The organism is Crocosphaera chwakensis CCY0110 (assembly GCF_000169335.1).
Classification (GTDB): Bacteria; Cyanobacteriota; Cyanobacteriia; order Cyanobacteriales; family Microcystaceae; genus Crocosphaera; species Crocosphaera chwakensis.
On the sequence record NZ_AAXW01000006.1, the window covers coordinates 17,501 to 75,171 of the forward strand.

The following is a 57,671-nucleotide window of genomic DNA, read 5'->3' on the forward strand; positions in this document are numbered from 1 at the left end:
GCTTTCTCTTCCTCGGGTTACTAAGATGTTTCAGTTCGCCCGGTTAGCTTGTGTTACCCTATAGATTCAGGTAACCATTCTTGGGGTTGCCCCATTCGGAAACCTTCGGATCATAGCTTGCTTCCAGCTCCCCGAAGCGTATCGTCGGTAACTACGTCCTTCTTCGCCTCTGTGTGCCTAGGTATCCACCGTTAGCCCTTTGTAGCTTGACCTTTTTGGTCTTTTTTTGGACTTGATTGTTGACTCTTTTTTTCTGCAGTTTTCAAGGTACTGACTGGACATTCCATCCAGCATTCTGTCTTTTCTAAAAAGACTAGGTGCTGAACTATCCTTTTTTTTGGAAATTAAACAGGTGGGCTATTCTGGACTTGAACCAGAGACCTCACCCTTATCAGGGGTGCGCTCTAACCAGCTGAGCTAATAGCCCCTCTTCCCAAACCTTTTCTTAGTTTGAAAGCTGTTCACTTTTCCCTTGTCACGACCTTGGGATTGATTCTAAGGAAAGGTCTATTTTAATAAGCTCAGACTCTCTTGGTGAGCATTCCCTTGCGCCGTAAGACGACGCGGGGTCTCAACGCTTTTGCCTTTTGCCTTCTGCCTTTTGCCTTGAATTGGGTCTCCCTATAAGGAGGTGATCCAGCCACACCTTCCGGTACGGCTACCTTGTTACGACTTCACCCCAGTCACTAGCCCTGCCTTAGGAGTCCCCCTCTCGAAAGTTAGGGTAACTACTTCGGGCGTGACCAGCTTCCATGGTGTGACGGGCGGTGTGTACAAGGCCCGGGAACGAATTCACCGCAGTATGCTGACCTGCGATTACTAGCGATTCCTCCTTCATGCTCTCGAGTTGCAGAGAGCAATCTGAACTGAGGCTGGGTTTGATGAGATTCGCTTTCCCTCGCGGGTTCGCTGCCCTTTGTCCCAACCATTGTAGTACGTGTGTAGCCCAGGGCGTAAGGGGCATGCTGACTTGACGTCATCCCCACCTTCCTCCGGTTTGTCACCGGCAGTCTCTCTAGAGTGCCCACCTTAATGCTGGCAACTAAAGACGAGGGTTGCGCTCGTTGCGGGACTTAACCCAACATCTCACGACACGAGCTGACGACAGCCATGCACCACCTGTGTTCCGGCTCCCGAAGGCACCTTTCCCTTTCAGGAAAGTTCCGGACATGTCAAGCCCTGGTAAGGTTCTTCGCGTTGCATCGAATTAAACCACATACTCCACCGCTTGTGCGGGCCCCCGTCAATTCCTTTGAGTTTCACACTTGCGTGCGTACTCCCCAGGCGGGAAACTTAACGCGTTAGCTACGGCACGGCTCGGGTCGATACAAGCCACACCTAGTTTCCATCGTTTACAGCTAGGACTACAGGGGTATCTAATCCCTTTCGCTCCCCTAGCTTTCGTCCCTGAGTGTCAGTTTCGGTCCAGTAGCGCGCCTTCGCCACCGATGTTCTTCCCAATATCTACGCATTTCACCGCTACACTGGGAATTCCCGCTACCCCTACCGAACTCTAGTTTCCCAGTTTCCACTGCCGGCCCAGAGTTGAGCTCTGGTCTTTGACAGCAGACTTGAAAAACCACCTGCGGACGCTTTACGCCCAATAATTCCGGATAACGCTTGCATCCTCCGTATTACCGCGGCTGCTGGCACGGAGTTAGCCGATGCTTATTCCTCAGGTACCGTCAGATCTTCTTCCCTGAGAAAAGAGGTTTACAACCCAAAGGCCTTCCTCCCTCACGCGGTATTGCTCCGTCAGGCTTTCGCCCATTGCGGAAAATTCCCCACTGCTGCCTCCCGTAGGAGTCTGGGCCGTGTCTCAGTCCCAGTGTGGCTGCTCATCCTCTCAGACCAGCTACTGATCGTTGCCTTGGTAAGCTCTTACCCCACCAACTAGCTAATCAGACGCGAGCTCCTCTTCAGGCAAAATAATTTTCACCTTTCGGCATATTGGGTATTAGCATTGGTTTCCCACTGTTATCCCCATCCTGAAGGCAGATTCTCACGCGTTACTCACCCGTCCGCCACTAAGTCCGAAGACTTCGTTCGACTTGCATGTGTTAGGCATACCGCCAGCGTTCATCCTGAGCCAGGATCAAACTCTCCGTGGTGGAAAGTTTGAAGCATAGGCTCCATTTTTTTCCTTGACTCTATACTCCGATTACTCGAAAAATAGAGGGTGAATTGATTTTTTTCTACAGTTTCCTAGACAACTAGGAACAAATAGAATATAATTGTTTCAATTAACAAGGGCTGTGTTTTTTATCAGCTTTCAAACTATAGAATTTTCCAGGTTCGGAGCGCGTCGTTTGCGTTTAGCTCTCAACCGCGCATTTACAAATATAACCAATCCACCAGGTAATGTCAACCCTTTTTTTGAAAAAAATTCTAACTTTTGTCAAAACCCAGTCTCAGTAAGGGTTGGGACTCATATCATAATTTCAGAATCTCTAGAATTTAACCCCTCTTTAATCAATTAACGATCTCTCAAGTCAAAAATAAAATCCTAATGTAGGGTGGGTTGCTATGAGTTATTAGACTGGGATTAAATTTTAAGTTATAGCTACTGCTTAGGCGTATACGTACCATGTAGAATTTGTCATTCATTAACAATTGGGATATGTTAATCTTCCATAAATACTGTTACTGGTATTTTCACAAGTTCTTCAAACTATTGAGCGCCAAGAAAATATTGAACTTGATTTTCAACGTCTTCTACATAAGCACTATTTCTTTCTAGGGTATATCGTCTGCTTAACATACAATTCTGAATAGCAGCATTGACAATTTGTTCGCCAGTAATATCACCTGATCTAAATTCTGTTTTAAATTTGACATAACCAGGAATGCCTTCTTCCTCGAAAGCTCCACGATAAGCCATCATGGCTAACATATTAGGCTCAACATAATCTTCAGTATCCATTAAACAATCCTCTTGCCAGTCAGATTGTTTATTTTGTGCGTTGACATTTGAATTTGAAGGAAAGACTGTCAGGGTTGCAACTACTATTAAGGATAGCCAAGATGCAGATTTGTTCATCAGTGATTTCATGATTAATTCTCTTTGTCGTTTGTTAACCTTATCTATAATCTCAAGATAAAAATTTTTTGTTGGTCTTGCTTCTACTAAAATGAATAGATTATTGATGTTGCACAGAGTGTACAAAAGGAATGATTTCTACCCATAAAACTATGTCAAAAGTGAGGCTCTATGGCCTGATTGATTGATCAACGTTTTGGGAAAGAGTCTTAAATCTACTCCTACTCTGTAATTTATGCTAATCTCCAAATAATGTGATGACCAAAGTATGCAGAAAATAAAGCTAGTATCCTATGGCACAATAAGAGAGATTGACCAAGTAAGCGATCGCATAGCAAAATTAGATTGAGAACAAACCGAATAACATAGATGACTGCAACCTTACAAGCACCCCCAAAAACCCATCGCGTTGTGTTTCCCTTTACGGCCATTGTGGGTCAAGAAGAAATGAAACTAGCTCTACTTCTCAACGTCATTGATCCAAAAATTGGTGGTGTGATGATTATGGGCGATCGCGGAACAGGAAAGTCAACCACGATCCGCGCTTTAGCTGACTTACTCCCTGAAATTGAAGTAGTGGAAAATGATCCGTTTAACTCTCATCCGTCTGATCCTGATTTGATGAGTGATAATATACGTCAAGTATTGGAAGAACAAGGATCGTTACCTGTTGTTCACAAAAAAGTAATGATGGTAGATTTACCCCTGGGTGCAACGGAGGATAGAGTCTGTGGCACCATTGATATTGAAAAAGCCTTATCAGAAGGGGTCAAAGCTTTTGAACCTGGGTTATTAGCTAAGGCAAATCGAGGTATTTTATATGTAGATGAAGTTAACCTCCTTGACGATCACTTAGTAGATGTATTGTTAGACTCTGCAGCCAGTGGTTGGAATACAGTAGAAAGGGAAGGTATTTCTATTAGACACCCAGCTAGATTTGTTTTAGTGGGATCAGGAAACCCCGAAGAAGGAGAGTTACGACCTCAATTATTGGATCGTTTTGGAATGCACGCAGAGATCCATACGGTTAAAGAACCCAACTTACGAGTACAAATTGTAGAACAACGATCAGAATTTGATCGTGATCCCCAAAAATTCTGTGAAACTTATCAATCTCAACAAGAAGAGTTACAAAATAGTTTAGTAAAAGCGCAAAATCTCCTCTCTTCAGTTAATATCGATTATGATTTACGGGTCAAAATCTCGGAAGTCTGTTCAGAATTGGATGTAGATGGATTACGGGGAGATATTGTAACCAACCGTGCATCTAAAGCGTTAGCAGCGTTTGAAGGACGTACAGAGGTAACAGTAGATGATATTCGACGGACAATGGTGTTATGTTTGCGTCATCGACTCCGCAAAGATCCATTAGAAACCATTGACTCAGGTTATAAAGTAGAAAAGGCTTTTAATCGGGTTTTTGGCTTGGAAAATGAGGAATGATATAGCTTATACAAGTATGATACTTGTGTTACAAATAGGGTCAATTGCATCAATTGACCCTATCTTTTGTCTAAGAGGCTGCACCAGCAGTTTCTTTTTCTTCTTTAGCTGATCCTTGAGTTCTGAGTTGGATTAATTCTATTTTATAACCGTTGGGATCTTCCACAAAGGCAATAACAGTTGTCCCATGTTTCATGGGACCAGGTTCTCTAGTAACATTCCCACCCTGTTGTTTAATTCTTTCACAGGTTCCATAAATATCATCCACACCTAGGGCAATATGTCCATAAGCATTTCCTAGATCATAAGAATCAACCCCCCAATTATAGGTCAATTCAATAACTGCGGTATCGGACTCGTCACCATAACCAACAAAAGCAAGGGTAAATTCACCTCCTGGATAATCTTTTTGACGAATTAGTTTCATTCCTAAAACCTCGCAGTAAAATTTTAAGGATTCTTCTAGATTTTTAACTCGAAGCATGGTGTGTAAAATACGCATAATTTCTTAATTGAGTTAAACAACAATGTGATCATTGTGATCTTTATTGTTCATGTTATCATTTGTAAACCAAACTTTCTGCTGAGGCACAGGTAAGGGTAAACCTTGTTTATCAAATTCAACTTTGAGACGACGACGAAATTCTCTGGACACATCCCATTGTTTGAGAGGTTTGGTTTTGATCCAAACTCGAATAATTAATCCTCGTTGCTCAAAGTTATCAACCCCTAAAATTTCAGGTTTATCTACAATATAATTGCGCCACTGTCTATCCTTTGCCATGATTTCAGCTACGTCTTTGACAATGTGTAAAGCTTTATCGATATCAGCGTCATAAGAAACAGGAATTAATAAATCTGCTCGTGACCAATTACTAGAATGATTGGCTACGATTTTTACTTCACTATTGGGAATAGTAATTAATCTGCCTTCTGGATCGCGTAGTTGAGTAATTCTTAAATTGATATTTTCTACAAATCCACCAAAGTTTTGAACTTGAATAACATCACCCACAGCATATTGATCTTCGAGAATAATAAAAAAGCCGTTAATTGCGTCTCGAATTAGGTTTTGAGAAGCTAAAGAAACCCCAACCCCTAAAATACCTAAACCTGCTAATAAAGGAGCCGTATTAATTCCGATTAAAGATAAACCAATCAGGACACCTGAGCCTGTCAAAACGATAGTCATAACACTACGAAACACTACGGTTACGGTATTAATTCGTAGTTGTAAACGTTGATTTTCCTGAAAATCTAAGAGGTTACGAATCATTAAAACAGATGTTACCTTAGCAATCAAAGCATAACTTAAGCGGATTGCTAGATAAGTACCGACACCAACAATTCCCAATCTAGCAGGAATTCTCAACAATGAAATCAACCAAATTTGAGCAATTCTTGTGTAAGGGAAAAGTCCCACAATAATTAGACTTGAACCTACCCAAATACCAGCTTGAGCTAATTGTAATAGTCGATATTGAACTTCTTTAATGTTCCAATGTTGACGATTAGTTAATAACATGGACATGGGTTGATCGCTTCTTTCTTCTCCAATACTTTCTTGGGAAGTTCTTAAACGGTTAATTTGACGACCAATCAGTTTATTAATTATAAAAGCACCGCCTAAAATGCCGATAGCAATCAATCCTCTAGAAATTAAAGATTCTAATTCACGCTCTTGTTTAGCTTTTTTCAGTCCCTCTTGTAACTGTTCACTAATATTATTAGCTTTCGTTTCAGCATCAATTCCTTCATTTTGTAAATCAAGATTTCCAATTGTAATTAATTGTACGGTTTCATCTCCTACAGTGACATAAATTTTAGGATTTTCTTGACCTCGTTGTGTAATTTCTAATTCAGGGTTTTCTTGAGAAAAATAGAGATTACTAATTCTATCTAATCGGTTTTTAATAACCTCAACTCGTTCACCGATTTTTGATTTTGGATAAGTTATATTGAATAAACAACGACCGTCTAAGCGAATACAAGTCGTAACATTTGTTTCTTGAGAATTTTGAGGTAACCAGCTATCAGTATCGCTAATTTCTGGTAAAAAAGGAAGAATTTGTGGTTGTGCTTTTACGGGTAATGTCCCTTGAAATGTGGTGACGAATAATAGGGTTGTTGTCAAAAGCTTGTGATTGACAAAACGCGTGAGTGAGGATTGATTTTTCAAGGATTTAAGCATAAATTACAATAAACAAAAACAATTACTTCTTTGGTAATATTCCTCTTGATAGAGTGGACTGTACTAATAGAGACGACCATTAATCGTCTATAAATCTAATCTTAGTATAACTTAACATTGAAATTTTGCAATAAATAAAGGTTGATAATGTAAATTTTTTTGTGACTAATAATACATTATCAACCTATTGGAAATTTATAACTTTTTAGACTGGTTTATGCTTTTAAAGCTGGTTTATAATTTAAGACACGAATTAAAGTACCTTCTTTCGGTAAATCTTCATATCTTAAGCGAATTTGATTGTTATTTACTTGCTTGACATTCATCTCTTTAACTAAGTCTAAAAAGTTACCTAATGGTTCAATGTCACAGCTTTGTTCATCAGCAGCGGAAGTTCGATAATGGGTAGGTATCATTACTTTAGGACGTAAAGTTTCCATTGCTTGTTTCCCTTCGACAGAATTATAGGCTTTAGGACCTCCTCCGACGGGAATACAAGCGACATCTGGACTACCTAATAAAATTTTTTGTTCTATGTTAATTGGGGCTGCTGCACCCCCTAAATGAACTACACGGATACCCCCTTGAGTCCAACGCCAAGCGACATTGGTTCCGAACCGTTGACCCCCTTGGCGATCATGATCAATACCAACTCCTTGAAGTCGAAAGCCGTTAATTTCATAAACTCCAGGTTCATATAATACTTTGGGGTTGCCAGGTAAATTTTCGGCTGCTCCTTCGTCCCACATTTGACTACTAATAATGACTAAGTCAGCTTCGACTTTAGGTAACCGATAACCAGCCGTACAGCCAATAGCACGGAACGGGTTCGCTAAAATTCTGATACCTCCTCCAGTAAATAAAAAAGCAGTATGACCTAAATATTGAATCAATATAGAATCTTTTGATTGAGCTGAAGCTGCTTGAAAACGAGAACTTAAAGAAATACCTGCAGTTGCTACAGCACTAGCACCAGCGTAACGGATAAATTGTCGCCGTTTCATTATCACTCTTAAAAATAAAATTTATCGCGCGTTTAACATTATAAGAAAGTTTTGCAACAGGGTTTTTCCTGATGTGGTTAAGATACTTTCTGGATGAAATTGTACACCTTGGAGGTGGGGATAGTCTTTATGTTGTAGTCCCATAATCGTTCCATCTTCAGTCCAAGCAGTAATTTCGAGGACATCGGGAAGAGTTTCTCGTTCTACCACTAAACTATGATAACGGGTAGCTTCAAACGGATTATCTAATCCCTTGAATACCCCTTGATTATTGTGATAAATGGGAGATGTTTTACCGTGCATCAACAGAGGTGCAGAAATAACCTTTCCGCCGAACACTTGCCCCATACTTTGATGACCTAAACAGACCCCTAAAATGGGATAGGTTGAACCCAGTTCTTCTAGCAAGGCTAAGGAAACCCCTGCATCTTCTGGACGGCCTGGCCCTGGAGAAATAACAATGCCATCCGGGTTAAGATGACGAATTTTAGAAAGATCGATTTTATCATTACGGTAGACTTGAATATCTGAAGCCACAGGCAAATTAAAGCCCAATTCTCCTAAATATTGCACCAAATTATAGGTAAAACTATCGTAATTATCGATAACGAGAATCAATGCTTATCTCCTCGATGATGGTGATGAATGCGATCGCTACAACTGTCTACACAGGAAAAACCATAGCAAATAAGGGGGGAGCAATAATAAACCCTGCTACCAAAACTGCAGCCAGGGCTGAAATCATAACGGCACCAGCAGCGCAGTCTTTAGCAACTTTGGCTAATTCATGATAAGACTGGCCAACAGTTAAATCTACCACTGATTCTAAGGCGGTATTAAGTAATTCTAGAACCATGACCAAAGCACAAGTCAAAGCGACGATCGCCATTCCTAGGGCATTGACGTGGAGAAACAGCCCAAAACTAATGGCTGTGGCTGTCATGGCAGTATGAATACGGAAATTACGTTGAGTGACAAAAGCGTAACAGATACCAGACCAAGCATATTTAAAGCTCTGAAATAGATTAGGAGCAATATGCCAAGCTGAGTTATTTCTAATCTCTGAGGGGCTTTTTTCCCTTGCATATTGGGTAATTTGGGGCTGTCTTAGGGTTGCTGCACTGGAGAAAAAGCTAGTAGCGGAGGGTTGGCTCATTTTAAAATCGGCTTTCATAATCTTAAGTTTTACTAAGTTTGGTACAGAATAATTAAATATTTTTACGAAGTCTGTTCAATTAGAACATATAGTTTAGCAATTTTGCATTCAAAGACCGATAATTTTTAACAATGTTTCTTGTTGTTGTAGCATTTTTTGTAAACTTTGTTCATCAGGGTGGTCCCATCCCAAAAGATGAAGGAAGCCGTGAGAGGCTAACCAAGGGAGTTCCCGGTTGAGGGTGTGACCTTCTTTTTGTGCCTGTTTTTCTGCGGTTTCTATTGAAATAACAATATCTCCGATATATAACGGTTCTAAGAATTCTGGTTGATTAGTAATTTTCGGAAAATTCTCTTCTAAAGTAGCAAAGGCAAGTACATCAGTGGGTTGGTTTTTGTGACGATATTGAGCGTTTAAGCTTTGAATTTCTTGATCTCCCGTTAATCTTAGGGTTAATTCATAATGAGAGGCTATCGGTAGATAAGAAAGGAGGCTGTTCCCCCATATTTGAAACCAGTTTTTCCAGGTTTGACACGAAATAGGGTAGGAAATTTGTGTTTGATCTGAACTCACCACAAAAGCATCTTGAACATTTAAGTCAATCACTGGGTCAGAAGCTATCATCATCCTGCGTGTGCTAACGGGTTAAATAGGAAATTCCAATAAAAAAAGCGAGCAGTCCCACTGTAGTGAGAAAAAAGTGTTTAAGAGAGGTTCCTCCTTTCCTAACCATGTTACGCATAGCCAGTTTAGTGTAACTAGGTGGAAGTTCCTCTGTGGGGGATTCGGGGGTATTTTCTTTAGTAGATGGGGGTGTGTTAGTCATCAACGTTTTCCGTATTTTTCCATAAGTCTGCTTCTTAATGTAACAGTTTGTTACTAAAGATCAATGATTTTTGACAGCTAACTTACTGATCGAGATCACCCCTCCAATCATAAAGGTTCCCAAATTCGGTAATAATCCTATCATCAGGAATAAGTAATCTCTCGTATTTTTAAGTAATTTTCTATCTTCGGTAAGATTTATGACTCTTGATGCACAACAGTTAATCGAATTAGCCCTAAAAGCTGGTGCTTCTCACGCAGAAGTTTATCAGTCGCGATCGCAATCTCGACCTGTGTTTTTTGAAGCCAACCGTCTCAAACAGCTAGAAAGTTCTAACTCCGAAGGAACGGCGTTACGGGTGTGGAAAGGAGGATCACCAGGGTTAGCAGTGGCTTACGGAGACGTAGAAAGTGAAGCCTTGGTGGAACAGGCGATCGCTTTATCTAATCTCAATGATCCTGAAACCATCGAATTACATGAACCCCGTACAGATATTCGGCCTTGTGTTGGTGAAAAAATAACAGTGGAAAAATTGATAGAAATGGGCAAAGAGGCGATCTCAAAGTTACGTCAAGACTATGCAGAAGTGCTTTGTAGCGGTGAATTTAGCTGTCAAGAGGATTTTGCTTATTTAGTCAATTCTTTAGGTCTTCAGTGTGAATACAGTGAGGTTTCTACGGATTTTTATCTAGGGGTGGAATGGGTTAGAGGGGAGGATTTTCTGGCTATTTATGATGGGGATCATAGTTACCATGAATTAGGGATTGATCCGATAGTAGAAGGGATTTTACAACGGTTAGCATGGGCAAAGGAGACAGTTACCCCGAAAACGGGGCGTATTCCTGTGTTATTTACACCCAACGGCGCAGCCATGTTGTGGGATACGGTGTCTGATGCACTGAATAGTAAAACAGTCTTAGAAAAGGCTTCTCCTTGGAGTGAGAAACTAGGGGAAACAGTGATTTCTGAGAAGTTAAGTTTATTCCAACAACCCAACCTTGAACCCTATACTTGTCCGTTTGATGATGAGGGGACAGTGACGCAAGAATTATCTTTAATTAAACAGGGAAAGTTAGAACAATTTTATAGTGATCGCACTAGAGCAAGATTATTAGGTAATAAAAGTACAGGGAATGGTTTTCGTTCGAGTTTAGGGAGTTATCCCACTCCTAGTTTAGTTAATTTAATTGTTGAACCTGGAAACAGTCATTTTGATGCCTTAGTTAAACAGTTAGATAATGGTATTATTGTGGATCAAATTTTAGGCGGTGGGGCAGATATTTCGGGGGATTTTTCTATTAATGTTGATTTAGGCTATGGTGTAAAAAATGGAATAATTACGGGAAGAGTTAAAGATACAATGGTGACAGGTAATGTGTATCAAGTGTTAAAAGAAGTTATTGCTTTAGGGAATGATTCTCGTTGGATAGATTCTTGTTTGACTCCTTCTTTATTGGTAGAAGGGTTATCAGTGACGGGTTAAGAAAGTTAGGTGTTAGATTTTTTTAATCGAGGAAAAATTTATGATAATGCCACATTCTTAACCAATTTTTAATTGACTTACTCTATAGGATATTTTTGAAGAAAAGTTTATGAATAACCATAATAGCGATAATGACTTAGACCAATTAAAAACTAATTTATTTAACCTTGGTTGTGGATTTTTAGCATTAACTTGTCTTGTTTTTGTTTTTATGTGGGGTGGTAATATAGCACCTATTTTGTCTTTAGAAACATCTTTGGATTCTGAAACTTTTTATGAATTAAAAAATGAAGGAACTGAATCAATTATTAAATCTTTGCAATTTTTAGCCACAGGTTTTGGTGGGGTTACTATTTTATTGAATGTTTATTACGCTGCCAAACGCGCAACCGCATTAGAAAAGACAGCACAAGCAGCAAGCAGCGTAAGGATTCAGGTGGCAAATATTGACAAACAGGCTGACTGCGCTAAAGTAACGGTATGAGTCAAACTGAACCAGGAGTACAGTTAAATCCAGACGAATTAAACCAACTGTCAAAATCTGGGTTGGTACAAATTATCTTGGCTCAACAGAAACTTATCGAGCAGCTACAAAAAGAAATAGAAAAATTAAAGCTCAGTCGTAATTTAGATAGCCAAACCTCATCAAAACCCCCATCAACAGACTTATTGAAAAAGTCTGAGAAGGCTAAAACAACTGAAGACGATAAGGATAAGAAAAGAAAACCAGGGGGACAACCTGGACATAAGGGAAAAACAAGGAAAGGCTTTGGGAGAATTGACAGAATTCAAATCTTGCAACCATCAATATGTAGTCACTGTGGTCAAACAGAATTATTAATAGAACCAGTGAAAGTTGATTCTCAGCAGGTAGCACAACTGGTAGATAAACCCATTGAGGTAGTAGAATATCATCGTCATCATTGTCGCTGTGGGCATTGTGGTGAAGTGACCAAAGCGAATTGGTCGCCCAAGACCGTCCCAGGACAAGATTTAGGAGTGAAGTTACAAGCTTTTCTGGGATGGTTAGGGAATTATGGACATCTACCTTATGAAAAGCAACAAGAGATGTTGTGGGAGTTAGGGCAAATTGAGATAGGTATGGGGACCATCGTAGCCACCAATCAACGAGTAGAAACAGCCATTAATCCGTCGGTTGAACAATTATCCAAGTGGGTCAAAGTAGAACAACCCCCAATTCATGTTGATGAAACACCCTGGCCAGTGAAGGGAGTCAAAGAATGGTTGTGGGTATTTACCAATCAACTTTTCTGCCTGTTTCGGGCTGCTGATACTAGGGGGCGTAAGGAATTAGAAGATCAGTTAGGCCATGAATATGGTGGTGTTTTAAGTAGTGATGATTTGGGAGTTTACAATGGTTATACTGTTGTTGCTCAACAGAAATGTTTGGCACATTTACGCCGTCACTTTCAGCGATTAATAAAAACTCCAGGTCAATATAACAAAACCATCGGTCAAACTTTTCTCAAATTAATTGATGAAGCTTTCCGTCATTATCGTATTTGGCAAAACGATAAGAATAGGCATGGTTATCAAGTTTGGGCAAGACAATTCAAAGATAAGATAAAGATAGCCACAGAAGAATGGAAGCCTAAAGCCGGTTATGAAGCCGGAAAACTTTTGCGAAACCTTCGGCAAAAGGCAGAGCAATGGTGGTATTTTCTGGAGCATCCAGAGATCCCCCCTGATAATAATCTTGCTGAAAGATCCTTAAGATTAGCCATCACGAAACGGAAAGTTAGTGGGGGTTCAAGAAGCATGGAACGATTTAAACAAACAGCTAACTTATTGACGGTTATTCAAACTTGTCGTCGTCAAGAACGTTCGGTGATTGATTTTTTCGAGAAGTCATTAATAGCCAAAGTCGGTCATCCGAATTGTTTGTTTCCTTCCCTAATTCCTAACTTCTAGACCTGAATCCTTACGAGAAATGTTGTTTCAAAAAAGCAAAGCTAGACGCTACAAATGTTACTGATACAATTTTTTTAGAGTGTAACCTAAAACACGCAGAATTCAAAGTAGAAAAAGGACTTGATAGTTCATGTTTTTCTTTGCACAAATCAGAAATACAAGGAACAGTTTTTCCTATTTCTCATTCGTTTACTGATGAACAAATATTCTTAATTCAAAAAAAGATAGAAGATGCTATTGGAGACGAAACAACTATATTGTCTAGTCACTTAAAAATGCCTGAGAGTTGGAAGAAAAGTAATAAATAATAATAATCTAATTATGATCTTTTTCCTTGGAATATTTGATTAATCGTTAACTCTAATTCAGGAAAAGTTAAAGATTTAATTGGCTCATTATCTCTAAAATATTTAACTTAATATTCACCATCAATCAGATTATAAATAGAAATAGTCGGCTTTTTAGGATTACCAATATAACGAGAACCACCAATCCCTAAATAATCTACAATCCAATATTCATTAATGCCAATTTCCTCATAATCTCTTAATTTTGTCAGATAATCGTCACGCCAGTTACTACTCACAATTTCTATCACTAAAGGAATTGATTTACCTTTAGTTAACGTTGAATATTTTTCCCATAATGGTTCCTCTTCCAATACATTTCTATCCACAACTAAAACATCAGGTAAATAACCAGTATTTTCATTTAAAACTTTTACTATTGCTTGTTTAGGTAAAAAATAATCTAAGTTTTTTTGTCTAAATAAACAAGCAAATTCAACTGCCAAAAAACCTGAAATTTCTTCATGTTTTCCCTTGGGTTGTATTTCAATAACAACTCCTTTGTGTAATTCATAACGACTGTTTTCTGGTTTCCAGTCTAGAAACTCAGAAAAAGTCATTAAGTTAGGTGCAATTTTAGCTTCTATCATCTTTCTAAATTATCTCATCAATAGCTTTAGGAACCGCAGAAGTTAATACTTCATGACCTGTTTCTGTGACTAAAATATCATCCTCAATTCTAATACCAATACCGCGCCATCTTTCAGGAATTTCAGGTTGTCCTTCTGCTGGTTTAATATCCTTACCGATGTAAATTCCTGGTTCTACCGTCAAAACATGACCGGGTAGCAACGGATGCCAGTTTTCTTCGTCTTTTTTATAAATCCCTGCATCATGCACATCTAACCCTAACCAATGACCGGTTTTGTGCATATAAAAAGGTTTATATTTTTCTTCTTTAATTATTTCTTCCAAGTCACCTTTCAATAACCCTAAATCAATTAATCCTTGAACTAAAACACAAACAGCAATATCATGAAATTCATTATAGGGGTTTCCAGGTTTGACTTCTTCAATGGCTTTTAATTGCGCTTCTAAAACTAACTCGTAAATTGCTTTTTGTTCCCCTGTAAATTTCCCATTGACTGGAAAAGTTCGAGTAATATCTCCATTATAATAATTATAGGAACAACCAGCATCAATTAATAATAAATCGTTCTCTTGAATCTGACGATTATTTTCAATATAGTGGAGGATACAAGCATTAGAACCGGAGGCAACAATAGAAGGATAAGCCGGGCCTATTCCTCCATGAAGTTTAAAAGTATGCTCAATTTCTGCTTGAATTTGATACTCGTAATGGCCTACTTTAACAAATTCTCTAGCGCGGTTGTGTGCAGCAGCAGAAATGTCCATCGCTTGACGTAACATTTTTAATTCTGAGGCACTTTTAACCTGTCGCATTGGATGTAAAATAGGGTTTGTATCTTCAATGGCAACTGGTCCAGTTCCTCGCTTGGGATAAGTGGCCATTAATCGTTGCCAATGAGATAAAATAACTTCATTAAAATGCTTATCTCGTCCTAAATGATAATAGATACGGTCAGCTTTCTTGAGATAGTCAGGTAATTTTTCATTTAATTCTGTGATGGGATAAGCAATATCTGCGCCATACTTTTCTTTGGCCGCTTCTACCCCACACCGATAACCAGTCCATGTCTCTTTTTCGGGGTCTTTGGGTTGTACAAATAGGATAAAATGGTGTTCTTCGTGATGAGGGGCAAATACGGCCACTGCTTCGGGTTCATTAAACCCTGTTAAGTAGAAAAAGTCACTATCTTGGCGAAATATATACTCTACATCATTGTGCATTACTGCTGTGGGTGCGCTGCGAAAAATGGCCGTTCCTTGGCCTATCTTTTGCATTAATTTTTTTCTACGCTGGCGGTATTCGCTGCTATCAATTCCCATAACACTCTATTTTACATTTTCTATCTTATTAGCATAACTTAAAAACTTCTGAAAAGGTAGGAATTTGAGTTTGAACTTATCCCTGAGTGCAGTCCAACGGATAATACTGAAGTTTGATATACTCTTCAATAAGTTAATAGAAAATATTTATCATTGAAATAGACATGATTGCGTTCATAAAAGTTAACGGTAACTAATATTAATAAAATCTTAAACAATTAATATAAATTTATCCTAGCTTTTTTTTAGTGCTTGTATTATCCTATGAAAAAAACATTACTAATTTCTGGTTTTGAAAAGAAAATGAATATCACTACATTGTTCAAATCTATTCCTGTATTTGCTTGTTTTACTATTTTTTTTTTATCTCATCCTTCTGTCGTAAAAGCTTCTCCTTTATCCCCATCTAATCATACGAAGCAAATTAGTGATAAGGCAATGCCTACCCATGAAACTAATGGTATTTGTTATCAGTTTGGAGGGTGTAAACAGTCAGGGGAAAATTTAAGTTGTGCTGTTTTATTAACCAGTTTAACACAAGACTATGGTATGCACGTTAGTCAAATTTCCGCAAGAATAATTGATTTAGGAGGCAATCAATATTCTCCTAGTTATTTTCAATTTGGCGACTATGGAAAAACCTTTCATAGTACTTATCTTAATCTTGTCGAAGGTGTACCTTTAAAGATTGTTATTCATTTTCAAGGCGTTGGTACTAAAATGAATGGTGCATCATTAATACAATTTGGAGATGGTAGATTAAAAAATTTGTCTTTCTAAAATTTCTAAAGGTAAGTACTGCCTACCTTACTATTTTTTTGTAGTGCATTCTCCAGAAGAAACTAAATAGACTAATATCCCTATAATTGAAGTAAATAAAAGATTATTATATTAACAATTAATATTAATTCTGACTCCTGACTCCTGACTCCTGACTCCTCACCCATTAATAACCTAATGCTAAACCATCAGCACGAGGTTCTGAACCTGCTATAAAAACACCGTTATTTTTTAAGATCATTTGACCTTTTCCAAACATAGTTTCAGGGGCCAATTTAACATCATGGCCTCTTTCCCTTAACCCTTCAATTATTTCAGCAGGTGTACCCCTTTCTAAAAGTATTCTATTTCCTTCTAAAAATCGCCATCTAGGGGCATCTAAGGCAGCTTGAGGATTCATTTGATAATCAGTTAAATTAACAACCATTTGTAGGTGTCCTTGGGGTTGCATAGGCGCACCCATTACGCCAAACGGTCCGAGAGGTTGATTATCTTTGGTTAAAAAACCGGGAATAATGGTATGAAAAGGACGTTTATTGGGTGCGATTTGATTAGGATGACCTTTTTCTAAGGTAAAAGCTGATCCTCTATTATGTAAAGAAATTCCTGTTTCTGGAACTAAAATTCCACTACCGAAACTATCATAATTCGATTGAATAAAAGACACCATTAAATCTGCATCTGCGGTACATAAATAAACCGTTCCTCCTTGTGGGATTCCAGGATTAGCTAAAGGAATAGCTTTATTTGTAATTAATTTTTGACGTTGTTTTGCATAATTTTTATCTAGTAAGTTTTCATTAGAAATGTTCATGAAATCAGCATCCCCGACATAAATATAAGCATCAGCAAATGCTAATTTCATAGATTCTATTTGATAGTGGAAACTTTCGACAGAATCACGATTATACTGTTCAAGGTTGAAATTTTCTACAATATTTAAAGCCATTAATGCAGCAATTCCTTGGCTATTAGGGGGAATTTCCCAGACTTTTAATTGTTTGTATTCAGTGGCAATAGGTTCAACCCATAAAGGGGTATAATTAGCTAAATCTTCAGCCGTTAAATAACCTCCTGTATCGGCTGAAAAATTGTTTATTTTTTCTGCTATTTTTCCTTGATAAAAACTCTCTCTTCCCGTCTTAGCAATTTCTTCTAAGGTTTCAGCATGGAGAGAACTGCCCCAGATTTCTCCTGCTTTCGGCGCACGATTTTTAGGAAAGAAAACTTGTTGAAAATATTGATATTCAGGTCTTTTTTTTGTGAGATAAACTGCTTCTTTGCGTCGCCATATTGCTGCGGTAACGGGAGAAACAGGAAAGCCATTTTTAGCGTAACGAATGGCAGGAATAAACAACTGTTCAAAAGTTAGTTTTCCCCACCGTTTCCAAACTTCATACCACACAGAAACTGCACCAGGAACCGTTACTGTTAACCAGCCTAACTCTGGCATTTTTTCTAAACTAGAAAAAGCTTCTAATGATAAATTTTTGGGGCTTTTTCCTGACCCATTAATACCTTGTAACTTTCCATCCCAAACTAAAGCAAACGCATCTCCACCGATACCATTAGAAGTGGGTTCAACCACTGTTAAAGTAATAGCGGTAGCAATGGCTGCATCGACCGCATTTCCTCCTGCTTGAAACATTTCTATTCCTGCTAGTGTAGCTAAGGGTTGACTGGTAGCAACAGTACAATTTTTAGCTAAAATAACACGACGTTGAGACGCATAAGGATAAGCATTAAAATTAAATTGCATAATAATTTGATCTACAGAAGATTGCTTATTTTAAAAACTATTTTTTTATGAGTATTCCTTGTTTAAGAACGATCTAAAAAAATTCTAATAATTTATCTCTGCTCTTAACTCCTACCATAAAATTGATAGCAAATGAAATATAAATTATCAAAATTGATGGAAACCACCATAAAAATTAACCCTACTCCTAAAACTCCTGATAACGAAACATTTATTAATATACTCTCTCCTCAAGGTGCAAATATTATCCTCGGTGAACAAACAGTCGAAAGTTTAGTTATGCCTCTTGAACCCTCTCCTACCACCATGTTCGGTCCGAGAGGAGCCTGTTTAGTCTCTGAAGAAGGCCCATTATGGGTATGTGATACCGGTCATCATCGTTTGTTAGGGTGGAAACATCGCCCCGAAACCGATGGTCAACCAGCAGACTGGGTGATTGGTCAACCGGACTTTTATCACGAAGGCCAAAACGCCAAAGGGACCCCCCAAGCGAATACGGTGAGTGTTCCCACAGGTATCTGTGCTTGTGGGAAAGGGTTAGTGGTAGCCGATGCTTGGAATCATAGGGTTTTAATTTGGAAAAAATTACCCCAAGATAATAATATTCCTGCGGATATTGTTTTAGGACAAGCCGACTTTCACCATAACCAAGTTAACCGAGGAGAAACAGATACCGCAGCCGATAGAATGCACTGGCCTTATGGAGTCATGTATCATCAAGGACGCTTATTCGTAGCTGACACAGGCAACCGTCGGGTGTTGGTGTGGAATGAACTACCTACTCATAACGGACAACCAGCAGACTATGTTCTCGGACAAGTTGAGATGAACCGACGAGACGAAAATGGGGGAGGAAGTCCTACTGCGAGTAGTATGCGCTGGCCCCATGCTTTGGCTATTTGGCAGGATAACTTAGTGTTAGCTGATGCTGGTAATAACCGTTTGATGATTTGGGAGGGAATACCTACGGAAAATAATACCCCTTGTTGTCTAGTCTTAGGACAAAGCAACTTTCAAGGGTCTGAGTTAAACCAGGGTGGTTATTTTCCCACCTTTAGCAGCCTCAGTATGCCCTATGGAATAGCAGTTATGGAAAAATGGTTAATAGCTGCGGATACAGCTAATTCTCGCTTGGTAGGATGGACTGATGAGTTAACAATGGGAAAAATAGCCCAGGGGTTAACGGGACAATCTCATTTTCGTAGTAAGAGTGAAAATCGTTCGTATGGTAGGCCGACTCGTCAAAGTTTGAGTTGGCCTTATGGTATTACAGTTTGTGGTGAAATGGCGGTTATTGCTGATTCTGGTAACAACCGTGTCTTGTTGTGGGGTTTTTAAAAAGAAGAAATTCAATTGAGGGCAAATCGCTGAAATTACTACACCATAAGGTATTTAGCGATTGCTCTTGCCGAGAGTGATTGAAGAGGGTTATTAAGACCCTACATAATATTAACCCCCTGCAACCGCAGGAACGATACTGACTTCGTCGCCATCTTTTAACGCGGTTTCGGTATTGTCCAAAAAGCGAATATCTTCACTATTCACATAAAAATTTAAGAAGCGACGGGGTTTACCATCGTCATCGCATAAACGGGCTTTTATCCCAGGAAAACTGCTTTCCAAGGTTTCAATTAATGCACCCACATTATCCGCACTACATTCTAGGGTAGCTTGGTTGTTGGTGTATTTTTGCAAAGGAGTGGGAATTAATACTTTTACAGCCATAGTTATCCAAAAATGAACCAATTATCAATTATGATGGCTAAGAAATTGCCAAAAAAACAGCCGTCAAGGATACAATAAAGGAAACCCTGACGGCTTTTAAGGGGGACTAAACGAGAACTTGTTGCCAATCTAGACGATCTAAAGTGCGAGAACGTTCCAATGCACGCTCAAAACTGTCTAATTTTGGCTCAATGGTTAAAGGTTGACCAATGTATTCTTGTACCGCTTCTTGGGTTTTCAATCCGTTTCCAGTGATGTAAACTACGGTGGTTTCTTCAGGATCAATTTTTCCTGCTTCTACCAACTTCTTGAGAACAGCAACGGTAGTTCCGCCGGCGGTTTCGGTAAAGATACCTTCGGTTTCCGCTAATAACTTAATCCCTTCGACGATCTCTGCATCGGTGACACTCTCAATATTACCATTTGTCTTGCGAGCAATATCTAAGGCGTAATAACCGTCTGCGGGGTTGCCGATCGCAATGGATTTTGCGATAGTATTGGGTTTAACAGGAGTAACAAAGTCCCGCCCTTCTTTGAAGGCAGAAGCGATAGGGGAACACCCCTCGGCTTGTGCGCCACTGAAACGGACTGCTTTATCTTCTACTAAGCCGGTTTTAACAAACTCTTGGAACCCTTTATAAATCTTGGTGTACAAAGAACCAGAAGCTAACGGGGCAACCACATGATCGGGTAATTTCCAGCCCAACTGTTCGGCAACTTCAAACCCTAATGTCTTAGAACCTTCAGAATAGTAAGGACGTAAATTAATATTGACAAAGCCCCAACCGTAGGTATTGCCTACTTCGCAACAGAGTCGGTTAACTTGGTCATAGTTACCTTTCACTGCCATCACAGTAGGGTTATAGATGAGGGTTCCTAGAACTTTTCCTGCTTCTAAGTCCGAAGGAATGAACACACAACAGTCTAAACCAGCATGGGCCGCGATCGCTGCGGTAGAATTGGCTAAATTACCGGTACTGGCACAGGAAACGGTGGTAAACCCTAATTCTTTAGCACGGGTTAAGGCAACGGAAACCACCCGATCTTTAAAACTAAGGGTGGGCATATTCACCGCATCGTTTTTAATATAAAGATTCTTTAGACCCAGGCGACGGGCGAGACGAGTAGATTTAACAAGAGGTGTCATTCCTGTGCCGACATCAATAGGATTTTCGCTGTTTACAGGCAAAAATGCTTTATAACGCCAGATGGAATTAGGACCAGCTTCGATGGTAGCGCGACTCACTTGAGCGCGAATAGCATCATAATCATAAGCGACTTCTAGCGGAGAAAAGGTTTCTTCACAAACGTGGAGGGCTTTGAGAGGATATTTAACTCCACCTTCTTTAGAAACTAGGTGGGTGAAGGTAGGGGCTAAGCCTGTGGTTGTTTGGGTTTGAGTTGCCTGGGTCATAGTTGGGTACTGAGGTAACACTTTGTCAATCTTTTTGGATAGTAACACGGTGAAAAATCCTCGTCAAACATACCCGACTAATTTAGTCGGGATTAAAATTTTCAGGGTTTATACGGTTAAACAAGCAGGGTAACCCTACAATTTTGGTCATCAACAAGATTAATGTATATTAATGAGCGTTAAAGTTTATTTAATGTGATTGGGGAAAATCTGAACTTTGTTAAATAAATTTAACCATCTAATTTATCCAGTTTTTGCTATTATAATGTCTTTAATAGTAGGGGCAATTTTAATTATATTAATTGGCGAAAACCCCTTAGCAGCATACAAGATTTTATTTCAAGAATCTTTATTTAATTATTATGGCTTTGCCAATACATTAACAAAAACAAGTCCATTATTATTAGCCAGTTTAGGAATTTTAATTGCTCTCAAAGGAGGACAATTTAATATTGGAGGAGAAGGACAAATTTACTTAGGAGCATTAGGTAGCACTTTAGTTGGTTTGTTTATTAATAATTTGCCCAGTTTGTTGCATATTATTTTTGCTTTGACTGCTGCTTTTTTATTTGGGGCATTATGGGGAATCATTTCTGGTTATTTGAAAGCTTATCGAGGTATCAATGAGGTCATAACAACTCTACTACTAAACTATATTGGGATTAATTTGATTAGTTATTTAGTACATTATCCCTTAGCCGATACCAACGCCCCTAGTGCTTATTCTCCTTTGATTGCTGAATCAGCTAAACTACCTATTCTATTACCAAAAACCTTAGCTCATGCTGGTATTTTTATAGGAATTTTAGCGATGGTTTTTGTTGGCATTTTACTACAGAAAACTATTATTGGCTATCAAATAGAAGTGGTTGGATTAAACCCTAAAGCTGCTACTTATGGAGGAATTTCTGTTAGTAAAATAATTCTCGTAGTGATGGGATTATCGGGGGGATTATGTGGTTTAGCAGGAGCAACGGAAGTGATAGGATTAAAATACCGTTTATTTGAAAACTTTTCCCCTGGTTATGGATTTAATGCTATTGCGATCGCTTTTTTAAGTCGGGGTAATATTGTGGGTGTTTTGATAACTTCTTTATTTTTTGGAGCCTTATTAAGTGGGGCAAATGTAATGCAAAGAAGCGCGGAAGTCCCCACGACTATTGTAACGATTATTCAAGGATTAACGTTACTATTTATTGCCATTAGTATCCAATTTAAAAATAATCAGAAGTAAAAGAGTTAAAATTATTCCTATCTTTTTGAGATAAAGATTAGTAATTTTTATGAAGGAGTAAATTTTACACAAACCGAAAAATAAACAAGAAAAAAAGCCTTTAAGAGTCTGGCCATGTTTCGACCTCAAAGGCTTTTGTCTTTCGTTCTTACTCCTCACACACACTCTTATTGTGACGCAAGCCCGATAAATAAGTTTCTTAGAGGTGACGCTTTTTCAATTGTCATCAGAAAAAAAGGGGCCACAGTAGTGTAATCTAAGAACGGGGAGGAAATAATAATAAATTCGATCAATAAGTTATCATACCATGATCATTTCTATTACTGCTTTGAAAGGGGGCGTAGGGAAAACTACCACTTCTATTCATCTGGCAGCTTATTTACAAGAAAAAGCTCCTACTTTACTCATAGATGCTGATCGCAACCGTTCTGCGTTAATTTGGTCTAGAGAAGATAAGCTACCATTTCATGTGGCTTCCCAAGCAGGATCAACCAGTATTATTCGCAAATATCCCCACATTATTGTTGATACTAGAGCTAGGCCCGAACCGGAAGAATTTAAGGATCTAGCTGATGGGAGTGACTTATTAATTGTTCCGACAACCCCTAATCATTTGGACTTAGACGCAACCTTTAAGGCCGTTGAACAATTACAGGCTCTCAATGCTAATTTTAAAGTGTTGTTGACTAAAGTGGATGGCCGTACCAAAAGCGGACAAGAAGCCAGAAAACGGCTTAAAGAAGCTAACTTACCTCGTTTTAAAAAATCTATTCCTTTATTGGTGGTCTTTGAAAAAGCTTCTCAACGAGGTGTTATTACCAGAGATTATCCTGATCCTCGGTCTAAAATGGCTTGGTCAGCTTATGAAGCAGTAGGCAAAGAAATTTTACCTTAAACATAGCTCTCCCGTAGTTATGGTGATAAGTGAAGCTTATCTAAAAAGACAAGCTAATAGCTTTTCTTTCATCAATTGAAAATTTCTAAACCCATAACTCTAATTATTTTTTACTGTTTAATCAACTCAGCTTAATATTATGCTGGTTGTTTTAAAGTACATCTGTTTATACAAATAGTTCTGACGACGAAGTAATACCAAATCCGCTTATTTTAGTAGAGTAACATTCTTGCTCCCTGCTCCTTCTCCCTGCTCCTTGCTCCCTGCTCCCTGCTCCCTGCTCCAAGACTTAATACTATACTATCTAAAACGGATCTAGTATAACAAGCCATAAATTTTTATACTACGAAAGATGTGTGGAATGTGGGGTTAAATATCGCAAATCTTAGAGTCACATTTTTTCTTAGTTTTTCTCTCAGCAATAATTGTTTCTAAGTTCGGTCTTCCCGTTAGGGGAAGTCTTAAATTTGCCCAAATGCTATATAACCAGTTTGCCAATTTTCCTACTATAGGAAGCTTTGTGATAGCATAAACCCAACCCATTCCTAAAACTTCGTAAACATAGCGAAATGCGTCAATATCTGTGAGAATTGTTCCGTCAGGTAAAATAGCATGAATTCTTCCCATTGCCGACTTATAATCGATGTTACTATGTTCACTTCGATCATAATGCTCATCAGCAATATCGACTAATTTTATTAAACCCCTTCCTTTATCTTTTTTCTGTAAAAATCTTACTTCCCGCATACATAAGGGACAATCCCCATCGTAAAGTAACTTAACTTTCCAAGAAGAGTCTAAAGAATTTTGCTTTATATTTGATGTAGAAGTATCCATGATAATTATATTAATTGGGACAAGTGTTATAGTGAAGACGAAAGAAACTTTTGCGGGGTGTAGGACGTGCGAGCATTGCTTATTTATCCAGTATTTCCGCCCACTTTTTGGTCTTATGACAAAAGCTTAGAGTTAGTAAATCGCAAGGTTTTATTACCACCCCTGGGATTAATTACCGTTGCTGCTATTTTACCCCAAACCTGGGAATTTAAACTATGCGATCGCAATATTCGAGAGGTAACCGAAGAAGAATGGGACTGGGCAGAAATCGTGATTTTCTCGGCCATGATTGTCCAAAAAACAGACTTACTCACACAAATAAAAGAAGCGAAACTGCGAGGTAAATGTGTCGCCGTGGGGGGTCCTTATGCAACCTCTGTCCCCTCAGAAGTGCAAGAGGCAGGGGCGGACTTTTTAGTGTTAGATGAAGGAGAAATTACCCTCCCTATGTTTGTAGAAGCTTTACAACGGGGGGAAACCCAAGGAACCATACGCACAGAAGAAAAACCTGATGTTACCTCAACTCCTATTCCTCGCTACGACTTATTAGAGTTAGATGCGTATGACTCGATGTCAGTGCAGTTTTCCAGGGGATGTCCCTTTCAATGTGAATTTTGTGACATTATTATTCTTTATGGACGTAAACCTCGCACCAAAACCCCGACGCAACTGTTGAAAGAATTAGACTATCTTTATGAGTTGGGATGGCGACGGGGCGTATTTATGGTGGATGATAATTTTATTGGCAATAAACGCAATGTTAAATTATTACTCAAAGAATTAAAAATATGGCAAAAAGACCATCAATATCCTTTCCGTTTTAACACAGAAGCATCGGTGGATCTCGCTCAAGATTTGGAGTTGATGGAGTTGATGGTAGAATCTAATTTCGATGCGGTCTTTTTAGGCATTGAAACCCCCGACGAAGAGAGTTTAAAGTTAACAAAAAAGTTTCAAAATACCCGTGACTCCTTAACTGATACCATTGATATTTTAATTCGTGCCGGGTTACGTCCGATGGCTGGTTTTATTATTGGTTTCGATGGGGAAAAAACTGGGGCTGCAACTCGAATTATTCGCTTTGTGGAAAATGCAGCTATTCCTACAGCTATGTTTGGAATGTTGCAAGCTCTTCCCCATACTGCTTTATGGCATCGTTTAGAAAAAGAGGGAAGATTACGAGTTGACAGTAAACAAGATATTAATCAAAGTACCTTAATGAACTTTGTTCCCACTCGTCCAATAGAAGACATTGCCCAAGAATATATAGAAGCCTTTTGGACATTATACGATGCAGAAAATTTCTTAGATCGCACCTATCGTTGTTTCTTAAAATTAGGAACCCCTAAATGTCATCCCCCGTTTAAGTTTCCCAGTTGGGTTGATTTAAGGGCTTTAGCTATTGTGATTTGGCGACAAGGGTTTAAACGGAACACCCGTTGGAAATTTTGGCATCATTTCTTTGGCATTCTTAAACACAATACTCCTGTGTGGGAACATTATCTAACGGTTTGCGCTCACAACGAGCATTTTTTAGAATATCGTCAAATTGTTCGCCAGGAAATTGAAGATCAATTACAAGAATTTAAGGCTAGAGAAAAGCAAAAAACCTTGCAAAAACTGGAGTTTAATCCAATGGCTGAAAAAATCTATGACTGATGAATGATAACTGATAAGTGAATAATTGCTTATGATAGATAAAGTAACAAAACTTTACTTATCTTCATGAGTGCCACCCTTTCCCCTCTCACACGAGTCAAAAAGACGTTTAAAGAGACGGTATTATTCGGTAACGAACCTACTCCCGAACTCTTTGCCATCCTAAGCGTCTATTTTGTGCAAGGAGTCTTAGGTTTAGCCCGTTTAGCGGTAAGTTTCTTCCTCAAGGATGATCTGGGGTTAACCCCAGCACAAATGGGAGCGTTAACGGGTATTGCTGCCATTCCTTGGATAATAAAACCCTTGTTTGGCTTTATTTCGGACGGTTTACCAATTTTCAACTATCGTCGTCGTCCTTATCTGGTGATTTCGGGGATATTAGGCAGTTTATCATGGATATTATTGGCCACAGTGGTGACAAATGCCTGGTTAGCTAGTCTTACTTTACTGTTAACCTCCCTTTCTGTAGCCATTAGTGATGTTATCGTTGACTCTTTAGTGGTAGAAAGGGCCAGAAAAGAGTCTTTAGGTCAAGCCGGTTCGTTACAATCTGTTACGTGGGGAATGTCTTCTTTTGGAGGCTTAATTACTGCTTATTTAAGTGGTTGGTTATTAGAAGAACTTAGCAATCAAACGGTATTTGAAATTACCGCTATTTTTCCTATTATTGTCTGTGTGGCTGCTTGGTTTATTGCAGAAGAACCAGTTAGTCAAGATGAATTAGTTTCTCAACAAGAACAGTCGTTAGTTAAACAGCAAATTAAACAATTATGGCAAGCGATTAAACAGAAATCTATTTTATTACCTACTATCTTTGTTTTTCTGTGGCAAGCAACCCCTCATGCGGACTCTGCTTTCTTTTATTTTACTACCAATGAATTAGGGTTTGAACCAGAATTTTTAGGGCGAGTTCGTTTAGTCACTAGCATTGCTTCATTATTAGGAGTATTTCTTTATCAAAAGTTCCTTAAAAATGTTTCGTTTAGAAATATCTTGGGGTGGAGTGTGGTTATTTCTGCTGCTTTGGGGATGACGATGTTATTATTAGTTACCCATACCAACCGAGTATTAGGAATTGATGATCATTGGTTTAGTTTAGGAGATAGTCTAATTTTAACTGTTGCGGGTCAAATTGCTTTTTTACCCATCTTAGTTTTATCGGCCAGACTATGTCCTAAAGGTATCGAAGCGACTCTCTTTGCTTTATTGATGTCTATTGTTAATCTAGCCGGTTTATTATCCCATGAACTAGGGGCATTAATTACCCACTGGTTAGGAGTTACAGAAACTAATTTTGAAAATCTCTGGTTACTGGTTATTATCACTAACCTCTCAACTTTATTGCCCTTGCCGTTAGTTGGATGGTTGCCTAATACTGATCCCCAAGTTCAGGAAGAAAAAGCAAAAGAAAATATAAAATATATGGCTGAAGCTTATGAACATCATACTTTAGGTGCAGTTCCCGATGATGCTACAATACCTGAAGTTTTACCTGAATTTGTCACTAATAACAATAAGTAAACTCTGTTAAAACAATCAATAGCCATGACTAATTTAATTAACGAAGACAAACAAACTTTATCCTATAACCCTCAGCAATGGCAAAAAGGTTATCAATCTCAGCCCGATGAATATGACTATTTTATCGAGGATATAGAGGGTAATATTCCTCAAGAATTACAAGGAACTTTGTTTAGAAACGGGCCAGGATTATTAGATGTGCAAGGAACGCCATTAAAGCATCCTTTTGACGGCGATGGGATGATTTGTGCTATTTCTTTTTTACCCAATGGAAAAGTTCATTTTCGTAACCGTTTTGTTCGCACAGAAGGTTATGTTAAAGAACAAAAAGAAGGTAAAATGATTTATCGTGGGGTGTTTGGTACTGAGAAACCAGGCGGATGGATTAATAACATTTTTGATGTTAATGTAAAAAATATTGCTAATACAAATGTCATTTATTGGGGTAAAAAATTATTAGCACTTTGGGAAGCAGCCGAACCTTATCAACTCGATCCCAAAACATTAGAAACCATAGGTATCGATTATTTAGATGGGGTATTAAACCCAGGTGATTCTATTTCTGCACACCCTCGTTTTGACCCTACTTCTGAGTTAGATAAGGGTCAACCTTGCTTAGTTAATTTCTCTATTAAACCTGGTCTTTCGAGTAAAATTACTATCTATGAATTTGCTTCAGATGGTAGATTACTACGTCGTCATTCTCATACTGTTTCTGGGTTTTCTTTTATCCATGATTTTGCCATTACACCTCACTATTGTCTCTTATTACAAAATCCTGTTACCTTTAATCCTTTTCCCTATATTTTAGGGTTAAAAGGGGCGGGTGAATGTGTTAATTTCCATCCAGAAAAACCCAGTAAATTGATTATTATTCCCCGCAATCCTTCGGATAAACAAATGAAAGTTTTAGAAATAAATTCGGGGTTTATCTTTCATCATATTAATGCTTTTGAAAAAGATGATGATATCTATTTAGATTCAATTTGTTATGATTCCCTTCCCCAAGTAAAACCTGATACTGATTACAAAGAAACTAATTTTGAAAATTTAGATCCTGGACAAATATATCGGTTTAAAATTAATCTGAAAAGGGAAACTATCGAAAAAGAAATGATAGAAAGTCGGTGTTGTGAATTTTCTGATATTAACCCCGATAATGTCGGGAGAAATTATCGGTATTTGTTCATAGGAAGCGCACATAAAGATCACGGTAATGCACCCTTACAAGCTATCCTAAAACTAGATTTATTAACGGGTAAAAAACAATTACACTCTTTTGCCCCACAAGGATATGTCAGCGAACCTATTTTTGTACCAAAACCTAATGCAACCCATGAAGATCAAGGATGGATTTTAGTGATGGTTTATGATGGAGATAAACATCGTTCTGATATTGTTATTTTGGATGGGGAAAATATAGAAAAAGAAGCGATCGCAACTCTACATCTTAAACATCATATTCCTTATGGACTTCATGGAAACTGGACATCCGAGGTGTTTTTGTAATTAACAGATTTAGAAAAAATCGGGATAATTAATAACTATCCCGAACGATTAATTATTGAATTTAACGAGAAAGTTATACTTCTTGTAAAACTTTATTTTTTGCCTTTAACTTAAGCTCATATAGTTCTTCTAAAAGATAACTAATTTTCTTCAAGTTATAGGGAAAAGGTGGTTTCATGGGTCGATAATCTAAAGGATGAGATTCTCCATGACGCAATACAGCATTCACCATAACACAACCTTCGGAACTTAAATTAATCGCTCCATGAGGAACCCCCGGCGGAATAGTAACCACTTGAGGATTATACTCACTTAAAGGTATATAATGATACCGTTTATTGTGGAGTGCAACTAAAATAAAGCTACCTCGAACCACTAATAATTGATCAGTTTGATAATGGTGTACAAATAGTTCATCAATTGTTCCACTGGGAACTTCAACTAACATGGTTTCATCACTGGATTGCGGGGTATAAAATTGTGCCATTCCACCTTGTATTGATTCGAGTTCGCGTAGCGATATTCCCTCTTTTAAACTCATATTATTTTCCTCTTTATTAAGCTTTTTTTATTGTAACAATTCTTATCGTAAAAATATGTAAAAAAAATTACATAAGATTTTTATCCTATGATAGAAAGACTAAAACTCCATAAACTTTTGCCTCATAAGTTTTTAAAATCCCTCTTTAGCCTAACCTCTAACCTCCGAAAATAAGCTATGGTAGAAGGGAGGAATTTTGGCTTGAATTGTAAAAATAAGTAACAAAAATCAACCATTGAGGAGGATTTATGCGTGCAGTGCTGATGGCTGGGGGATCGGGAACTCGGTTACGCCCATTGACCTGCGATTTACCTAAGCCTATGGTACCTATCTTAAATCGGCCTATCGCAGAACATATCATTAACTTACTCAGACGACATAATATTACGGAGATTATTGCCACTTTATACTATCTTCCCGATGTGATGCGAGATTATTTTCAAGATGGCAAAGATTTTGGCGTAGAAATGACCTATGCTGTAGAAGATGAGCAACCCTTAGGGACTGCGGGTTGCGTGAAAAATGTTGAGGATCTTTTACGCAATACTTTTTTAGTGATTAGCGGAGATAGTATTACCGATTTTGATCTACAAGCAGCGATCGCTTTTCATCGTCAAAAAAAATCTAAAGCGACGCTTGTGCTAACGCGAGTTCCTAACCCTGTAGAGTTTGGGGTTGTCATTACCGATAAAGAGCAAAAAATAGTCCGTTTCCTTGAAAAACCCTCCTCTAGCGAAATTTTCTCCGATACCGTCAATACAGGAACCTATATCTTAGAACCGGAAGTGCTGAAATACCTTCCTCCAAATGAAGAAAGCGACTTTTCTAAGGATTTATTTCCCCTTCTCTTGGCCAAAAATGAACCCATGTATGGCTACATTGCCGAAGGATATTGGTGTGATGTGGGTCATTTAGATGCCTATCGAGAAGCCCAATATGATGCCTTAGAAAAAAAAGTTAAGCTTGAGTTTGCTTATCGGGAAAAGTCTCCGGGGGTATGGTTGGGACAAAATACGTATATTGATCCCACTGCCAAAATTGAACCCCCGGCCCTCATTGGAGATAACTGTCGCATTGGTCCAGGGGTAATGATTGAACAGGGGTGTGTCATCGGTGATAACGTTACCATTGGAACCGCCTCAGACTTAAAACGCCCTATTATTTGGAATGGTGTTACGGTAGGGGATGAATCTTATCTCGCAGCTTGTGTCATCGCCAGAGGAACCCGAATTGATCGGCGATCGCAAGTTTTAGAAGGGGCGATTATTGGCCCGTTATCTATCCTCGGAGAAGAAGCACAAATAAGTTCTAATGTTCGAGTTTGGCCCAATAAGCGTATCGAATCAGGGGCTATCTTAAATATTAATTTAATTTGGGGAAGTACCGCTAATCGTAATCTCTTCGGTCAACGGGGAGTTACAGGACTGGCTAATATTGATATTACTCCAGAATTTGCGGTGAAGTTAGGGGCAGCCTACGGATCAACCCTAAAAGCAGGGGCGCAAGTAGTGGTATCACGGGATCAACGGGGTTTTTCTCGTATGATTAGCCGTTCTTTAATTTCTGGGTTGATGTCGGTGGGGATTAATATTCAAAACCTTGAAGCCACCGCTATTCCGATTTCTCGTACCATGACTCCCAAATTGGGCGTATCGGGTGGGGTTCATTTACGGGCCCATCCGGATCGCACCGATCACATTTTAATCGAATTTTTTGACGATCAAGGAATCAATATTACTAAGTCCCAAGAAAAGAAAATTGAAGGGGCCTATTTTAAAGAAGATTTACGACGAGTGGGTATTGCAGACATAGGAAATATGTCCTATCCAGCACAAGTTATCGACACTTATCGTGAAACCTTTGAAACTCAACTGGATCTTGACAGCATCAGTAACAGTGACCCAAAAATTGTCATTGACTACGTTTATGGGGTATCAGGGGCGATTTTACCACAACTATTAACTAAATTTGGTTGTGATGCCATTGTTCTCAATGCAAGTTTACGTCAAACTACAGTCACCACAGAGGAACGGGAGTCTTTACTACATCAACTTGGCCAAGTGGTTGAAGCGGTGAAAGCCAATTTAGGGGCCCAAGTTTCGGCTAATGGAGAACAGTTTATCTTAGTTGATGAATCTGGCCTATCCATACGGGGAGAATGGTTAACCGCTTTGATGGTGAATACGATTTTTACTGCTTATCCTCGCAGTACGGTGGTTGTCCCGGTAGAAGCGTCTAGCGCAGTTGAACAAATTGCCCGTCGTCACGATGGTAGAGTCATTCGCACTAAATCTAATCCTACTGCGTTGATGGAAGCAGCGCAAATGAATCCTAATGTCTCTCTAGGAGGAAGTGGGGACACCGGGTTTATCTTTCCACAGTTGCATCCGGGGTTTGATGCCATGTTTAGTTTAGCGAAACTATTGGAAATGTTGGCGACTCAAGAGCGATCGCTGGTACAAATTCAAGCAGAATTACCCCGTATTTGCCATAAATCCTACGTTTTACGCTGTCCCTGGAAGGTGAAAGGGGCTTTAATGCGTTATTTAGTTGAAATTCATAATCCTGAACAACTTGAATTAATTGATGGGGTGAAAATTATCAATCCTCAAAATGATAACTGGATCTTGATTTTACCCGATGCAGGGGAACCGTTTGTGCATATTGTCGCTAATAGTGATGATCGAGAATGGGTCGATGTTAATATTAGGGAATATCGTCACAAAGTACAATCTTTTATTGAACAACAACAAGGTGATTTAATTAGTATGTAGGTTTTAAAATAGGGCTAAAAATAGTTTCAAATCTTCTAAAATGGGATGATCAAAGTTCCATATATCTTGTTGTTTATCCATTATTATTTTAAAACCTTTTTCATTAAATCCATATTCTTTATTAGAAATATCATAATAAATATAATTATAAACCCAAAGTTTGTCAAAGTCATTATCACTAAGAATAATTTTTTTATTATCGTTAAGAGTATTAATAATACAAGTTTTCCAACTTTCTATACAATCAGCATAAATTGACTTTTTTGTTTTAATTTTTTTCAAAACAGTTGCTAATTCTCCTTTTCCGTTAACATTCATAAAATAACAAGCTGCTTGAATATCTTGTTGATCTATTTTTGTGATTTTTACTAATTGGTTTATATTTATTATTGTTTCAGCTTCACTAAAAACAGTTAACATAGCTTTATTAACTAAATCAAGTCTTTCTTGTTGTAATTTTTGATCCATATCGATAATAATACCAACTTTTTCTATAGGTTCTTTTTCTAATCGTTTTTTTACTCTTTTTAAACTATTAGTTAAAGATGCTTCACTTAATCCTCTGTATGTTTTTTCTGGAGTCTTATCATTTAAAGTGGTGTAACCTTTTTTATTATCAATATTAATATTATTACCCTTTCTTTCATTCATGTATTTAACAATTCTTTTAATAAACGTAGCGTCATTTTCAGCTTCGACAATGATCACATTACTCATATTATTCTCCTCTTATTTCCTCGCTACGTTTTAAGGCATAATCTAACATTTCTAATTCATGTTTTATCCCGATAATTTTATTAGTTCTGGGATTTCTTGCCATTTCAAAATATGCACCACTATCAGCATAATAGTTAAGTCCAACATCCCTAAATGCTTGAATCATTTCTAAACTATGAGTTGTCGCAAAAATTTGTACATCAAGTTCTTTTGACAGTTCAAATAATGCTCTCCAAAAGTCTCTATGATTTGTATAATGTATTCCGTTTTCTATTTCATCAATCAAGATTATACTACTTTTATTATTTAGTATCTTTACCATAATTTCAGTCACTCTATTAATAGCATCTCCAAAAGTTGAAATCGGTAGAAAGTTTTCATTTTCTCGTCTTAAATACAAAACTGGATCTCGAATACTAAATATTTTAATTTCCTCTATTTTTGGATCTATTTTTTGTAAGATATTTAACAAGTAATGCCCTCTATTTTCTAATTCTGCATGACTATATTCTTGAATTATTTCTTTTTGATTAAGTCTAAAAGAAGCTGATATATACTGTGTTATCCAATTAAAATGATATTGATTTATAAACCTTATAAATCCCGATTCACTTGTAATAGTTTCTAAAGCCCTATCCCTGTATTTTCCTACATATTTTATATCACATCCTCCTAGTTTTATCCCTTCATTAGTTGAATCTATATAAAATTTATATCGACTAAATTTTTCAGATATTAATTCAACTGTTAAACGGTATATTTGATTAGACTGTTCAAAAAATTTATTAGACATTAATGAATCTTTTAATAATTTAATAGTATTTGAGGGGTTAAAAAAAAATAAAGATACTGATATTATTAGGTTTTGTGGATTTGGAGAATTTTTATTAATTATAATTCTTATTGAATCTTTAGTTATGTTATTAAAAAATAAATTATTCCAAACTTTTTCAGGATAAGATTGAGAATAATATAAAGAATCATCTCTTATTTTTGTTAATAATAATATAATATCAGGTTGAGGAGATTGATTAAGAGCAATAGCTTCTAATAAAGCAGTTTTGCCTGAATTATTTTTACCACCAATTAAATTAACTCGTTCAAACCCTTCAATTTTCGTATGCTCAAAACATCTAAAATTTTCGATTTCAATATTTTTAATCATGGGTTTTTAACCTCCTTAATAATTTTAGATTAGGGATTTTCATCTAATAATTTTTCCAGCTTATTATAAACATCTTTACGACTACCTTCTTGTCTTAATTCTACTCCAATAACATAGACAGTTACCTCAGAATTAACAACTTGATATATAATACGATAGCGTTGACCAACTGCTCTAATACTTTGATATCCTTTTAATTTATTAGTTAATGGTTTTCCTTGTTTTTCTGGACTTACTTTTAGTTTATCAATACGTTTACTTAAAAGTTGTAAATGTCGTTTATCTTTGATTTCAGTTAGCATTTCTAAAGCCAAATCTGTCAATTTTATTTGATATTCTTGCGTTTCATTCATAATCCTAATTTTTCTTTTACAGATTCCCAAGAAATTGTTTTTCCTTCTTTTACTTGTGTCATACTTTCTTGTAATTTTTGACTGAATGCTTCATCTGAAAGAATACTTAAAGTTTCTATTAAAGATTCAAATTGTTCATAACTTATCGCTGTCATTATAGGTTTACCTTCTTTTGTAATAATAAGAGGTTCATCATTCAAGTCATTAGATAATTCTAATAATTTTTGTTGGACTTCGGTAATATTTATATATTTAGTCATTAGTTAGATGTTTTGATAAGAAATGTTGGCTCTTTTATTATATCTTATAGTCTAGAAGTTTTTAAACTATTCAGGTAAAAAGTCAAAAGACAAAATATCAGTTAATCGATAAGGACAAGTTTCAGGAAAAACTGATAAACCTGTTTCTCTTTCTGCACTTAATGTTGCTAAGGGATACACTTTATCAATAGCTGTCTCTAAACTAGGTTTTTAACTGGGATTTTCTGCAATTAATTTATCAAGTCACAAACGTTGTTCTTGAATCGTTAATTGCCAACTGCGAGAACGTAAATTAGGCTGAAATTGCCATTTTAGTAAGTACATAATTAACACCTGTAAACTACTTTCTAGCTGTCTTTTTTCTGACCTTCCCATTTCTTCAATTTCATCAGCTAAATTTTGCCAGTCAATGTTATTAATTTGTTTAGTTCTCAATAATTCTGCTTGTTCTTGTGTCCAAGCATAATAATCCTTATCTATATCAATATTATTCATTAACTTATATGCTTATCATGAAAAAGTAGGGTGGGCAACGCCCACCATCAACTTAAAACAAATTCACGTCAGTAACTGCCCCTAAACTACTAGAAGAAACTAACTTGGCATACTTACCTAATACCCCTCTTTTATAACGAGGTTCGGGAGCTTTCCAATTAGCCCGACGTTGGTTTAATTCTTCTTCAGAAACATTGACTTGAAGGAGTTTTTCTTTAGCATCAATGGTAATACTATCCCCTTCTTTTACTAAGCCAATAGTACCCCCTACGTAAGCTTCTGGGGCAACATGACCCACCACTAAACCATAGGTTCCCCCAGAAAACCGGCCATCGGTAATTAAGCCCACGGAATCACCTAAACCAGCCCCAATAATTGCAGAAGTTGGTGCTAACATTTCTCGCATTCCTGGGCCTCCTCTAGGACCTTCATAACGGACAATAATGACATCACCAGCGTTAATTTTTCCTGCTAAAATTGCCTCTAAACATTCCTCTTCCGACTCAAAAACTCGCGCCGGACCTGTTATTTTGGGATTCTTTACCCCACTAATTTTGGCAACTGCACCCTCAGAGGCTAAATTACCTTTTAAAATGGCTAAATGTCCCTCTTTATAAACAGGGTTATCCCAAGTCCGAATAACATCTTGATTCGCTGGAGGTTCATCCGGTACATCGGCTAAAATTTCTGCTATAGTTTGACCGGAAATCGTTAACGCATCCCCATGTAATAATCCATGATTTAATAATAGTTTCATCACTTGAGGAATGCCACCCGCTTCATGCAAATTAACCGTTACATAGCGTCCCGATGGTTTTAAATCACAGAGTACAGGAACCCGTTGACGAATGGTTTCAAAATCGTCTAAAGTTAGGTCAACACCGATGGTATTAGCGATCGCTAAAAGGTGTAATACAGCATTCGTAGAACCTCCCACCGCCATGATTACAGAAATGGCATTTTCAAAGGCTTTTCGGGTTAAAATGTGACTGGGTAAAATCTGGTTACGAATGGCATTAACTAAAGCAAAAGCTGACTTTTCTGTACTGTCTGCTTTTTCTGCATCTTCTGCTGCCATCGTAGAAGAATAAGGTAAACTCATTCCCATCACTTCAAACGCTGAAGACATGGTATTTGCGGTGAACATTCCCCCACAGGAACCGGCACCGGGGCAAGCATTACGTTCAATAGCCAATAATGTGCTATCATCTATCTTACCTGCACTATGTTGGCCGACCGCTTCAAAGGCACTGACTACTGTTAAATCTTCCCCGTTGTAATGGCCGGGTTTAATGGTTCCTCCATAGACAAAGATTGCAGGTATATTCATTCTTGCCATGGCTATCATTGCCCCTGGCATATTCTTGTCGCATCCACCAATAGCGATCACTCCATCCATGCTTTGACCATTACAAACGGTTTCGATAGAGTCGGCAATAACATCCCGTGAGACGAGGGAATATTTCATGCCTTCGGTTCCCATAGAAATGCCATCACTGATGGTAATGGTACCGAATATCTGAGGCATCCCACCAGCGGTTTTAATTCCTGCTTCAGCACGTTTAGCTAGGTCATTAATCCCCATGTTACAAGGGGTTATGGTACTGAAGCCATTAGCTACCCCAACAATAGGCTTATTAAAATCATCATCTCCGAAGCCCACAGCACGCAACATGGCACGGTTAGGGGTTCGTTGACTTCCCTCGGTAATGAGGCGACTTCTTGCATTCTCAGACATTATAGCGTTCTCCTTATGGCTCTGGCAATGTTTCTATTGTCGGTTGTTCTTAGCCTTATAAAGATGAAAAGATAACAAAAATTTTACAATTGATGGTATGTGGTTGAAACAAAAAACCTTACAGATGCTTAGTTATAATTAGTATAAAATAGTAAGTTACTTATTTTCTTTTTTTTAAAAAGTGATTAAATCTCAAGCTTTATTAACGGGTCAACTAAAAAAAAATTTAAACAAAATAAATAGTTATTTAAAATCTCTGTACGGAAAGGAATTAGAGACTGTTATTCTATTTGGTTCACAAGCTAGACAAGAAGCAGAAAAAGATTCAGATATTGATATTTTGATTGTGTTGAAAACAAAATTTAATTACTATGAAGAGATAAAAAAATAAGTCAATTGATAAGTGATTTATTTTTAGAGAATAATAAAGTGATTATTTGCTGTTTTGCTACACTTGAGCAATGGGAAAAAGAAAATAGTGCCTTTTATCGTAATATTAGAAAAAAGGGAATTAAATTATGAATGAAATTCAACAAAACTATTAAAAAACCTGAAAAAGTTTAATTGTTGCTAAACAGATTAACGAAACAGATACCCAGATTTTTCTGTTTCACGCGCTTACTATGCTATGTTTTTTTTGCTCTGCTTTTTAGAAGGTGATAACTATCTATAGCAAACATTCAGGGGTAATTGCCACATTTGGACAATATTTGCTAAACTGAAAGAGTACCTAAAATTTATCATCCTTATCTCATTGAAGCAGAAAAACTTCGTATTGGGGCTGATTATAATTTAGATATTCAGATTAGTTGCGAAGACGCAAATCAATTAATCTAACAAGCTGAAGATATGTTGAATTTTGCTATTAATTATCTTTAGTATTCCAAAAAAATAGTTAAAAATAGAATGTTAACCTATTTTTACAATCAATTCAGTAATTTTACGTAAGTTCAAAATTAAACAATAAATATAATGTAATTTTTCAGCGATTTTACTGTTTCTCATTCGGTAGATACTTAGAGATAATAAAAATAATAAGTTGTTTAAAGGTAGTTAATTCTACTTTTACTTGTTCCTAACCTTCATTCTTATTCAATTTTATCCTCTATATTGTGTTATTGAGGAAATAAAGCATTGCAATTTCATCCTAAATCCTGTCACAATGAAAGGGAAGTAGAGAGTAAGCTAATTGTTCAATATTTACTCCCAAAATTAGGTTATTCTCCTGAAAATTGGTATCAAGAAGTTATCTATCAAAATATTCGCTTAGATTTTTTGACCGTTGCTTCTAAAAAGATAAAAAATCTTTCTTCTTGTGTTGTCATCGAAGCAAAACACCCTCAAGAAAATTTAGATCATCATGTCCGTCGTTTAGGACATTACTTGATGAAAACCAAAAGTTTTTATGGGGTGTTAACCAATGGCAAAGAATTCCGAATTTACCAACGAGAAAAAGATAAGTTAAAGTTTATCTTTTATTGTCAAGGAGAAAACATTGCTAACAATATCGACAAAATTAATTCTTTGATTGGTAAAGAGAGTTTAAGTCAAAAATTCTCTACTTCTCCATCCCTTTCTGTTCCTAAAGTTTGTCAACCGTCTATTAAGGAGTTCAAAAAATTACCCATGAAAGTTATTGCTATTTATCATCATAAAGGTGGTGTCGGAAAAACTACCGTAGCGACTAATTTAGCTGCTGCTTTTAGTAACCAAGGAAAACGAGTTTTATTAATTGATATTGATGCTCAAGCAAACACCACTTTTGCCACTGGTTTAATTAAATTTCAATTTGATGATGATGATGATTTAAAAGATAAAAATGTTTTTCATTTACTTGAAAGTAAACATACACAAATACCTGATATTGTAAGAAAATCTGAAGGATTTAATCAGAAAGAAATTGATGTAATACCATCTCACATTACATTAATTTCAAAAAGACCTAAACTAGAAGCATCTTTACCTAGTCGTTCTCTATTAGTAAAACAATTAAAAGTAGTAGAAAATCAATATGACTTTGTGATTATTGATACCCCACCTTCTTTAGATTTATATGCACAAGCAGCATTAACTGCTGCTAATTATTTAATGGTTCCTTCTGACTTAAAACCATTTTCTAATCAAGGACTAACAAGTGTTAAAAATTTTGTCACAGAAGAAATTAATGAATATAGAGAAAGTTTAAGTCTATCTAAACTTAAAATTATAGGTGTTCTTCCTTCTAAAATTTCTACTCATCATCAATATCTTAAGCATACATTTCCTAGACAAAGAGAAGTAATTTCTGAAGGTTATGGTTTCCCTATTATGGATAACATGATTTCAGAAAGAACTGCTTTATCTCATTGTATTAATCAAACAATACAAGTAGGAGAGTTAGAAATACCTGCACCTAAATCAATCTTTCATTATGCAGATAGTGTTTCTTCTGCAAATACATCTGCTGCTGAATTTGAATCATTAGCTATTGAAGTTTTAGAAAAAATAGGAGATTAATTGTTATGAATTTTTTCTTAGTTGATATTGATACTATTGCTAACAATATTCCTTTATCCGAAGATAATGAAAGTTCTGTACAGAGATTAGCAGATGCTATTTTAGAGTCTGAATGTCTTATTAATCCTTTGGTAGTAAAAAGACTAGGAGTTGATTCTTATGAATTGGTCTATGGAGAAATAGAATATTATGCAGCAGTAAAAGCTAGTAAAATTGATCCCAGAAAAGGGGAAATGGTTGGTGTATTCATTCTAGAAAATGAAAAAGAAGATTCAATCAAAACTCAAGTCAATATCTTGAGAAAATCTTTATCAAATGGAGGTAAGAATCATCAAACAGTTTGTAAAGCGAGTGATAACTATAATAAGTTGAACTCAGTACAAAAAGACATTAATCAAATCCATGAAAAATTAGAATCTCTCATGGAATTAAACACAGCAAAAGGATTGAGAGATTTACTAGGAAAACAGATAAACAGTATAATTTCTGAATCTGAAAACAAAAGTAAAGAAGAAGCAATAAAATACCTGAGAACTTCTAAAGCTGAATTACTAGCTCAACAAAATAAAATTGATGCTCAAATTTTAGAATTAAGTAAGGTTAATTTAGCTGATACAAGTTATGAACAATTATCTACACTGATGAAACAAGCAGGAAGTAAAAGCAATCAAATTAAGGCGAGTTGGAAAGCTGTTGAATATTGGCGAAAATCTGATCAAGAATTAACTTGGGAGAATCTTAAAAAATCTACGGTTAAATCCAAAGAAAAAATCAAAGGTTTTGCTAATGCAAGCTATCAAGTATTAAAAAAAGTTGCTTATTTGTAACTCTTTAACCCTCGAATAAGTTGAATAAATAATAACAGGGACTTAATCCATTATGTCCCTAAATTTTGCTATATAATAAAAAGAAGTAGAGAGTTTTTAAACATGATGAGTTGCAAAAATAATGACCACAACCCCCAAACCTGAACCCACTTTAACCGATGTCATCCAAAAATTAGATAAACTCGCAGCAGATGTAGAACACTTATCCTCTGATGTAGAACACTTATCATCCGAAATGAAGCGGTTTGATGAACGTTTTTCTGACTATCGACAAGCAACACAGTGGGTTGTGCAACTTGCTTTTACTTTAATTGCCAGCGCAACCATTACCGTTATTATTACATCAGTTTTAAAATAGAGAATTTTCTATAGATAGCTATTGTTACGAAATATGACTAAATTTAAAGCTTGATTGCAATTCGACGTATTTTCTCACTCTTTAGGCCGAGAGAATGTTACGTTTGACCAACGTTAAAAATATTCTGTCAAGCGATCGAGTCAAATTTATGTATAAGAAAAACACCGATAAAGACTACGTCAGTGCTGCTTTAACTGCTGGTTTAGGTGCAGGTATCGTTACTTCCTTCGCAGTTGCTCAAGGCCAAAACCCGTTTCTTGCTCTAGGAATTACAGTATTAGCTGCGGTGTGTGGGGTAATTTGTCATCAGTTTGATTTAATTTAACCCTCACTGTATGATTTAAGAAATGACCGCAACACATTCAATCTCGACTAAAACATCCTTAGGAAGACGGGATACTTCTACACAAGCTCGAGCCGGTGCGGTCGCTTCAGGGAAATATTGAGCATAAACTTGGTTCATTGGGGCAAAATTTTCTAAATTGCTCAAGAAAACAGTTGTTTTCACCACACTTTGCCAATTTGCCTCGGCTGCTTTTAATATAGCTTCTATATTCTTCATGACTTGTTGGGTTTGTTGACTAATGTCATTGTCCCCAACCAGTTGCCCCGTTTTTGGGTCTAAGGGTATTTGTCCAGAAATAAATAATAATTGTCCTTGTGCTGCGATCGCTTGATTATAAGGACCTACAGGTGCAGGTGCGTTATCTGTAGAAATAACTCGAATATTACTCATTTTCTTTAATTTTAACGGGCTTGGAGGGACTCGAACCCCCGACCTTGTGGTCCGTAGCCACACGCTCTAATCCACTAAGCTACAAGCCCTTGTTTTTCTCAACGATTAATTATCGTAGCACAAGTTTCTACGACTTGGCAAGTAGCATAAAGCAACTTCTATTAATTTCCTTTCCAGACTACCAAAATAACACCACAAACAATAAAACCTAAGCCAAACGCGCGATGAATGGGGATGGTTTCTTTAAAGACGAAATAACCAATTAAAACAGAAAACACATAAATAATTGAAGCAGACGGGCCTGCAACGCTCAAATTAACACTGGTTAATAAGAGAATATAAGCGATCGCACCTAACCCATAGCAAGAGAGTCCGAGCATTAATTCTGGGGTCAACACAATATTTAAAATATGACTCACTGCGTTACCACTGTCCACTTTTCCTAACTTAGTGGCTCCCATTTTCAGGAATAATTGCCCCATAGCACTGGTTAGCACTGAAAACAACAATAAACAAAACTCTTGTAAATTCACAACCCTGTACTCCCTGAAGAACAGCTATAGTTTATTAAGATATAATAAGTCCCTTAAGAAAGTTATCACAATTTAGTCAACACTCGTTACTCCTTATCAATTATAAATTACTGACTTCATGGCACTTGCAAGAATTCGACAACTAGGCACCTATATCCGTCCCCATTGGCGCGTTGTTACTTATGGTATGGTAGCGTTGCTGGTAGTAAATGGGTTAGGGGTCTATATTCCCCTTTTAATTCGAGACAGTATTGATAATCTGAGACAAGCCTTTAGTTTCGAGGAAATATTACGGGCTGTTATTCTTATTTTTATTTTAGCTTCAATTTCTTGGGGAATTCGCATGGCATCTCGTCTCTTTATTTTTGGAGTGGGACGAGATGTGGAGTTTAGTTTAAAACAAGGTATCTTCGAGCATTTATTGACCCTAGAACCAGCTTATTTTTCAAGAAATACATCAGGAGACTTAATTAACCGTGCTACGAGCGATGTGGACAATATTCGTCGTTTGGTGGGGTTTGCTTTACTCAGTTTAGCGAATACTATTTTTGCCTACGGACTAACTCTCCCTGCCATGTTAGCCATTAATGTACGGTTAAGTGTATTAGCTGTGGCCGTTTATCCCTTAATGTTAATTACGGTACAAGTCTTTAGTCGAAAACTACAAAAACAACAGTTAGACGTACAAGAAAAACTCTCTGAGGTTAGCCAACTCATTCAAGAAGATATGAGTGGCATTGCTTTGATTAAAATTTATGCTCAAGAAGAGAACGAAAGACGAGCATTTGCTGATAAAAATGATCAGCTTCTCAGAGCAAATTTAAAACTCGCTCAAACCCGTAATTTATTATTTCCATTAATTGAAGCATTATCCTATATCAGCCTTTTATTACTGTTAGCCTTTGGTACATCAGCCATTAATCAAGGCATTATTAGTATTGGGGATTTTGTGGCATTATTGATATTAGTAGAAAGATTGGTTTTTCCGACTGCTTTGTTAGGGTTTACCATTACAGCCTATCAACGGGGAGAAGTGAGTGTTGATCGAGTACAAGCTATCTTTCAAACAGAGCCTAAAATTCAAAATTCAGACGATAGTCTTGTCTTACCGATAGATTTAATTGAAGGAAAAATTACTGCTCAAAATTTAACCTATACTTATCCAGGAGAGCAAAAACCTGCTATTCAAGATATTAACTTTATCATTAAACCAGGAGAAATTATTGCCGTTGTCGGTCCTATTGGCTCAGGAAAAACAACCCTAGCTAATAGTTTGCCCCGTCTATTAGATATTGATAAAGGAAAACTTTTTTTGGATGGTCATGATATTACAAAATTAGACCTAAAAACCCTACGACAAGCCATTGCTTATGTGCCTCAAGACAGCTTTTTGTTTAGCACCACTATTTTGAATAATGTTCGCTATGGTGATCCTCTAACAGAAGCTTTTGAAGTAGAAAACGCAGCTAAACAAGCACAAATTCATGAAGAAATTTTCAACTTTCCTCAACAGTATAAAACCATTGTCGGTGAGAGAGGCATTACCTTATCAGGAGGACAACGTCAACGCAGTGCATTAGCCAGAGCTTTGTTGATGAATTCTCCTGTATTAATATTAGATGATTCTCTTTCTAGTGTGGATAATAAAACAGCTACTAATATTCTAAATCGGCTTTCTCAAAACAGACAAAGAACTATCATTTTTATTTCTCATCAACTGTCTGCTGCTGCACAAACTGATCGCATTTTTGTTATGGATCATGGGAGAATTTTACAAATAGGAACCCATCAAAGTTTAGTTAATCAACCGGGTCTTTATCAACAACTATGGAAACAGCACCAACTAGCAGAAACCGTTAGTTAAGACAAGACAGTTTAATAATTCTTGACGTTCAGTGTTAAATTGCTCCCTAATTTGGGGAACCTTAACAGGAGATAGGTAAATCCTATGATTTTTTTATGTCAGTTGAGGACTTTAACTTAATATGAACAGTCGCCAAGAAGAATTTTCTGTTACTTTTGTCAACCCTAAAAATCAAACCCAAAGAACCATTAAAGTTGCATCTGATCAGATCATTCTAGATCAAGCTAAACAAGATGGAATTGATCTTCCTGCTTGTTGTTGTGCTGCAGCTTGTACGGTTTGTGCTGGAAAATTGCTTGAGGGAACGGTTGAACAAACCGCTCAAGCGATTCAATTTTTAGGGTATCCTTTAGTTGATGCTGGTTATGTTCTTACTTGTGCTGCTTCTCCTACGTCTGATTGTACAATTTTGACTTATCAAGAAGAAGAAATATTCTAAATTTTGTCAAATAATTAAGAGGTGGAATTTTTCCACCTCATTGATTAAACGGTTTGATAGGTTATGAACAGTTGCTTTACCCATTCCGCACAGGACATCCACTTATACGGTTGAGTGGGTATTTGACACACTGATATCCCTTCTTGTTCTTTATCGCTGGGAACTAACATAGAATCTGATGAGCGAATCATTAGTTCCCCTTCTTGTAGTGCTTGACGCAACTGACGGCCGGTTTTCCAAGCACGAACTTTACTGACACTCCAGCGAGGATTAATCGGATAACCCACAAATCCTGATCTTAAGGCCGCATGGTTGTCTAAAGGGATAGTAGTACGCAGTAATATGTCTTGGGTTAAGTCCACCACTATGGGGTTGGAATTTTTTTCTTTTCCTTTCATATACCTCACCCCCTATTGTATTAGGTACTACAATTCCATAGATTTTTTTCATCTTATTACAAAATATTAATTTTGCCTACATTTCTCTATTAAATTTTTATATCCTGGAAGAATTATTATTCTCCAAAACGATAGCCTTTTCCGTACACTGTATGGATTAAGGGACTTTCTTCTTCTATTTTGCGCCTTAGTAAACGAATTAAAGCAGCTAAGACGTTACTATTTGGTTTTTCGGGTTCTTCCCACAAAAACTGATAAATTTGCTTATGGGTCAACAATTGGTGGGGATGCTGCATGAAATAGGTCAGCAACTTCACTTCTTTGTCCGATAGGCTAACCATTCTTCCTTGACGATAAGCCACTTGGTTCTCTGGATCTAACTCTAAATCTCCTATTTTTAACCGACCTGTCCCAGTCCCTTCTAAACTAGGAAAACGTCGTAACAACGCTCTAACTCGAGCCATTAATTCCCTTAACTCAAAAGGTTTAACTAAATAGTCATCTGCACCAGCATCCAAACCCATTACTCGGTCATCTAGGGTGTCCTTAGCGGTGAGGAACAAGACCGGAGTGTTTTGACCTTGCGATCGCAATTCTTGGCAGATAGACAGTCCTGGTTTACCAGGTAACATCCAATCTAAGATTAACAAATCATAATTATTTTGTAAAGCTAATTCATAACCTTTTTGACCATTATCGGCCACATCTACGTCATAACCTTCGTGGGACAACACATGATAAAGGGGTTCGGTTAATTCCGCTTCGTCATCAACAAGAAGTATTTTCATTGATTATTAGGATAGGAAATGTCTTGATTTTGATTTTCTTTCTATATCATAATATTATGACCTTTAAATGGATTTCTAAAAGCTTTTACAATAACATTGTCCAACCTCTAAAAAAGTTAAATTATTATTAATAATCAATTTATTATTCTATTAAATAAATCTAAAGAAAACACAGCCAAACTCAATGAATAATCTATGATGGGGGCGAAGCTATATCAACAAAAAAAGTAAACCAATTGTCAAGAAAGCGTAACTGAATCAATCTGATTACGTTGCAAAATAGTATATGCTGGCCTAAGTAGCACGACACATAAAAGGGAAGGAAATCCATAAAAGTTAAAGCCACAGATGAAGTGATTTTTATTTTGTTTCCTTGTACTTTTCGTTTTGCTTATGGTGACATAGTTGCTATTGAAATCTATAGAAAAGTTTGCATAGCCCACTCAGGATTAATTTATGAGTAGATTAAGTTCCAAAGTCAAAGACCCTAACGCCAAAAGCTCCAACATTCAAATCGAAGATGATCGCACAGGAATGAGCAAAGAAACCCTAAAACGGGCATTTCTGGATCATCTTTTTTATATTCAAGGGGTTGATCGTTCTAAAGCATCCCTAAGAGATTATTATGTTGCTTTATCCTATACCATTCGCGATCGCCTATTACATCGCTTCTTAAAAACCATCGAGACTTACAAAAAAGAAGAAGTTAAAATCGTCTCTTATTTCTCAGCTGAATTTCTCATGGGTCGTCAGTTAGGGAATAACATGGTGAATTTGGGATTATACAACACCATGAAAGAGATCATCGAAGAGATGAACTTAGACATGGATGATATTATCGAACAAGAACCCGATCCAGGACTAGGAAACGGAGGATTAGGTCGTTTAGCAGCTTGTTTCCTGGACTCCTTAGCCTCTTTAGCTATGCCAGCCATTGGTTACGGTATTCGCTATGAGTTTGGTATTTTCCATCAAACCATCCAAGACGGTTGGCAAGTCGAGATTCCTGATAATTGGTTACGGTTTGAAAACCCTTGGGAAATAGAACGTCCCAACGAAGCAGTAGAAATCAAATTGGGGGGACATACCGAGAAAACCCATGATGATAACGGTAATCTCAAAAGCTTCTGGGTGGCTGACCGTACTATCTTAGCTGTTCCCTACGATACGCCGGTTCCTGGCTATAAAACCAACACCGTTAACCCTTTAAGACTCTGGAAAGCAGAAGCCAGTGAGTCCTTTAACTTTGAAGCCTTCAACGCCGGTCACTATGATCGCGCTGTAGAAGAAAAAATGGGAGCAGAAACCATCTCTAAAGTGTTATATCCCAACGATAACACCCCAGCAGGGCGGAAATTACGCTTAGAACAACAATATTTCTTTGTTTCTGCGTCTCTACAAGACCTGATTCGTATTCACCTGAGTAATCACGATAACTTAGATCAGTTTCCTGAAAAAGTTGCAGTACAACTCAACGACACTCACCCGGCTGTAGCAGTAGCTGAGTTAATGCGCCTTTTAGTGGATAAACACGATTATAACTGGGATAAAGCCTGGGACATTACCACTAAAACCCTAGCTTATACCAACCATACCTTAATGCCAGAAGCGCTAGAACGCTGGCCTGTAACTATTTTTGGTGAATTACTGCCTAGACATCTAGAAATCATCTACGAACTCAATTATCGCTTCTTAGAGAATGTTCGCACTTGGTTCCCCAATGATGACGAATTAGTCAGCAATATTTCCTTAATCGAAGAAAGATCCGAAAAATTAATTCGGATGGCCAACTTAGCTTGTTTAGGTTCCCACGCCATTAATGGAGTAGCAGCCTTACACACCGAGTTACTCAAACAAGACACCCTCAAATACTTTGCCAGACTGTGGCCAGAGAAATTTTACAATAAGACCAATGGTGTGACTCCCCGTCGCTGGATTTTATTAAGTAACCCCAGACTATCCTCATTAATCACCGAAAAAATCGGAGATGGTTGGTTAAAAAACCTAGACGAAATGCGTAAACTGGAGCAATTTGTTGATGATGCTGAGTTTCGTAAGCAATGGTTAGAAATTAAGCAAGCCAATAAACGGGATTTAGCTGATTATTTACTCAAATATCGCAACATTGAAATTGACCCCAACACCATGTTTGATGTACAGGTCAAGCGTATTCATGAATACAAACGTCAGCATTTAATGGTTCTCGAAATCATTACCCTGTACAACCGCATGAAACACCAACCCGATGGGGATTATGTTCCTCGTACCTTCCTATTCGGTGGGAAAGCAGCTCCCGGCTACTTCATGGCTAAATTAGTCATTAAGTTAGTTAACGCTGTGGCTGAGGTAGTTAACAATGATCCCGATGTTCGCGGACGCTTAAAAGTAGTCTTTATGCCTAACTTTAATGTCTCTTTAGGTCAACGGGTGTATCCTGCTGCTGATCTCTCTGAACAGATTTCAACTGCAGGTAAAGAAGCCTCCGGAACGGGTAATATGAAGTTTGCTATGAATGGGGCATTAACCATCGGTACCTTAGACGGGGCTAATATTGAGATCCGCGAAGAAGCTGGTGCAGAAAACTTCTTCTTATTCGGTTTAACGGCACAAGAAGTTTATGATCGCAAAGCACAGGGTTATTCTCCTAGTGACTACTACCACAACAACGGTAACTTAAAAGGTGTTATTGATCGCATTTCTAGCGGTTACTTTAGTCATGGCAACTGCGAGTTATTCCAACCCATTGTGGATCAATTAATGAATGATGATCCTTATATGTTGATGGCTGACTATCAAGCTTATGTTGACTGCCAAGATGCCGTGAGTCAAGCCTATCGGGATCAAGATAACTGGACCAGAATGGCTATTCTCAATTCTGCGAGAATGGGTAAATTCTCTTCTGATCGTACGATTGCTGAATATTGCGAACAAATCTGGAATGTTGAGCCTGTAGATATTAAGATTGAGGAATATAATCCTAACGCCTCTATCAACTAATATTAAGAATAGGGTTTGAAATTTAGATTTCAAACCTTATCTTCAACTATTAAAAAAAGAAGGGTTCATATCCCTTGAAAAACTTTGTTTACTTGAAAAATGTTTAAAATAATCTTCTCTTCTTCCCTTACTCGCCCGTTCCCTTTCAGCCCAAACAAGTAAGTTTTTGATCTACTGAGTCTCCGAGTTTTAAAAATCAAATAATTAAATAAAATAACTATAATTTAAAATTATATTTTATAAATATTCTAAGATAAATGAGATCGCAAACTATTTTCAGCATTGTTACCTTATGGGAAAAGAAGCATTAATTGAACTCAGAGGGGTTTCTAAATCCTTTGGAAATCAGATTATTTTAGATGAAATTGATCTCACCGTTTATCGAGGAGAAGCTTTAGTTATCATTGGACCATCAGGTACAGGAAAATCTACCATTTTGCGACTAATCGCTGGATTATTACCCCTCGATACTGGAGAAATCTACATAAAAGGAAAACGACGCAAAGGCATCATCGAAGACGGCCATCAACCTATGCGTATTGCCTTCGTGTTCCAACAAGCAGCCCTATTCGACTCCCTTACCGTCGACGGCAATGTGGGCTTTTTCCTCTACGAACATTCTAAATTGCCTCGTCCTCGCATTCGGGAATTAGTCGAAGCAAAACTCGCTATGGTGGGTTTACAGGGAATGAGCGATCGCTACCCCTCCCAATTATCAGGAGGGATGAGAAAACGGGTCAGTTTTGCTCGGGCCCTCATTGCCAACCCAGATGATCCTCTAGATGACCCTGAAATTGTCCTCTACGATGAACCCACCGCCGGCCTTGACCCCATTTCTTCCACCGTTATAGAAGACCTAGTAAGAAGCTTACAAAAAGCGCCAGGAGGCTGTGATACTTACGTTATGGTATCTCACCAAGATAGTACCATTCGGCGCACCGCCGATCGCGTTATTTTCCTTTATGGGGGCAAAATTCAATGGGAAGGAAAGGTTCATGAGATTGATCGAACGACTAACCCAATTGTCAGACAATTCTTTAATGCCAGTGTTAAAGGCCCTATTCGAGTCATTGATTAACCATAATTGATCGCTCCCAACTTCAGTTGATTAAGTTATGGTAAGAGGGGAGTTAATTGATTTAATCCCTAACAGAGACAGTGTGAGGCAAGACTATGTTACGAATGCGAACCCTTCAAGAAGGCTCAGTGGGACTCTTTGCCCTCTTTGGTTTAATTATATTTGGGGGCTTAGTGGTTTGGCTACGAGGGGGTATTATTGGCCAAAAAACCTATCAATTTTTTGCTGAGTTTAAAGATGTCAGTGGTTTACAAATTGGGGCTCCGGTTCGTTATCGAGGGGTTGCAGTGGGTAAAATTTTAGGACTACAACCCAGTAGTAACGGTGTAACCGTTGCTGTAGAAATTTCTTCTGCTCAACTACGCATTCCCAAGGGTTCGGAAGTCCAGATTAATCGTTATGGTCTCATCGGAGAAGCGTCAGTAGATATTACCCCCTCAAGGGAGTTATCTGAGGATGCGTTAAGTATTGATCCTACCAGTGAAGATTGTGAACAAGCAGGGAAAATTCTTTGTAATAACGATCAAGTGATGGGACAAACAGGATCACAGTTAGTTGAAGCCTTAACCCGTTTGAGTAATGCTTATAGCGATCCTGAGTTTGTTGGTAATATGAACGCAGCACTGCAAAATGTGGCTAAAGCAGGGGGCAAAGTAGCAACTTTGTCTGAAGAGGTCACTAAATTATCAAAGGCGACACGGGGAGAAATTGGAGGGGTTAGTGATGTTCTTCGGAGTGCTGATCAAGCAGCCCAAGATGCGTCTCAATTAATGCGTAACGTCAATACAGTAGTAGCAGAAAATCGCACCGACCTTAATCGAACTGTAAGCAGTGCTGCTAATTTAATTAGTAATTTAGATGGGTTAGTCTCAGAAAATAGAGGCAACATTGTTAATACCTTAGACAGTATTCAAAGAACCAGCGATCAAGTCCGCTTCTTAGCGTTGAACTTTAACACGACAGTGGATCGACTGAATGAAGGGATCGATGAAATTGATATGGCAAAATTAGCCAACGATCTCGAAACCTTGATGACTAATGCAGCCCAAACATCAGAAAATTTACAAAATTTATCCCAATCTCTCAACGATCCTGAAGTGCTACTGACCATTCAAAAAACCTTAGATTCTGCTCGTGTGACCTTTGAAAATACTCAAAAAATAACTTCTGATGTAGAAGAATTAACCGGCGATCCTACCTTTAGAAATAATATTCGTAAGTTGATCGATGGATTGAGTAATTTAGTGGCTTATACTGAACAATTAGAACAACAGGTTTATGTCGGACAAGTGATTGAATCAGTGAGCGATCGGGTTGAATATAGCTTATTGCCAAACCATACCTTAAAGTCATTTTCTCCTGACGAGAAAGCAGGTGCTAGATTACCAAAACGTCTTTCAAATATTAAGAAACCTATCTCTAAAACAGAGACGAATATAACTCCGACTTCAGTGAAAAACCAAGGGGAGTAAGAAGAGTAAAAAATTACTTGATTACTTGAAATGTGAACTCCGTTAGGAAAAAAAATGTTATTACTCACGAACAAAATTGTGACTGAAATCATAACTTTGCCATTAGAAGATGTATAGTAACTAATCGGGGAGACAAGTTTGTCAAAAGGCTTGTTTAAAGGTATTTCCAGAGGTTGAGCTACCCTAAACAATTATCAGGCACTTTCCGCTTATTGAGAATGGACGATCATGAGAATGATTTGCTAGGCATTGACTTTTTAGTCAACTTTTGAATGCAGTGGTTTACAACAAAAGATAAATATTGGTAAGTTGGGAATAGTTATCTCTAAAAAAAATTAGGTGAAGATTTCTTATTTAGGGTTTGCTGAATATGAGTGTAACCCTTGTTATCAAAAGGTTACACTCATATTCGATGACAAAAAAAGATCAGCTAGTGCAGCTAAAAACCGCTAAAATTGGTAGGGATACCTTGCAGTTGTTAGTCAAGAACAAATGTATCGAAAAGAGGAGCAGCCTTCACCCGCCCCAGAAAATTTTGAATTGCCCTTCGAGGGAAAATTATCCCCAAGTAATCGTTGGGTAATCATGGCAGAACTAATACCTTGGGATGATTTTGAAGAAGAATATGCTAAACTTTTTTCAGCAGAAAAAGGTGCGCCAGCTAAACCATTTAGAATGGCATTAGGGATATTAATTATTAAGGAAAAGTTAGGAACAAGTGATAGAGAAACAATAGAACAGATTAGAGAAAATCCTTATCTACAATACTTTATAGGTTTAAATTGTTATCAACAAGAGCCACCAGTGGAAGCTTCAATGCTAGTTCATTTTAGGAAAAGGATTGATGTAGATTTGGTGAATAAAATAAATAAAGAAATAGTGAAAAAAGAGAAAGAAAAGCTTGATAAAGAAATAAAAAAAAAGGATTTACCCCAAGAAAAAGGAAAAAAACTAAAAAATCGAGGTAAACTAATACTAGATGCAACTTGTGCGCCGGCCGATATAAAATATCCGACAGATTTAGGAATATTAAATCAAGCTAGAATTGAGACAGAAAGAATAATAGACAATCTTTATAAAGCTTTAAGAGGAAAACTGAGGAAAAAACCGAGAATTTCTAGACACATTGCCAGAAAAGAATATTTAAAGGTAGCTAAAAAAGGAAAAGTTTCTTATCAAGAAAGGAGAAAAGCTATAGAAAAACAGTTGAAATACGTTAAGAACAATCTAGGACATATAGAAGACTTGAATCAAGCTGGGGCTTCCCTCAAAAATCTGAGTAAAAGACAGCAAAATCTTCTAGAAACTATCAAAAAAGTTTATAAACAACAACGAGTAATGTGGGAGAATAAAACCCAGAGTGTTCCCCAAAGAATTGTAAGTTTAACTCAACCCCATATTCGTCCTATAGTCAGAGGAAAAGCAGGAAAACCAATAGAGTTTGGAGCTAAGCTCTCGGTTAGCTGTGTGGATAATTATGTATTTTTAGACCGAATAAGTTGGGAAAACTTAAATGAATCTTGTCATTTAAAAGAACAAGTAGAAAAGTATAGAGAAATGTTTGGCTATTATCCCGAATCTGTTCATGTTGATAAAATTTATAGAACTAGAGAAAATAGAAATTGGTGTAAAGAGAGAGGAATAAGAATTAGTGGTCCGAAGTTAGGAAGACCTCCGAAAAATGTCAGTGAAGAAGAGAAGAAACAAGCTCGCTCAGACGAAAGTTTCCGAAATGCTATTGAGGGAAAATTTGGACAAGCTAAATCTTCGTTTAGCTTGAATCTCGTCATGACTAAACTCCCTGAAACCTCAGAAACTTCTATTGCCATTACCTTTCTAGTTGTCAATCTTTCCAGACTGCTTCGGCAGTTTTTGTCGCTTTATTTGTGGTTATTCATTAATATTAAAACTGATGAACTATTCAACCACAATTATATTAATGAAAATTATATTTATAGCAAATTTATAGAAAGAAAAATTATTAATTGGCAGGGAAATTATCGGCTTTTGGCCGCATAAATTTTGGAGAAACTTTTTCAGCAAACCCTATTTATTAAGATAAGATGGAGGGATTAGGCTACTTTATCTAAATCAGTTAGTATATTTATTATAGTTTAATAATTTCATAATTGTATTTAATCGGTTTTCTATAAATTGACCATCTCTTTCATCAATGAATTCTGTCCAGTTTTTAGTGCGTTTATTAATTGTTCCAAAAAGATCAGGATCAACTTTCCAGTTAATAGAGTCAGATTGATTTTGTACTAAACATTGTTCTTCAAAAGATTCATTGATAAAATCGCAAATTTCAGTGATGGTTTTTTGAGGATATTCTACAAGGGATTCGTAAGCAACCATCATAAATTGTTGAGAATTTTTATTTTTTTCTTGTAAAGCAAGATTGATACTTAATTCATAATCTTCACAGAACTTTTCTTTTGTAATCTTTAACCATCCTAGAGATGATTGACTATTATTTAACTGTTGAGTTATTTTAAATCTTTTTTTATAAGAACTAAAAACATCAATAGGATGTCGATAAATAAATAAAAGCTTAGCTTGTGGAAAAGTCTTTTTAATTTCAGGAAGCATGAAAATAGATTGTGGCGTTTTTTCTATAATTCGTTTAACATTTCTAGCTTGTTTAGCGTAGTAAAAAAATGTAGCCACCAAAAAATGAGTCATTGTGAGTTGCCAAACAATTTCTTTAATCAACGATGAGTTACTTTTTGCTAAAATTTTAGGAACTATTTTTTGAGCTAATACAGTGTTTTGATATTTTCTAATCCATTCAGTAGAATTCAGAAATTCATTATACTTTTCCTTATTATTGAGCATATAATCTAGTTGTTCAGAACCTAAAATTTTATAGGGATATTGAAAAATTAAAGATTCTGTTAACTCAACTTTAGATGATTTTTGATAGTGTTGTAATTTAAAGCTAGAATGATGTTGAAGTATACGATAAAGTAGACTAGTTCCACTGCGAGGCGCACCTACTATAAATACAGGAGATTCAATTTTTCTGAAATTTAAGATATCTGATAATGTTAAGCTCATATTTTTAATTAATAATGATTATAATTATGATTTGAAATATTTAATAATTAAAATTATAAATCATTATTTAGGTTTTGTAAAGATATTTGTTTTTTTTTCAATTACTAATAAAATTTCATCAGGATGTCTCTCAAAGTATTGAATTTTACTCCATATTTTTTGTAACCAATAACGTTTAATTTTAACTTGTAACTTGTCTCTAGAAGATAATTGCTGATAATATTGATCAAATAAATTTTTCATTCTTTTTTCCCCTTGTCCACTTTCTCGATCATTAAAAGTCTTTGTCCCTTCAATATCTCGATAGTTTCCCCAAAGTTCGTCTTGATAATGAACCTTAGCTTTTTGCACAACTCTTAACAAAAAATCCACATCCATTGTGTAATGATCTTCAACATCATATAAACCAATTTCATTATGTAAAGACTTATGATAAAAATAAGCAGAAGGATTAATCGGATGAGGATTAATTGACCAACCTAATAATAGTTCTGTTAACTTTAATTTTTGGGGTTTATTAATAAACTTTACCTTACCCTGTTCATCCCACACCTTACAATTACCCACCAAAAAACTATTTTTAGGTAACGTTTTAAAAATATCTAATACTCGATTTAAAGTATTTGGCTGGTAATAATCATCAACATTTAAAATAGCAAGAATATCACCTTTAGCAAGATTAATCCCTTTATTCATAGCATCAGATTGACCTTGATCCGCTTCAGAAATCCAGCGAAGATGAGGATATTTTTCAGCATATTGTTTAATAATGTCAACGGTCTTATCTTGAGAACCACCATCGACAATAATATGTTCAACATCAGAACAATTTTGCTCAATAACCACCTTAATACAAGATTCAATAAAAGCCTCACCTTTATAAACAGGAGTGATAACACTAATCATCGTTAATTCAAGATAAATTCCAACTTATTTTAACAGAGTTTTAGACGAACTTCCTATCTAATATAAATACCACAAACTTAATAAACATCTTAGTAAAAAAAGGGAATAGAAAATAATAATTAAACCGTCTACTCCCCCGTTCATTACCTAATTTAACCAGAGACTAAAGTAATAACAGTTAATTCTGGGGGACAGAAAAACCGTCCCGGAAAATAAGTGCCTAAACCTCGATTAACATAGAGTTGGTTTCCTCCAATATGATGCCATCCTTGATGCCATTGCCAATTTTTGAGAATTCCAGAACAATGATTGACATAGGGGATACAGTTTTGTAATTTTTGCGGAATATGCTCACGCACTTGTTGCAGTAACATTAAGCCTGGCCCAAAACCAGGAATAACAATTTGACCTCCGTGGGTATGTCCCGATAATTGTAAATCAACCCGCCACCGTTGTAGAATACTAGCCGTATCAGGGTTATGGGACAAAACTAAACGAGGTTGAGATTCACCCAGTTGAGCCATAATAGGTTCAGGGTTAAACTCTCCTGACCAAAAATCCGCTAATCCCACAATGGGTAAATTATCCTCAAAAGGGCTAACAATTTCATTGCAGAGAACTTTAATATTAGCTTCAGTTAAAGCTTCTGTAACGATAGGTTTACCCTGACGAGACAAAACGTCATGATTTCCCAAAACAGCATAAGTTCCTACTCGACTTTGCAATAATTTTAATTTAGGGGCTAGACTATAAATTGTGTTGGCTTCATTAGTAATATAGTCCCCTGTAAGTACAACTAAATCAGGTTGCTCTTGATTACTTAGAGTAATCGCGTGAGTAAGTAATTCCGAAGATAAACAAAGTCCATCATCATGCAAATCTGAAAGTTGCACAATTTTTGTTCCTTCTAGGAGAGAGGATAAACCCTTTATAGGGATAGTTAACCTTTCTACCCTCAAAGGTTCGCTTAAAAGAGGAGCAAGCATGGTTTAATAGAGTGTGTGATGAGTAATCTTACTTCTCACCATAGCCAGAAATTAAAACAAACCCTTAAATTTACGGTATTTTTATAAGGTTTATCGTTAAGAATATCTACTTAATAATCACATCTTAACGTCAATATTTTCTGAAAGTTAAATCAGATTATTTTATTCTAAGAATAGAAAAACCAGCTTCTAATTGATTGGACTAACATCAATATGTTTCAAAATTGCTTAATTTGTACGGATTTTAAGGATGGCCTCTATCGTTTAGTGGACTTTGTTTCTAACTTAGCTAATAATGGCCTCAAACGAATTATCTTTCTTCATAGCATCTCTGTATGGGAAGATGAAAGAATCGCTAAAGTAGATGAAGAAAAAATTGCCCAAGCCAAAGAACGTCTTGCCCCTGCCTTAGATAAGGTTCCGAATGGAGTAGAAGTAAAAATAGAAGTTCTCTCAGGAACAGTAAAAGATTGTGTTCTACAATTGATTGAAACCTATGAGATAGACGTTGTTTTTACAGGAATGCCCGTTCGCAATGCCCTCGAAACCAAAATTTTTGGCAGCCATACCCTAGACTTAGCCCCGGCAACCACCACTCCTTTGATGGTGCTTCGTCCCCAACTCATTTCTACTTACACCTACGAAGAACTAAGTTTACGTACAAAGCATTTCTGGCGTTATTTATTGGTTCCTTATAACGATGGTGACTCAGCCAAGTATCTTCTAGAACGAATCAAACAAATGGCTCAAAACCAACCCGATGGGTCTTTTGAACAATGTTTATTGTTATGGGTTATTGATGATGGTGGCCGTTCTCACGAATTAAGTGAATATCATCTACAACAGGCACAAGAAAAATTAAATCAAGTTCAACAACAACTTGAAACCCTTAATCTGAAAGTAAACACAGAAATACGCCAAGGAAACCCGTTAGAGGAAATTTTAGACGCAGCCATTTATTATGATATTAGTGCGATCGCTACTGCTTGTCAGTATCGTTCTAATTTTCTAGCCTGGACAGCCCCTAGTTTAGCCAATGATATTCTTAGTCAAAGTTGGTTTCCTGTCTTATTTTTTTCTCCTGAAAAATGATATAGCTTCGTTTTAAAAAGGAGATAAAACCCGATGGTCGATTTCCCTTCTTCACTAAGAAGTTAAAAACAAAAGATAACACCTAAACACGGGAACCATTGCGAGAGGTTGTATAAGCAACCTTAAGCTTATTTTCAATAGTCGGTTTAAGCTTCTCGAATTCTTGTTTTAACATCCGTTTGGTAATTTGAGGTTTACCCCCTCGCAATAGTTGACTTTTATCAGCCCATTCCTGTAAATTTTGACATTGGTTGGGGGCAATCGTTGTTGTCAAAACGTGCTGACACGCCTTACCTTTCTCTAAGGAAAAAAATAAAATCCAATAAGAGCCAGATTCTCCTAATAAACGAGCAAACCGTTGACCAGAAGAACTTTTAAGATCGAGATAACAAGGTAACCATCTTGGTCCATGTTCACGATGATAAAGTACAGTGATCCATAAAATCATCGGATGAGGACTGGTGATAAAAACAAATTGATTGTAACGAATACTCGAAAGACGATTTGCAATATCTTGTTCATTAAGCATCACCCAAAGACTGGCAAAATTACCTTCTGGGGCGCGAATGATATGAGGAAAAACGATTTTTTGTTGAGGTTTGTCCTCAGGCCAAAACATTTTTAAACAGATATCATCCCCTTTCGGACAAGTTTTTCTTAAAGTGGATTTAGTGAATTTACTAGACTTAGTCGACCTATCGATCCCTTGTTTGGGATTAGCCACCACAGTTTCTTGTTGCGATTCTAATTGAGTCGGTTCTAATTTTTCTAACTTTTGTAAAATTTCCGTTACTGTTTGAGGACGATCTTTAGGAGCTTTAGCCATACATTGGAAAATCAAGCTTTTCAACTCCGAAGGAAGACGGAGTTTAGCCGGGATGGGTTTAGGTTTGGTATAGTGATGGGCTTCATACCAACCCCCGAAAGAAGAA

At 37.1% G+C, this 57,671-nt stretch carries 52 protein-coding genes, 2 tRNA genes, 2 rRNA genes and 2 pseudogenes (2 of these 58 running past the window's edge); 25 read left to right on the forward strand and 33 right to left on the reverse strand.

What is annotated here, in order from left to right; all coding sequences use genetic code 11:
- The 4 genes from CY0110_RS05455 to CY0110_RS05475 form a co-directional block, all read right to left on the reverse strand.
- A 23S ribosomal RNA gene (locus tag CY0110_RS05455) occupies window positions 1–212 on the reverse strand; it reaches 2,666 nt to the left of the window's first position.
- A 141-nt stretch (window positions 213–353) separates the two neighbouring features.
- A tRNA-Ile gene (locus CY0110_RS05460) sits at window positions 354–427 on the reverse strand.
- A 197-nt stretch (window positions 428–624) separates the two neighbouring features.
- Window positions 625–2,111 (reverse strand): 16S ribosomal RNA (locus CY0110_RS05465).
- The 16S and 23S rRNA genes sit together here with 1 tRNA gene alongside, the layout of an rRNA operon.
- A gap of 560 nt (window positions 2,112–2,671) precedes the next feature.
- Entirely contained in the window at window positions 2,672–3,040 is a 369-nt protein-coding gene (locus tag CY0110_RS05475; RefSeq protein WP_008274323.1) for a hypothetical protein, read from the reverse strand.
- 369 nt (window positions 3,041–3,409) lie between these two features.
- Here CY0110_RS05475 and bchI point away from each other — a divergent pair, with 369 nt between their 5' ends.
- Complete coding sequence (gene bchI / locus CY0110_RS05480; RefSeq protein WP_008274324.1) at window positions 3,410–4,483, forward strand: magnesium chelatase ATPase subunit I; 1,074 nt, start codon at window positions 3,410–3,412, stop codon at window positions 4,481–4,483.
- 70 nt (window positions 4,484–4,553) lie between these two features.
- Here bchI and gloA read toward each other — a convergent pair whose 3' ends face one another.
- The 7 genes from gloA to CY0110_RS05515 all read right to left on the reverse strand — a co-directional run bounded on the left by gloA (window position 4,554) and on the right by CY0110_RS05515 (window position 9,660).
- Complete coding sequence (gene gloA / locus CY0110_RS05485) at window positions 4,554–4,985, reverse strand: lactoylglutathione lyase (RefSeq protein ID WP_008274325.1); 432 nt, start codon at window positions 4,983–4,985, stop codon at window positions 4,554–4,556.
- Window positions 4,986–5,000: 15 nt separating this feature from the next.
- Window positions 5,001–6,617 carry a mechanosensitive ion channel family protein gene (locus tag CY0110_RS05490; RefSeq protein ID WP_232285688.1) on the reverse strand — a complete coding sequence of 539 codons (1,617 nt, stop codon included), beginning with the start codon at window positions 6,615–6,617 and terminating at the stop codon, window positions 5,001–5,003.
- Between the two features lie 272 nt (window positions 6,618–6,889).
- Window positions 6,890–7,678, reverse strand: a complete 789-nt coding sequence (locus CY0110_RS05495; RefSeq protein WP_008274327.1) for an MBL fold metallo-hydrolase — start codon at window positions 7,676–7,678, stop codon at window positions 6,890–6,892.
- A 21-nt stretch (window positions 7,679–7,699) separates the two neighbouring features.
- Window positions 7,700–8,296, reverse strand: coding sequence for an anthranilate synthase component II (locus tag CY0110_RS05500; RefSeq protein WP_008274328.1), 597 nt, complete (start codon window positions 8,294–8,296; stop codon window positions 7,700–7,702).
- A 46-nt stretch (window positions 8,297–8,342) separates the two neighbouring features.
- Window positions 8,343–8,852 (reverse strand): diacylglycerol kinase, encoded by a 510-nt coding sequence (locus CY0110_RS05505; protein WP_008274329.1) that lies wholly within the window; start codon window positions 8,850–8,852, stop codon window positions 8,343–8,345.
- 90 nt (window positions 8,853–8,942) lie between these two features.
- Window positions 8,943–9,461 carry an rRNA maturation RNase YbeY gene (ybeY, locus tag CY0110_RS05510; protein WP_008274330.1) on the reverse strand — a complete coding sequence of 173 codons (519 nt, stop codon included), beginning with the start codon at window positions 9,459–9,461 and terminating at the stop codon, window positions 8,943–8,945.
- 10 nt (window positions 9,462–9,471) lie between these two features.
- Complete coding sequence (locus tag CY0110_RS05515; protein WP_008274331.1) at window positions 9,472–9,660, reverse strand: DUF3285 domain-containing protein; 189 nt, start codon at window positions 9,658–9,660, stop codon at window positions 9,472–9,474.
- A 199-nt stretch (window positions 9,661–9,859) separates the two neighbouring features.
- Between CY0110_RS05515 and CY0110_RS05520 the strand changes: the two genes are divergently transcribed.
- From CY0110_RS05520 to CY0110_RS30335, 4 genes are all read left to right on the forward strand, one after another.
- On the forward strand, window positions 9,860–11,143 hold the full coding sequence (locus tag CY0110_RS05520) for a TldD/PmbA family protein (protein WP_008274332.1): 1,284 nt from the start codon (window positions 9,860–9,862) through the stop codon (window positions 11,141–11,143).
- Between the two features lie 109 nt (window positions 11,144–11,252).
- Window positions 11,253–11,627 (forward strand): hypothetical protein, encoded by a 375-nt coding sequence (locus CY0110_RS05525; RefSeq protein WP_008274333.1) that lies wholly within the window; start codon window positions 11,253–11,255, stop codon window positions 11,625–11,627.
- The gene (locus CY0110_RS05530; protein WP_008272619.1) at window positions 11,624–13,075 is read left to right on the forward strand and encodes an IS66-like element ISCysp3 family transposase; all 1,452 of its coding nucleotides are present in this window, start codon (window positions 11,624–11,626) and stop codon (window positions 13,073–13,075) included. Before CY0110_RS05525 ends, CY0110_RS05530 begins: the two co-directional genes overlap by 4 nt.
- A 140-nt stretch (window positions 13,076–13,215) precedes the next feature.
- Complete coding sequence (locus CY0110_RS30335) at window positions 13,216–13,383, forward strand: hypothetical protein (protein ID WP_198139106.1); 168 nt, start codon at window positions 13,216–13,218, stop codon at window positions 13,381–13,383.
- Between the two features lie 11 nt (window positions 13,384–13,394).
- Here the strand turns inward: CY0110_RS30335 and CY0110_RS05535 are convergent.
- Together CY0110_RS05535 and CY0110_RS05540 are read right to left on the reverse strand one after the other, a co-directional pair.
- Window positions 13,395–14,012: pseudogene (locus CY0110_RS05535) on the reverse strand (Uma2 family endonuclease).
- Between the two features lie 4 nt (window positions 14,013–14,016).
- Entirely contained in the window at window positions 14,017–15,333 is a 1,317-nt protein-coding gene (locus CY0110_RS05540; protein WP_008274335.1) for an aminopeptidase P N-terminal domain-containing protein, read from the reverse strand.
- A 264-nt stretch (window positions 15,334–15,597) separates the two neighbouring features.
- On the opposite strand from CY0110_RS05540, the gene CY0110_RS05545 reads away from it, so the two are divergent.
- Window positions 15,598–16,113: a hypothetical protein gene (locus tag CY0110_RS05545; RefSeq protein WP_008274336.1), complete on the forward strand. Its 516-nt coding sequence runs from the start codon at window positions 15,598–15,600 to the stop codon at window positions 16,111–16,113.
- A gap of 166 nt (window positions 16,114–16,279) precedes the next feature.
- On the opposite strand, the gene ggt is transcribed toward CY0110_RS05545, so the two are convergent.
- Window positions 16,280–17,872 carry a gamma-glutamyltransferase gene (gene ggt / locus CY0110_RS05550; protein WP_008274337.1) on the reverse strand — a complete coding sequence of 531 codons (1,593 nt, stop codon included), beginning with the start codon at window positions 17,870–17,872 and terminating at the stop codon, window positions 16,280–16,282.
- A gap of 156 nt (window positions 17,873–18,028) precedes the next feature.
- Between ggt and CY0110_RS05555 the strand changes: the two genes are divergently transcribed.
- The gene (locus CY0110_RS05555) at window positions 18,029–19,210 is read left to right on the forward strand and encodes an NHL repeat-containing protein (protein WP_008274338.1); all 1,182 of its coding nucleotides are present in this window, start codon (window positions 18,029–18,031) and stop codon (window positions 19,208–19,210) included.
- Window positions 19,211–19,321: 111 nt separating this feature from the next.
- Here CY0110_RS05555 and CY0110_RS05560 read toward each other — a convergent pair whose 3' ends face one another.
- Together CY0110_RS05560 and thrC are read right to left on the reverse strand one after the other, a co-directional pair.
- Window positions 19,322–19,597, reverse strand: coding sequence for a MoaD/ThiS family protein (locus CY0110_RS05560; RefSeq protein ID WP_008274339.1), 276 nt, complete (start codon window positions 19,595–19,597; stop codon window positions 19,322–19,324).
- 106 nt (window positions 19,598–19,703) lie between these two features.
- Window positions 19,704–21,011, reverse strand: coding sequence for a threonine synthase (thrC, locus tag CY0110_RS05565; RefSeq protein WP_008274340.1), 1,308 nt, complete (start codon window positions 21,009–21,011; stop codon window positions 19,704–19,706).
- A gap of 265 nt (window positions 21,012–21,276) precedes the next feature.
- Between thrC and CY0110_RS05570 the strand changes: the two genes are divergently transcribed.
- Together CY0110_RS05570 and CY0110_RS05575 are read left to right on the forward strand one after the other, a co-directional pair.
- Window positions 21,277–22,245: an ABC transporter permease gene (locus CY0110_RS05570; protein WP_050779966.1), complete on the forward strand. Its 969-nt coding sequence runs from the start codon at window positions 21,277–21,279 to the stop codon at window positions 22,243–22,245.
- Between the two features lie 307 nt (window positions 22,246–22,552).
- Window positions 22,553–23,140, forward strand: a complete 588-nt coding sequence (locus CY0110_RS05575) for a ParA family protein (protein ID WP_008274342.1) — start codon at window positions 22,553–22,555, stop codon at window positions 23,138–23,140.
- A gap of 369 nt (window positions 23,141–23,509) precedes the next feature.
- On the opposite strand, the gene CY0110_RS05580 is transcribed toward CY0110_RS05575, so the two are convergent.
- Window positions 23,510–23,977: a thiol-disulfide oxidoreductase DCC family protein gene (locus CY0110_RS05580; RefSeq protein ID WP_008274343.1), complete on the reverse strand. Its 468-nt coding sequence runs from the start codon at window positions 23,975–23,977 to the stop codon at window positions 23,510–23,512.
- Window positions 23,978–24,043: 66 nt separating this feature from the next.
- Here CY0110_RS05580 and CY0110_RS05585 point away from each other — a divergent pair, with 66 nt between their 5' ends.
- From CY0110_RS05585 to CY0110_RS05595, 3 genes are all read left to right on the forward strand, one after another.
- The gene (locus CY0110_RS05585) at window positions 24,044–25,636 is read left to right on the forward strand and encodes a B12-binding domain-containing radical SAM protein (protein WP_050779964.1); all 1,593 of its coding nucleotides are present in this window, start codon (window positions 24,044–24,046) and stop codon (window positions 25,634–25,636) included.
- Window positions 25,637–25,702: 66 nt separating this feature from the next.
- Entirely contained in the window at window positions 25,703–27,157 is a 1,455-nt protein-coding gene (locus CY0110_RS05590) for a folate/biopterin family MFS transporter (RefSeq protein ID WP_008274346.1), read from the forward strand.
- A 24-nt stretch (window positions 27,158–27,181) separates the two neighbouring features.
- Window positions 27,182–28,666: a carotenoid oxygenase family protein gene (locus tag CY0110_RS05595; RefSeq protein WP_008274347.1), complete on the forward strand. Its 1,485-nt coding sequence runs from the start codon at window positions 27,182–27,184 to the stop codon at window positions 28,664–28,666.
- Between the two features lie 73 nt (window positions 28,667–28,739).
- Here CY0110_RS05595 and CY0110_RS05600 read toward each other — a convergent pair whose 3' ends face one another.
- Window positions 28,740–29,207 carry a cupin domain-containing protein gene (locus CY0110_RS05600; RefSeq protein ID WP_008274348.1) on the reverse strand — a complete coding sequence of 156 codons (468 nt, stop codon included), beginning with the start codon at window positions 29,205–29,207 and terminating at the stop codon, window positions 28,740–28,742.
- Between the two features lie 248 nt (window positions 29,208–29,455).
- Between CY0110_RS05600 and CY0110_RS05605 the strand changes: the two genes are divergently transcribed.
- On the forward strand, window positions 29,456–31,981 hold the full coding sequence (locus tag CY0110_RS05605) for a mannose-1-phosphate guanyltransferase (RefSeq protein WP_008274349.1): 2,526 nt from the start codon (window positions 29,456–29,458) through the stop codon (window positions 31,979–31,981).
- Between the two features lie 3 nt (window positions 31,982–31,984).
- Here CY0110_RS05605 and CY0110_RS05610 read toward each other — a convergent pair whose 3' ends face one another.
- The 6 genes and pseudogenes from CY0110_RS05610 to ilvD form a co-directional block, all read right to left on the reverse strand.
- Window positions 31,985–32,698 carry a DUF3226 domain-containing protein gene (locus CY0110_RS05610; RefSeq protein WP_008274350.1) on the reverse strand — a complete coding sequence of 238 codons (714 nt, stop codon included), beginning with the start codon at window positions 32,696–32,698 and terminating at the stop codon, window positions 31,985–31,987.
- 1 nt (window position 32,699) lies between these two features.
- Window positions 32,700–33,863, reverse strand: a complete 1,164-nt coding sequence (locus CY0110_RS05615; RefSeq protein WP_008274351.1) for an AAA family ATPase — start codon at window positions 33,861–33,863, stop codon at window positions 32,700–32,702.
- 29 nt (window positions 33,864–33,892) lie between these two features.
- Window positions 33,893–34,216 (reverse strand): type II toxin-antitoxin system RelE family toxin, encoded by a 324-nt coding sequence (locus tag CY0110_RS05620; protein ID WP_008274353.1) that lies wholly within the window; start codon window positions 34,214–34,216, stop codon window positions 33,893–33,895.
- Entirely contained in the window at window positions 34,213–34,476 is a 264-nt protein-coding gene (locus tag CY0110_RS05625; protein WP_008274354.1) for a type II toxin-antitoxin system Phd/YefM family antitoxin, read from the reverse strand. The genes CY0110_RS05620 and CY0110_RS05625 overlap by 4 nt, the downstream gene beginning before the upstream one ends.
- Before the next feature lie 66 nt (window positions 34,477–34,542).
- Window positions 34,543–34,971 (reverse strand): annotated as a pseudogene (locus CY0110_RS30770) (DUF29 domain-containing protein).
- A gap of 52 nt (window positions 34,972–35,023) precedes the next feature.
- Window positions 35,024–36,709, reverse strand: coding sequence for a dihydroxy-acid dehydratase (gene ilvD, locus CY0110_RS05635; RefSeq protein WP_008274357.1), 1,686 nt, complete (start codon window positions 36,707–36,709; stop codon window positions 35,024–35,026).
- A 181-nt stretch (window positions 36,710–36,890) separates the two neighbouring features.
- Here ilvD and CY0110_RS30775 point away from each other — a divergent pair, with 181 nt between their 5' ends.
- The 5 genes from CY0110_RS30775 (at window position 36,891) to CY0110_RS05660 (ending at window position 40,715) form a co-directional block, all read left to right on the forward strand.
- Complete coding sequence (locus tag CY0110_RS30775) at window positions 36,891–37,100, forward strand: nucleotidyltransferase domain-containing protein (RefSeq protein ID WP_008274358.1); 210 nt, start codon at window positions 36,891–36,893, stop codon at window positions 37,098–37,100.
- 743 nt (window positions 37,101–37,843) lie between these two features.
- Complete coding sequence (locus CY0110_RS05645; RefSeq protein ID WP_008274359.1) at window positions 37,844–39,205, forward strand: AAA family ATPase; 1,362 nt, start codon at window positions 37,844–37,846, stop codon at window positions 39,203–39,205.
- A 5-nt stretch (window positions 39,206–39,210) separates the two neighbouring features.
- Window positions 39,211–40,032 carry a ParB N-terminal domain-containing protein gene (locus CY0110_RS05650; RefSeq protein ID WP_008274360.1) on the forward strand — a complete coding sequence of 274 codons (822 nt, stop codon included), beginning with the start codon at window positions 39,211–39,213 and terminating at the stop codon, window positions 40,030–40,032.
- A gap of 121 nt (window positions 40,033–40,153) precedes the next feature.
- On the forward strand, window positions 40,154–40,390 hold the full coding sequence (locus CY0110_RS05655) for a hypothetical protein (RefSeq protein WP_008274361.1): 237 nt from the start codon (window positions 40,154–40,156) through the stop codon (window positions 40,388–40,390).
- 94 nt (window positions 40,391–40,484) lie between these two features.
- Window positions 40,485–40,715: a hypothetical protein gene (locus CY0110_RS05660; RefSeq protein ID WP_008274362.1), complete on the forward strand. Its 231-nt coding sequence runs from the start codon at window positions 40,485–40,487 to the stop codon at window positions 40,713–40,715.
- Window positions 40,716–40,730: 15 nt separating this feature from the next.
- On the opposite strand, the gene CY0110_RS05665 is transcribed toward CY0110_RS05660, so the two are convergent.
- From CY0110_RS05665 to CY0110_RS05675, 3 genes are all read right to left on the reverse strand, one after another.
- On the reverse strand, window positions 40,731–41,126 hold the full coding sequence (locus tag CY0110_RS05665) for a RidA family protein (protein WP_008274363.1): 396 nt from the start codon (window positions 41,124–41,126) through the stop codon (window positions 40,731–40,733).
- 15 nt (window positions 41,127–41,141) lie between these two features.
- A tRNA-Arg gene (locus CY0110_RS05670) sits at window positions 41,142–41,215 on the reverse strand.
- A 72-nt stretch (window positions 41,216–41,287) separates the two neighbouring features.
- Window positions 41,288–41,659, reverse strand: coding sequence for an EamA family transporter (locus tag CY0110_RS05675; protein WP_008274364.1), 372 nt, complete (start codon window positions 41,657–41,659; stop codon window positions 41,288–41,290).
- A 118-nt stretch (window positions 41,660–41,777) separates the two neighbouring features.
- Between CY0110_RS05675 and CY0110_RS05680 the strand changes: the two genes are divergently transcribed.
- Window positions 41,778–43,523, forward strand: a complete 1,746-nt coding sequence (locus CY0110_RS05680) for an ABC transporter ATP-binding protein (protein ID WP_008274365.1) — start codon at window positions 41,778–41,780, stop codon at window positions 43,521–43,523.
- A gap of 121 nt (window positions 43,524–43,644) precedes the next feature.
- Complete coding sequence (locus tag CY0110_RS05685) at window positions 43,645–43,962, forward strand: 2Fe-2S iron-sulfur cluster-binding protein (protein WP_008274366.1); 318 nt, start codon at window positions 43,645–43,647, stop codon at window positions 43,960–43,962.
- Between the two features lie 44 nt (window positions 43,963–44,006).
- Here CY0110_RS05685 and CY0110_RS05690 read toward each other — a convergent pair whose 3' ends face one another.
- The gene (locus CY0110_RS05690) at window positions 44,007–44,360 is read right to left on the reverse strand and encodes a hypothetical protein (RefSeq protein ID WP_008274367.1); all 354 of its coding nucleotides are present in this window, start codon (window positions 44,358–44,360) and stop codon (window positions 44,007–44,009) included.
- Between the two features lie 116 nt (window positions 44,361–44,476).
- Window positions 44,477–45,148, reverse strand: a complete 672-nt coding sequence (rppA, locus tag CY0110_RS05695; RefSeq protein ID WP_008274368.1) for a two-component system response regulator RppA — start codon at window positions 45,146–45,148, stop codon at window positions 44,477–44,479.
- Window positions 45,149–45,604: 456 nt separating this feature from the next.
- Between rppA and CY0110_RS05700 the strand changes: the two genes are divergently transcribed.
- The 4 genes from CY0110_RS05700 to CY0110_RS05715 all read left to right on the forward strand — a co-directional run bounded on the left by CY0110_RS05700 (window position 45,605) and on the right by CY0110_RS05715 (window position 52,714).
- Entirely contained in the window at window positions 45,605–48,145 is a 2,541-nt protein-coding gene (locus CY0110_RS05700) for a glycogen/starch/alpha-glucan phosphorylase (protein WP_008274369.1), read from the forward strand.
- Window positions 48,146–48,437: 292 nt separating this feature from the next.
- On the forward strand, window positions 48,438–49,223 hold the full coding sequence (locus CY0110_RS05705) for an ABC transporter ATP-binding protein (protein WP_008274370.1): 786 nt from the start codon (window positions 48,438–48,440) through the stop codon (window positions 49,221–49,223).
- A gap of 95 nt (window positions 49,224–49,318) precedes the next feature.
- Window positions 49,319–50,695 (forward strand): MlaD family protein, encoded by a 1,377-nt coding sequence (locus CY0110_RS05710; RefSeq protein ID WP_008274371.1) that lies wholly within the window; start codon window positions 49,319–49,321, stop codon window positions 50,693–50,695.
- A gap of 492 nt (window positions 50,696–51,187) precedes the next feature.
- On the forward strand, window positions 51,188–52,714 hold the full coding sequence (locus CY0110_RS05715) for an IS5-like element ISCysp16 family transposase (protein ID WP_008273831.1): 1,527 nt from the start codon (window positions 51,188–51,190) through the stop codon (window positions 52,712–52,714).
- 72 nt (window positions 52,715–52,786) lie between these two features.
- Here the strand turns inward: CY0110_RS05715 and CY0110_RS05720 are convergent, their stop codons facing one another.
- From CY0110_RS05720 to CY0110_RS05730, 3 genes are all read right to left on the reverse strand, one after another.
- Complete coding sequence (locus tag CY0110_RS05720) at window positions 52,787–53,755, reverse strand: sulfotransferase family protein (RefSeq protein WP_008274372.1); 969 nt, start codon at window positions 53,753–53,755, stop codon at window positions 52,787–52,789.
- Between the two features lie 63 nt (window positions 53,756–53,818).
- Window positions 53,819–54,661 carry a glycosyltransferase family 2 protein gene (locus CY0110_RS05725; RefSeq protein WP_008274373.1) on the reverse strand — a complete coding sequence of 281 codons (843 nt, stop codon included), beginning with the start codon at window positions 54,659–54,661 and terminating at the stop codon, window positions 53,819–53,821.
- Window positions 54,662–54,813: 152 nt separating this feature from the next.
- Window positions 54,814–55,647 carry a metallophosphoesterase gene (locus CY0110_RS05730; protein WP_008274374.1) on the reverse strand — a complete coding sequence of 278 codons (834 nt, stop codon included), beginning with the start codon at window positions 55,645–55,647 and terminating at the stop codon, window positions 54,814–54,816.
- Window positions 55,648–55,860: 213 nt separating this feature from the next.
- Between CY0110_RS05730 and CY0110_RS05735 the strand changes: the two genes are divergently transcribed.
- Window positions 55,861–56,739: a universal stress protein gene (locus CY0110_RS05735; protein WP_008274375.1), complete on the forward strand. Its 879-nt coding sequence runs from the start codon at window positions 55,861–55,863 to the stop codon at window positions 56,737–56,739.
- An 82-nt stretch (window positions 56,740–56,821) separates the two neighbouring features.
- On the opposite strand, the gene CY0110_RS05740 is transcribed toward CY0110_RS05735, so the two are convergent.
- A protein-coding gene (locus CY0110_RS05740; protein WP_008274376.1) for a serine/threonine-protein kinase crosses the window boundary here: on the reverse strand, window positions 56,822–57,671 show its 3' portion. The gene runs 707 nt beyond the window's last position; 850 of the gene's 1,557 nt are visible here — the last part of the coding sequence; its start codon lies beyond the right edge, outside the window; its stop codon occupies window positions 56,822–56,824.

Coding starts and splice junctions, on each gene's coding strand:
- CY0110_RS05475 (WP_008274323.1), bottom strand. CDS start 3,040: ATGAACAAATCTGCATCTTGGCTATCCTTAATAGTAGTTGCAACCCTG.
- bchI (WP_008274324.1), top strand. CDS start 3,410: ATGACTGCAACCTTACAAGCACCCCCAAAAACCCATCGCGTTGTGTTT.
- gloA (WP_008274325.1), bottom strand. CDS start 4,985: ATGCGTATTTTACACACCATGCTTCGAGTTAAAAATCTAGAAGAATCC.
- CY0110_RS05495 (WP_008274327.1), bottom strand. CDS start 7,678: ATGAAACGGCGACAATTTATCCGTTACGCTGGTGCTAGTGCTGTAGCA.
- CY0110_RS05505 (WP_008274329.1), bottom strand. CDS start 8,852: ATGAAAGCCGATTTTAAAATGAGCCAACCCTCCGCTACTAGCTTTTTC.
- ybeY (WP_008274330.1), bottom strand. CDS start 9,461: ATGATGATAGCTTCTGACCCAGTGATTGACTTAAATGTTCAAGATGCT.
- CY0110_RS05515 (WP_008274331.1), bottom strand. CDS start 9,660: ATGACTAACACACCCCCATCTACTAAAGAAAATACCCCCGAATCCCCC.
- CY0110_RS05520 (WP_008274332.1), top strand. CDS start 9,860: ATGACTCTTGATGCACAACAGTTAATCGAATTAGCCCTAAAAGCTGGT.
- CY0110_RS05525 (WP_008274333.1), top strand. CDS start 11,253: ATGAATAACCATAATAGCGATAATGACTTAGACCAATTAAAAACTAAT.
- CY0110_RS05530 (WP_008272619.1), top strand. CDS start 11,624: ATGAGTCAAACTGAACCAGGAGTACAGTTAAATCCAGACGAATTAAAC.
- CY0110_RS05540 (WP_008274335.1), bottom strand. CDS start 15,333: ATGGGAATTGATAGCAGCGAATACCGCCAGCGTAGAAAAAAATTAATG.
- CY0110_RS05545 (WP_008274336.1), top strand. CDS start 15,598: ATGAAAAAAACATTACTAATTTCTGGTTTTGAAAAGAAAATGAATATC.
- ggt (WP_008274337.1), bottom strand. CDS start 17,872: ATGCAATTTAATTTTAATGCTTATCCTTATGCGTCTCAACGTCGTGTT.
- CY0110_RS05555 (WP_008274338.1), top strand. CDS start 18,029: ATGGAAACCACCATAAAAATTAACCCTACTCCTAAAACTCCTGATAAC.
- CY0110_RS05560 (WP_008274339.1), bottom strand. CDS start 19,597: ATGGCTGTAAAAGTATTAATTCCCACTCCTTTGCAAAAATACACCAAC.
- thrC (WP_008274340.1), bottom strand. CDS start 21,011: ATGACCCAGGCAACTCAAACCCAAACAACCACAGGCTTAGCCCCTACC.
- CY0110_RS05570 (WP_050779966.1), top strand. CDS start 21,277: ATGTCTTTAATAGTAGGGGCAATTTTAATTATATTAATTGGCGAAAAC.
- CY0110_RS05575 (WP_008274342.1), top strand. CDS start 22,553: ATGATCATTTCTATTACTGCTTTGAAAGGGGGCGTAGGGAAAACTACC.
- CY0110_RS05580 (WP_008274343.1), bottom strand. CDS start 23,977: ATGGATACTTCTACATCAAATATAAAGCAAAATTCTTTAGACTCTTCT.
- CY0110_RS05590 (WP_008274346.1), top strand. CDS start 25,703: ATGAGTGCCACCCTTTCCCCTCTCACACGAGTCAAAAAGACGTTTAAA.
- CY0110_RS05595 (WP_008274347.1), top strand. CDS start 27,182: ATGACTAATTTAATTAACGAAGACAAACAAACTTTATCCTATAACCCT.
- CY0110_RS05600 (WP_008274348.1), bottom strand. CDS start 29,207: ATGAGTTTAAAAGAGGGAATATCGCTACGCGAACTCGAATCAATACAA.
- CY0110_RS05605 (WP_008274349.1), top strand. CDS start 29,456: ATGCGTGCAGTGCTGATGGCTGGGGGATCGGGAACTCGGTTACGCCCA.
- CY0110_RS05610 (WP_008274350.1), bottom strand. CDS start 32,698: ATGAGTAATGTGATCATTGTCGAAGCTGAAAATGACGCTACGTTTATT.
- CY0110_RS05615 (WP_008274351.1), bottom strand. CDS start 33,863: ATGATTAAAAATATTGAAATCGAAAATTTTAGATGTTTTGAGCATACG.
- CY0110_RS05620 (WP_008274353.1), bottom strand. CDS start 34,216: ATGAATGAAACGCAAGAATATCAAATAAAATTGACAGATTTGGCTTTA.
- CY0110_RS05625 (WP_008274354.1), bottom strand. CDS start 34,476: ATGACTAAATATATAAATATTACCGAAGTCCAACAAAAATTATTAGAA.
- ilvD (WP_008274357.1), bottom strand. CDS start 36,709: ATGTCTGAGAATGCAAGAAGTCGCCTCATTACCGAGGGAAGTCAACGA.
- CY0110_RS05650 (WP_008274360.1), top strand. CDS start 39,211: ATGAATTTTTTCTTAGTTGATATTGATACTATTGCTAACAATATTCCT.
- CY0110_RS05655 (WP_008274361.1), top strand. CDS start 40,154: ATGACCACAACCCCCAAACCTGAACCCACTTTAACCGATGTCATCCAA.
- CY0110_RS05660 (WP_008274362.1), top strand. CDS start 40,485: ATGTTACGTTTGACCAACGTTAAAAATATTCTGTCAAGCGATCGAGTC.
- CY0110_RS05665 (WP_008274363.1), bottom strand. CDS start 41,126: ATGAGTAATATTCGAGTTATTTCTACAGATAACGCACCTGCACCTGTA.
- CY0110_RS05680 (WP_008274365.1), top strand. CDS start 41,778: ATGGCACTTGCAAGAATTCGACAACTAGGCACCTATATCCGTCCCCAT.
- CY0110_RS05685 (WP_008274366.1), top strand. CDS start 43,645: ATGAACAGTCGCCAAGAAGAATTTTCTGTTACTTTTGTCAACCCTAAA.
- CY0110_RS05690 (WP_008274367.1), bottom strand. CDS start 44,360: ATGAAAGGAAAAGAAAAAAATTCCAACCCCATAGTGGTGGACTTAACC.
- rppA (WP_008274368.1), bottom strand. CDS start 45,148: ATGAAAATACTTCTTGTTGATGACGAAGCGGAATTAACCGAACCCCTT.
- CY0110_RS05700 (WP_008274369.1), top strand. CDS start 45,605: ATGAGTAGATTAAGTTCCAAAGTCAAAGACCCTAACGCCAAAAGCTCC.
- CY0110_RS05705 (WP_008274370.1), top strand. CDS start 48,438: ATGGGAAAAGAAGCATTAATTGAACTCAGAGGGGTTTCTAAATCCTTT.
- CY0110_RS05710 (WP_008274371.1), top strand. CDS start 49,319: ATGTTACGAATGCGAACCCTTCAAGAAGGCTCAGTGGGACTCTTTGCC.
- CY0110_RS05715 (WP_008273831.1), top strand. CDS start 51,188: ATGTATCGAAAAGAGGAGCAGCCTTCACCCGCCCCAGAAAATTTTGAA.
- CY0110_RS05720 (WP_008274372.1), bottom strand. CDS start 53,755: ATGAGCTTAACATTATCAGATATCTTAAATTTCAGAAAAATTGAATCT.
- CY0110_RS05725 (WP_008274373.1), bottom strand. CDS start 54,661: ATGATTAGTGTTATCACTCCTGTTTATAAAGGTGAGGCTTTTATTGAA.
- CY0110_RS05730 (WP_008274374.1), bottom strand. CDS start 55,647: ATGCTTGCTCCTCTTTTAAGCGAACCTTTGAGGGTAGAAAGGTTAACT.
- CY0110_RS05735 (WP_008274375.1), top strand. CDS start 55,861: ATGTTTCAAAATTGCTTAATTTGTACGGATTTTAAGGATGGCCTCTAT.